Genomic DNA, 56290 nt, shown 5'->3' with positions numbered 1-56290 from the left:
CACGAAGGTGATGTCGGTGTCCCGGGAGACCGGCATCGGCTCCCCGTGGGGGCCGAGGAAGTAGAGCAGCATCCGGCTCTCGGGGACCGGCTGGACGACGACGGTCGGCGCGCCGCCCGCCTCCACGACGTCGCTGCCCTGGATGCCGCAGCCGGCGGCGAGCGGCAGGGCGGCGAGCAGCGCCGCGAAGAGCGCCGTCCGGCGCCTCACAGCGGGATCCTCACCGTGAACACCGCGCCGCCCGCCGGGTCGTTGGCGGCCCCGACGGTGCCGCCGTGCAGCCGGACGTTCTCCTGGGTGATCGCCAGGCCGAGGCCGCTGCCGGCCGAGCGGGTGCGGGCCGGGTCGGCCTTGAAGAAGCGCTCGAAGACGTGCGGCAGGACGTCCGGGTGGATGCCGGGGCCCCGGTCGGAGACCTCGACGACGAGTGTGGACCCGCCGTCGGCGGACACCCGGACGGTGACGGGCGCGCGGCCGTGCCGCAGCGCGTTCCCGACCAGGTTGGCGACGACGACGTCGAAGCGGCGGGGGTCGAGCCGGGCCCTGATGCCCTCGCCGAGGACCGCGCGGACCTGCTCGGGGTCCGTCCAGTGCCGGCTGCTCAGGGTCTCGCGGACGCAGTCGGCGACGTCGACCTCGTCGGTGTGGAGTTCGGCGGCGCGGGCGTCGAAGCGGGAGATCTCCATCAGGTCCTCGACGAGCACGGCGAGCTTGACGGTCTCGGCGCTGATCAGCCGGACCGCGCGGGCCGTGTCGCTGTCGAGGGTGCCGGCGTCCTCGTCGAGGACCTCGGTGACGGCGAGCATCCCGGCGAGCGGGGTGCGCAGTTCGTGCGAGACGTCGGAGGCGAAGCGGCGGGCGCGGGCCTCGGCACGGCGCAGTTCGGTGACGGAGCGCTCCAGTTCGGCGGCGGACTCGTTGAAGGTGCGCGCCAGGTCGGCGAGTTCGTCGCTGCCCTTGGCGTGGATGCGGGTGTCGAGCCGGCCGCGGCCCATGCTGGCGGCGGCGTGGCGGAGTTCGCGGACCGGGCGCAGGACGCCGCGGGCGGCGATCAGGGCCGGGATCAGGGCGATGGCGAGGGCGGGCAGGGCGCCGTCGCGGGCGGCGGTGACGAGCGCCTCGATGTTGGCCTCGTCCTCGCGCAGTTCCATCACGGCGTACAGGACGAGGCCGGTGGGCCGCGGGTCGCCGCCGACCTGGGTGAGGAAGACGGCGGGGACGGCGATCGTCAGATACGGGGTGCCGTTCGTGACCACGCGCTGGAAGCCGGTGTGCGGGGTCCCCTCGCGCGCGTGGGCGCGGGCCCGCAGCTCCGGGGTGAGGACGGAGGAGGTGGGGCGGTCGGTGGAGGAGACGCGGAGGGTGCCGTACTCGGCGTAGACCCGCCAGGGGCGCGGCTTGCCCTGCCGGGCGATGTGGAGGAGCCGGTCGCGGAGCGAGCCCTCGTCGAGGGGGAGGGTGATGTTGAGGTCCTCGACCTGCTGGCGGAAGGCGGAGACGGCGGTGTTCTGCGTCTGCTCCAGGATGGCGCTGCGGGCGGCCCGGTAGGTGAGCGCGGCGGTGGTGCCGCAGCCGACGGCCGCGACGAGCAGGAACGCGAAGACGAGCCGCGTCCGCAGCCCGAACGGCCGGGGCCGGCGCCCCCGCGCCCTGACCCGCCGCCGGGCTTGCCCGGGCGCCTCCTCCCGGCGGGCCTCGGTCTCGCGGACGGAGGTCTCACGGACGGAGCTCTCGCGGACGGAGCTCTCGCGGACAGCGGTCTCCCGGGCGGTGCCGTACGCGGGCCCGGCGGCGGGTTCGTACGCCATCGGCCCGGCGGCGGGTGCGTACGCCGTCGGTCCGTGTTCGTGCCCCGTGCCCGGCTCCTCGCCGGGTATGCAGGTCTTCACAGGGGTCCGAAGCGGTAGCCGAAGCCACGCAGGGTCTGGATGTAGCGGGGCTCGCCGGGGGTGTCCTCGATCTTGGCGCGGAGGCGGCGCACGCAGGCGTCCACCAGGCGGGCGTCGCCGTGGTAGTTGTGCTCCCAGACGTGCTCCAGGAGCTGCTGGCGGCTGAAGACCTGCTCGGGAGCGGCCGTCAGGTGGAGCAGGAGCTTCAGCTCGGAGGGGGCGAGGGCGAGGCGCTCGCCGTTCTTGGCGACGGTGAGACCGGCCCGGTCGACGGCGAGGGCGCCGTGGTGCTCGACGGCGGGGCGGCCGCCGCCGACGTCCTCGATGCGGCGCAGCACGGCCCGGATGCGGGCCTCGATGACCTCGGTGCGGGCCGGCTTGACGATGTAGTCGTCGGCGCCCGCCTCCAGGCCGATGACGACGTCGAAGTCGTCGCCGCGGGCGGTCAGCATGATGATCGGGAGCTGGCTGTCCTCGCGGACCCGGCGGCAGACCTGGACGCCGTTCATGCCGGGCAGCATCAGGTCGAGCAGCAGCAGGTCGGGGCGGAACTCGCCGAGGGCGGCGAGCCCGGCCTCCCCGGTGGCGGCGGTGCGCACCTCGTGCCCGCGGCGCCGGAGCCCGAGCTCGACGCCTTCGCGGACCGAGGGGTCGTCTTCGATGAGGAGCACGCGAGGCATTCGTGGAGTATCCCAGGGTCGTGGAGGCCCCCCGCGGGAGGGGAGCCCCGGTGGTCAGGACCGGCGGGTGAGCCGGCCGGCGGCGGTCTTGAGCAGGGCGGAGACCTCGGTGAGGCGCAGCGGCCCGGCGAGCAGGACGAAGGAGCCGAGGACGGCGGCCGCGCCCGCGAGACCGGAGACGACGGCGCCGGCGAAGGCGGTTCCGTCGGCGGCGAAGAGGCCGTAGCCGGTGGCGGGGACGGCGGCGAGCAGCAGCCGGCCGAGGCCGGTGCCGCCGTCGTCGGCCGCGGGCAGGCGGCGCCGGAGGACGTACGCGGTGAGGCCCCAGCCCGCCCAGAGGGCGAGCGAGTAGCCGGCGGCCATGCCGGTGACCATCCAGCGGGAGGGCAGCCAGTGGTACGCGGCGAGGGAGAGCAGCGCGTTGAGTCCGGCGATCACCAGGTTGAGCAGGAAGGGGGTGCGGGTGTCGCGGAGGGCGTAGAAGGCGCGGGTGCACACGTACTGCCCGGAGAGGGCGATGAGGCCGGGGGCGAGGGCGGTGAGCGTCCAGGCCATGGCGCGGACGTCGGCGGCGTCGGTCGCCCCGTACCCGAAGACGACCGACATCAGCGGGCCCGCGAGGGCGAAGAGGGCGCAGGCGGCGGGGACGACGGCGGCGGCCGTGGTGCGCTGCGCGTAGCCGACGTCGCGGCGGACGGCGGCGAGGTCGCCGTCGGCGGCGGCGCCGCTCATCCGGGGCATGAGGGCGGTGACGAGGGAGACGGTGACGATGCCGTGCGGGACGGCCCACAGCAGATAGGCGTTGTTGTACGCGGCGAGGCCGGAGCCTCCGGTGGCCATGTCCGTGCCCGCGGAGGTGGCGACCCAGGTGGTGACCCAGTACGCGGCCTGGTTGGTGAGGACGAGGAGGACGAGCCAGCCGGCGGCGCGCAGCGGGGCGGTGAGGCCGCTGCCGCGCCAGTCGAAGCGGGGCCGGAACCGGAAGCGGGCGGCGCGCAGCGAGGGCAGCAGGGCGAGGGCCTGGACGGCGATGCCGGCGGTGGTGCCCCAGCCGAGGAGCGCGGTCTCCCCGGCGGTCAGTTCGCCGCCGTCGCTGACCGCGAGGAAGAGGCCGAAGACGGCGACGACCACGACGTTGTTGAGGACCGGGGTCCACATCATGGCGCCGAAGCGGCCGCGGGCGTTGAGGACCTGGCCGAGGAGGGTGAAGAGGCCGAGGAAGAGGATCTGCGGGAGGCACGCGCGCATGAAGGCGATCGTCAGGTCCCGCTGGCCGCCGTCGTAGTCGGTGTAGCCGTCGACGAGCGCGGGCGCGGCGAGGACGGCGCCGGCGGTGAGGACGGCGAGGGCGAGGCCGCAGAGGGTGAGGAGCCGGTCGGTGTAGGCGGCGCCGCCGTCCTCGTGCTCCTTGGCGGCCTTGACCAGCTCGGGCACGAAGACGGCGTTGAGGGCGCCGCCGAGGAGCAGCGTGTAGACGATGGTGGGGACGGAGTTGCCCACCGCGTAGCCGTCGGCGACCGCGCCCGCGCCGAGCGCGGCGGCGACGGCGGCGGCGCGGACGAAGCCGGTGGCGCGGGAGACGAGCGAGCCGGCCGCCATGAGGGCGCCGCTGCGCAGCGCGGACGCGGGCTTGCGCCGGGACGGCGCGGGCGGGGCGAGGGTGGTGCCGGCGCTCATCGGCGGTTCAGATAGGCCTGGAAGGCGCGGTACAGCGCCTGGTTGGTCGTGCCGTGCATCGGTGTCTCCCACTCCCCCAGCGTCTCGACGACCTGTCCGCCCGTGCCGAGCTTCCAGCGGAGCAGCCCGTGTGCGCGGTCGTCCGGATCGAGGGTGGAGGGTACCCCGCGGAGGTCGTAGACGTCGGCTCCGAGGGCGTGGGCGTCGAGCAGCATCCGCCACTGGAGGGCGTTGGAGGGGCGGACTTCGCGGCGGTGGTCGGCGGAGGCGCCGGTCTGGTACCAGACCCGCTTCCCGACGGTGACCATGGTGTGGGCGGCGAGGATCTCGCCCTCGTGGCGGGCGAGGTAGAGCTTCATCCGGCCGGCGTGCTCGGCGTTGAGGACGGCGTACTGGCGCTCGTAGTAGGCGAGGGAGCGGCCGAGGCGGAAGCCGTCGCGCTCCTCCGTGATGCGCAGCAGCCGGTGGAACTCCGGCAGGTCGGCGGCGGAGCCGACGGTGATCTCGACGCCGGACTTGCGGGCCTTGCGGACGTTGCGCCGCCACTCCTGGTTGAGGCCGGACCACAGGTCGTCGGGGGTGCGGCCGGTGAGCGGGACCTGGAAGACGTGGCGGGGCTGGGCGTCCGCGCCGTCCTCGGAGTCGCCGCCGCAGCGCTTCCAGCCGCGGGCGCGGAGCCGTTCGGCGACGGCGGTGCCGAGCGGGTCGACCTCGTCGGCGAGGACGTCGCCGAGGCGGCGGCCGGGACCGGTGGCGGCCTTGACGGTGGCGGCGGTCCAGCGGCGGTGGGCGGGGCCGGGCCCGATGCGCACGGCGAAGGCGCCGGAGGCCTTCAGATGGGCGAGGAGCGGGTCGAGCCAGCGGTCGAGGTCCGGGTCGGCCCAGTCGGCGACCGGCCCCTCGGGAAGGTAGGCGAAGTGCTTGCGGGTGCCGGGGAAGGTCCGGAGCAGGACGAGGGCGACACCGGTGAGCTCACCCGACTCAGGTCCCCAGCCTATGAGTTGGTGACTCCAGCCCTCCTTGACCTCGGCCCAGGCGGGGAGTTGGAGGAAACTGGGGCCGTCCGCGCCGGTGGAGCGGGCCGCGAGGAAGGCGCGGTACGCCTCCGGGGAGACGGGGCCGAGCCGGAGCGGTCCGGCGGGCGACGGCGCGGCGGCGGGGCGGCGCTTCACGGGTGCGGGCGTCACGAGCAGCGCTGACACAACGGGAGCCTCCTTGGTTCGGCCGCCCCTCGGTGGCGCGGCGCACAGCAGGCTCACAGCCGGATGAGACGGGTCCGCGCGGCGTGTGTGACGGGACGATGACCGTTTCCCATCAGCGCCCGTCACATGGGCCTCCGGCGGGGCGGAGGGGCTCCCGGGCGGCCTAGAGTCCGGGCATCCCACTCTTTTCTCTCCTCTTCCGGAGGTGCTCCGTGCCGCCGATACGCACGTCCCGGCCCGCCCTGGCCGCCGTCGCCCTCGCCGTCTCCCTCACCGCCTGTACGGCCCAGGCGGCGAGCGGCCCCGGCCCCTCCGCCGCCCCGCCGGACGGCGCCGCGCGGGACGGGGCGCCCGCGAAGGTGACCGTGGCCAAGCCGGAGGCCGGGAAGCAGGTGACCGTGACGGCGGCCGGCGGGACGATCGCGTCGGTGACGGTCACGGACGCGGACGGCGGGCGGCTCGCCGGGAAGTCCGCGGCGGGCGGGGCCCGCTGGACCTCGGACCGCAAGGCGGCGCCGGGGGCCTCGTACACCGTCGAGGTCGTCTCGCGGGGCGCCGGCGGGAAGGAGACGACGACGAAGTCCACCTTCGCCACGGAGAAGGCCGATCGGGTCAACAAGCTGACGCTGGCGCCCGGGAAGAACACGACCGTCGGCATCGGGCAGCCGCTGTCGATCGTCTTCGACCGGCCCGTGCAGCGGAAGGCGGACGTGGAACGGCAGTTGAAGGTGACGACGTCCAACGGCACCGAGGGGTCGTGGGGCTGGGTCACCGACTACTCCGGGCGCGACCGGGTCGACTGGCGGCCCCGGGAGTACTGGAAGCCCGGCACGAAGGTCACGCTGGAGGCGGACCTGAACGGCACGGACTCCGGCGACGGCTGGTTCGTCCGCGACTACCGGACCGGCTTCACCGTCGGCGCGGCGCAGGTCGTGAAGGTGGACCTGGACACCAAGCGGCTCTCCCTGGTCAAGGACGGGCGGACGGTGCGGACCATCCCCGTCTCGGGCGGGACGCCGGGCGGCGACAAGCGGTCCTGGCGGGGGACGGCCGTGCTCATGGCCAAGGAGGGGACGATCCGGATGAACTCCGAGACGGTCGGCCTCGGCGACGCGTACGACAAGATGGTCGACTACTCGATGCGGCTGACGTGGTCGGGGATGTACGCGCACGCGGCGCCGTGGAACGCGGGGAACTTCGGGGTCGCGAACAAGAGCTCCGGGTGCATCGGGATGAGCACCGCCGACGCGAAGTCCTTCTACGCGAGCGTGAACGTCGGGGACCCGTTCGAGATCAAGGGCGCGGACACGAAGGGCGTCGTCGCCGAGGGCAACGGGTACGGGGCATGGAACCTGTCCTGGGCCGACTGGAAGGCGAAGAGCGCGCTGCGCTGAAGGGCCTCAGACGTCCGACGCCCAGACCAGTGCCTCCGCCTCGGAGGCCGCCCGGAGCGTCAGCCCCGCCGCCTCCGTGACGCGTGCCGCGTCGCCGGGCGCCAGGTGCTCGCCCGCCAGGGCGACCGCGCCCCGGAGCACGTGGACGTAGAGGGTCCCGGCCGCCGGGAGGCCGGTCTCCTCGCCCGCCGCGAGCCGGTGGACGTGGAGCGTCGCCCCCGCCGCCGGGACGGGGTACGGGCCCTCCAGGCCGCGGATCAGGTCGTACGAGGGTGAGCCGCCCGGCTCCCGGGGGGCCAGCCACATCTGGACGAAGGTCAGGGGGGTGGCGGCCGCGTTGCGCTCGACGTGGCGGACGCCGGCCGCCGCCGAGAGGTGCTGGAGGTCGCCGGGGCGGACGACGGTCTCGTGGCCGGTGGTGTCGCGGTGGGTGAGCTCGCCCTCGACCACCCAGGTCACGATCTCCGTGTGGGAGTGGGGGTGCTCGTCGAAGCCCGCGCCGGGGGCGAGGCGCTCCTCGTTGACGGCGAGGAGGGGGCCGAAGCGGAGGTTGTCGGGGTCGTAGTGCGCCCCGAAGGAGAAGGCGTGCCGGGTCTCGATGCCGGCCCCGGGGTCGCCGCCCGGGTAGCGGTCGGCCGCGCGCTGGATGCGGATCATCCCACGTACGGTAGCGGGGCCCGTCGTGGCGAAACCGCCCCGACCCCGCACGTCCGCGCCCGGATGAGGCAGTCTTGTCCCGTGTCTGAACCCACGAACGCCGCTCATCCGCACCCCGCGACCCTGAAGCGCCTCGAACAGTCCGCCGGGCGGCTCGCCGCGAACGCCATCGCCCGCATGGACGAGACGCTGCCGTGGTACCGGGCGATGCCGCCCGAGAACCGCTCGTGGATCGGACTGGTCGCGCAGGCCGGTATCGCCGCGTTCACCGAGTGGTTCCGGCACCCGGAGACCCCGCAGGCGATCTCCACCGACGTCTTCGGGACGGCGCCGCGCGAGCTGACCAGGGCGATCACGCTGCGGCAGACCGTGGAGATGGTCCGGACGACCATCGAGGTCATGGAGGTGGCGATCGAGGACGTCGCCGCGCCCGGCGACGAGTCGGTGCTGCGCGAGGCGCTGCTCGTGTACGCGCGGGAGATCGCCTTCGCGACCGCCCAGGTGTACGCGCAGGCGGCGGAGGCGCGGGGCGCCTGGGACGCGCGCCTGGAGTCGCTGGTGGTGAACGCGGTGCTGTCCGGCGAGGCCGACGAGGGCGCCGTGTCCCGGGCCGCCGCGCTCGGCTGGAACTCGCCGGAGCACGTGTGCGTGGTGCTCGGCACCGCCCCGGACGGCGACAGCGAGCTGACCGTGGAGGCGATCCGGCGGGCCGCCCGGCACGCCAAGCTGCAGGTCCTCACGGGGGTGCTCGGCAACCGGCTCGTGGTGATCGCGGGCGGCTCCGACAATCCGCTCGGCGTGGCGAAGGCGCTGCTCGGGCCGTACGCGCCGGGCCCCGTGGTGGCCGGGCCCGTGGTGCCCGACCTGCTGGCGGCGACCCGGTCCGCGCAGGCCGCCGCGGCCGGGCTCAAGGCGTGCACGGCGTGGCAGGACGCGCCGCGGCCGGTGCTCGCGGACGATCTCCTGCCGGAGCGCGCGATCGCCTCCGACCCTTCGGCGCGTGAACAGCTGGTGGAGGAGATCTACAGACCGCTGGAGGAAGCGGGCTCGGCGCTCCTCGAAACTCTGAGTGTCTACCTGGAGCAGGCCAGCAGTCTCGAAGGCGCGGCGAGGATGCTGTTCGTCCACCCGAACACCGTGCGCTACCGGCTCCGACGTGTGACCGACGTCACCGGCTGGTCACCCTCCGATGTCCGTTCCGCCTTCACCCTGCGGATCGCACTGATCCTCGGACGCTTGGCCGAGGCGGAGGGCCAGTCCTAGACTTTTGTCGAACACCGACAATTACCCCGACGGTTCTTCGTCCTAGTCCCCACGGGCGCCGGACACCGTCCGCAAGAGAGAGTGTGAGGGTGCTCGTACTCGTCGCTCCCGGCCAAGGCGCTCAGACGCCCGGCTTCCTGACTCCCTGGCTCGAACTCCCCGGTGCCGCCGACCGCCTCGCGGCCTGGTCGGACGCCATCGGGCTCGACCTCGTCCACTACGGCACGAAGGCGGACGCGGACGACATCCGTGACACCGCCGTGGCCCAGCCGCTGCTCGTCGCGGCCGGCCTGCTCTCCGCCGCCGCCCTCGGCGACGACCTGCGTCCCGGCGTGGTCGCCGGCCACAGCGTCGGCGAGTTCACGGCCGCCGCGCTCGCGGGCGTCCTCGACGACACCGCCGCGCTCCGTCTCGTACGCACCCGCGGTCTGGCGATGGCCGACGCGGCCGCGATCGCCCCGACCGGCATGTCGGCGCTGCTCGGCGGCGACCCCGAGGTGACCGTCCCGCACCTGGAGAAGCTGGGCCTGACCCCGGCCAACGTGAACGGCGCGGGCCAGATCGTGGCCGCCGGCACGCTGGAGCAGCTGGCCGCCCTGGCCGAGGACAAGCCCGAGGGCGTCCGCCGGGTCGTCCCGCTCAAGGTCGCCGGCGCGTTCCACACGCACCACATGGCCCCCGCGGTCGCCACCCTGGAGCAGGCCGCGAAGGAGCTGACCCCGGCCGACCCGAAGGTGACATACGTCTCCAACAAGGACGGTCAGGCCGTCGCCACCGGCACCGAGGTCCTCGCCCGGCTGGTCGGCCAGGTCGCCAACCCGGTCCGCTGGGACCTGTGCATGGAGACCTTCCAGGCCCTCGGTGCCACCGCGCTGATCGAGGCCTGCCCGGGCGGCACGCTCACCGGCATCGCCAAGCGCGCGCTGCCGGGGGTGGCCACCGTGGCCCTCAAGACGCCCGACGACCTGGACGCGGCCCGTACGCTCGTCGCCGAGCACACGGCCGTCTGACGAGGAGTGTCGAGAAGCATGTCGAAGATCAAGCCCAGCAAGGGCGCCCCGTACGCGCGGATCATGGGCGTCGGCGGCTTCCGCCCGGCCCGGGTCGTGCCCAACGAGGTGATCCTCGAGAAGATCGACTCGTCCGACGAGTGGATCCGCTCGCGCTCGGGCATCGCCACCCGCCACTGGGCCTCCCCCGAGGAGACCGTCACCGCGATGTCCGTGGAGGCGTCCGGCAAGGCGATCGCCGCGGCCGGGATCACCCCGGAGCAGATCGGTGCCGTCGTCGTCTCGACGGTCTCGCACTTCAAGCAGACCCCGGCCGTCGCCACCGAGATCGCCGACAAGATCGGTGCCGGGAAGCCGGCGGCGTTCGACATCTCCGCAGGCTGCGCGGGCTTCGGCTACGGCCTGACGCTCGCCAAGGGCATGATCGTCGAGGGCTCGGCAGAGCACGTACTTGTGATCGGCGTGGAGCGGCTGAGCGACCTGACGGACCTGGAGGACCGCGCGACGGCCTTCCTGTTCGGCGACGGCGCCGGCGCGGTCGTGGTCGGCCCCTCCGACGTGCCGCACATCGGCCCCACGGTCTGGGGTTCCGAGGGCGACAAGTCCGAGACGATCAAGCAGACGGTCCCGTGGAACGAGTTCCACATCGGCGACGTCACCAAGCTGCCGCTCAACGAGGCCGGCGAGATCAAGTTCCCCGCCATCACGCAGGAGGGCCAGGCGGTCTTCCGCTGGGCCGTCTTCGAGATGGCGAAGGTCGCCCAGCAGGCCCTGGACGCCGCCGGCATCACGGCTGACGACCTGGACGTCTTCATCCCGCACCAGGCCAACATGCGGATCATCGACTCGATGGTGAAGACCCTCAAGCTGCCGGAGCACGTCACGGTCGCCCGTGACATCGAGACCACCGGCAACACCTCCGCCGCCTCGATCCCGCTCGCGATGGAGCGGCTCCTGGCGACCGGACAGGCCAAGAGTGGCGACACCGCGCTCATCATCGGCTTCGGGGCGGGTCTCGTGTTCGCCGCGACGGTCGTTACTCTCCCCTAGGCGACCGGGACCTCCCGGAAGCCCCTCTCTTACCAAGTAATCGCAAGAAGGAGCGCCACTATGGCTCACACCCAGGAGCAGCTCGTCGAGGGCCTCGCCGAGATCGTGAACGAGATCGCCGGCATCCCGGTCGAGGACGTCCAGCTGGACAAGTCCTTCACCGACGACCTGGACGTCGACTCGCTGTCCATGGTCGAGGTCGTCGTCGCCGCCGAGGAGCGCTTCGACGTCAAGATCCCCGACGAGGACGTCAAGAACCTCAAGACCGTGGGCGACGCCGTCTCCTACATCCTCAAGCACCAGGCCTGATTCGGCCTTGGTGGACCAGGCCCCACGGGGCCCGGTCCCCGCTGACTCGGTCCGCCACCCGGCGGTGGCGCCGTCTTTCGACCATCACACACATGGAGAACGAATTCCTGTGAGCTCGACCAATCACACCGTGGTCGTCACCGGTATCGGCGCAACCACACCGCTGGGTGGCGACTCCGCGACGACCTGGGAAGGTCTCCTCGCCGGACGCTCCGGCGTCAGGCCCCTGGAGGGCGAGCGCTTCGCCGAACTTCCCGTCCAGATCGCCGCGTTCGCCGCGGTCGACCCGGGTGAGGTACTGCCCCGCCCGCTCGCCCGCAAGCTGGACCGCTCGGCGCAGTTCGCGCTGATCGCGGCGCGTGAGGCGTGGGCCGACGCGGGCTTCACCGCCCCCGCCGGCGAGGACGCCGCCATCGCCCCCGAGCGGCTCGGTTCCGTGATCGCCTCCGGCATCGGCGGTGTCACGACCCTGCTCGACCAGTACGACGTGCTCAAGGAGAAGGGCGTCCGCCGCGTCTCCCCGCACACCGTGCCCATGCTGATGCCGAACGGCCCCTCCGCGAACGTGGGCCTGGAGGTGAACGCCCGCGCCGGCGTCCACACCCCCGTCTCCGCCTGCGCGTCGGGCGCCGAGGCGATCGGCTACGCCATCGAGATGATCCGCAGCGGCCGTGCCGACGTGGTCGTCGCCGGTGGCACCGAGGCCGCGATCCACCCGCTGCCCATCGCCGCCTTCGCCAACATGATGGCGATGTCGAAGAACAACGACGAGCCGACGAAGGCCTCGCGTCCCTACGACACCGGCCGCGACGGCTTCGTGCTCGGCGAGGGCGCCGGCGTCGTGATCCTGGAGTCCGAGGCGCACGCCAAGGCCCGCGGCGCGAAGATCTACTGCGAGGCGATCGGCCAGGGCCTGTCGGCCGACAGCCACCACATCGCGCAGCCCGAGCCGACCGGCCGGGGCATCGCCTCCGCGCTCCAGCACCTCCTGGACACCACCGACCTGAAGCCGGCCGAGGTCGTGCACCTCAACGCGCACGCCACGTCGACGCCGCAGGGCGACGTCGCCGAGATCAAGGCGCTGCGGAAGGTCCTGGGCGACGACCTCGACCACGTGGCGGTCTCCGCCACCAAGTCGATGACCGGTCACCTCCTCGGCGGCGCCGGCGGCATCGAGACCGTCGCGACGGTCCTGGCGCTCCACCACCGCGTGGCCCCGCCGACCATCAACGTCGACGACCTGGACCCGGAGGTCGACGCCGACATCGTCCGCGACGAACCCCGCCCCCTCCCCCAGGGCTCGATCGCCGCGGTCAACAACTCCTTCGGCTTCGGCGGCCACAACGTGGTCCTGGCGTTCCGCACGGTCTGACCCGAGCCCCCGCGTGAGGCCCGCTCCCTGCTCGGGGGGCGGGCCTTCGCCTCCTCCCGCCGGACGGAGTCCGGCACAGCGCCCCGAAGCCCGCGAAGCGGTGCGAGGGGCGCACGGGGAAGGGGCCAACTCCTTCGGCTTCGGCGGCCACAACGTGGTCCTGGCGTTCCGCACGGTCTGACCTTCTGACACTTGTGAGGCCCGCCCCGTACTTCGGGGCGGGCCTCACGTGTGTCAGCGGGGTTCGGCGGGTGCGGGCGCGGGGGCGGTCGTGGTGGTTTCGGGGCGTAGGGCTTCGTAGCCGGCGATGCCGAAGGGGGCGCCGGCTATGAGGCCGAGCAGGACGAAGCAGAAGGTGAGGACGTCGAACCAGCCCTCGGACGGTGTCGTCCGCGGCTCGTCCGGGAGGACGGCTCCGAAGACGCCGAAGAGGACCACCGTCAGGACCAGCAGGCCCGCCGCCCACGCGGCCATGGTGCCCGCCGCGCCGCCGGCCGCCAGCTGGTAGACGAAGCCCGCGAGGAGCACCAGGGTGGCGCCCAGCGCGGTCGCCGCCAGCAGGACGGCGGCCGCGCCGGCCGTCCTCCGCAGATTGGTCACTGCCCGTCCCCCGCCCGCGCGCCGCCCGGCGCGCCTCGGTGCGGGAAGCTAGCCGAGCCGGGTGAACGGGCTCAGACGACCTGGTGAAGCCAGCGGACCGGGGCGCCCTCGCCGGCGTAGCGGAAGGGCTCCAGTTCGTCGTCCCAGGGCTTGCCGAGGAGCCGGGCGACCTCGGCCTCCAGGACCGTCTCGCCCTGCGCCGCACGGGCCAGGGCGGCACGCAGACGGTCCTCGGGGACGAGGATGTCGCCGTGCATGCCGGTGACGGCGTGGAAGATGCCGAGCTCGGGGGTGGCGCTGTAGCGCTCGCCCTCGGCGGTGGGACAGGGCTCGGCGGTCACCTCGAAGCGGAGCATCTGCCAGCCGCGCAGCGCGGAGGCGAGTTTCGAGGCGGTGCCGGTCTCGCCCTGCCAGGAGAACTCCGCTCTCCAGGTGCCGGGCGCCGCGGGCTGCCGGATCCAGTCGAGCTGGACCCTCGCGCCGAGGACACCCCCCACCGCCCATTCGACGTGCGGGCAGAGCGCGCGCGGTGCGGAGTGTACGTACAGGACTCCACGTGTCGTCACCGGGACCTCCAGTGTGGGACGAGGTTCGCCTTCCCAGCGGCCTCGGTAAACAGCATCAGGCGGAAAACTCCGCAAACCTTCTAAAAAGGGACAGCATGTGACGTGATGTAATTTACCGGAGCCGGTCGGCGCGGGCGCGCCGCAGGTTCGACGGGGGAAAAGCTACCGTGCCGCACCGTCATCAGGGTGACGTACGGTCGGTCCGGGGGCGGGTGGACACGAAGCTTTCACTCGCGAGGACGTCTGTGTGAAGGAGGGGGCCGGTGCCGTACGGCCGACACCGCATCCGTACCGCCGTCGTGGGAGCGCTCCTCTCGGTCGTCGCGCTCGCGGGGTGCACGAGCGCGTCGCCGCAGGACCCCGGCGACCGGGCGACACCGCGGCCCACGCCCACGCCCACCCCGACCCCGACCCCGACCTCGCGGTGGGACGTCTCCCCCGCGTCCGTCGCCGCCGTCGGCGACTCCGTGACCCGCGCCTTCGACGCCTGTTCGCTGCTCGCCGACTGCCCGGAGGCGTCCTGGGCCACGGGTACGGACCCGGCGGTGAACAGCCTGGCGCTGCGGCTGCTGGGCGCCGACCGGGTGGCCGGGAACAGCTGGAACCTGGCCCGGAGCGGGGCGCGGGTGGCGGCGCTGCCGGAGCAGATGGCGCGGGCGGCGGCCGAGCGGCCCGGCCTCGTCACGGTGATGATCGGCGCCAACGACGCCTGCCGGCCGACCCCGGCGGGGATGACGCCGGTGGCGGATTTCCGCCGCTCGTTCGAGGCGTCGCTCGCCCGGCTGCGGAAGGACGCCCCGGAGGCGCAGGTGTACGTGGCGAGCGTGCCGGACCTGCGCCGGCTGTGGGACACCGGCCGGACGAACCCGCTGGTCCGGCGGGTGTGGGAGCTGGGCGTCTGCGGCTCGATGCTGGCGGACCCGGAGGACCTGGGCGCGGCGGCCGAGAAGCGGCGCGCCTCCGTGAGCGAGCGGGTCGCGGCGTACAACGGGGTGCTCGCGGAGGTCTGCGCGGCGGACGAGCTGTGCCGGTACGACGGCGGCGCCGTCCACCGCTTCCGCTTCGACGCCTCGCTGCTGAGCACCTGGGACTGGTTCCATCCGAGCCGTGACGGGCAGGCTCGGCTGGCGGAGCTGGCGTACCGGCGGGTCACGGAGAAGTAGCCGGGGAGGAGCCCCGGGGCGGCGGGCGTCAGGTCCACCGTCCCGGGGCCGATCGGGGGCGCCTACACCTCCACGGTGGCGGTCAGGCGCGGCTCTGCCAGGGAGTGGGCGGCGTGGACCTCGTAGCGGCCGGGGACGAGGGTCCAGGCGTGCTTCTCCTCGTCCCAGATCTCGAAGGCGCGGCGCGGGAGTCCGATCACCGTCTCGACGGTCTCGCCGGGCGCGGCCTCGACGCCGGCGAAGGCGGCGAGCCGGCGGGCGGGGCGCTCCACGGTGTCCGCGACGGGTGCGAGGTAGAGCTGGACGGTCTCGCGGCCGGGGCGGTCGCCGGTGTTGGTGAGGCGGACGGTGACGCTCTCCGGGGTCGCGGTGACGGAGTCGTACGACCAGGTGGTGTAGCCGAGGCCGTGGCCGAAGGGGTACGCGGGGACGGCGCCGGTCCGGTCCCAGGCGCGGTAGCCGATGAACAGGCCCTCGGTGTAGTCGAGGGCGCCGCCGGTGGGGGTGACCTCGGTGACGGGGGCGTCGGCGAGGGCGGCGGGCCAGGTGGTGGGGAGGCGGCCGCCGGGCTCCTCCGCGCCGGTGAGGACGTCGGCGAGGGCGTCGCCGCCCTCCTGGCCGGGGAACCAGCTGAGGAGGATCGCGGCGACGTCGTCGCGCCACGGGAGTTCGACCGGGGAGCCGGCGTTGACGACGACGACCGTGTTCGGGTTGGCGGCGGCGACGGCGCGGACGAGGTCGTCCTGGCGGCCGGGGAGGGCGAGGTCCTTGCGGTCGAAGCCCTCGGACTCGACGCGTTCGGTGGTGGCGACGACCACGACGGCGGCGTCGGCGGCGCGGGCGGCCTCGACGGCTTCGGCGATCAGTTCGTCGGGGTCCCGGCGGGGACCGAGGTGGACGAAGGAGAACATGACGGCCGGGAGCGGGGCGGCGAACTCCTTGGCGAGGGTGTGCCGGAGGGAGACCCGGACGGTCCGGCCGGCGGTGAGTTCGACGGTGCCGCGCTCGACCGGGGAGCCGAAGAAGGCCTCGAAGGGATCGGTCTCGGGACCCATCTCCTGGACGCCGTCGAAGAGTTCGCGTCCGTCGACGGTGAGGGTGAAGGCGCCGAGGCCGCGGGTGCCGAAGGCGTGGGCGCCGGTCTCGCGCGGGGTGAAGGCGCCGGTGACCTCGATGGAGGCGAGGGTCTCGTGGGTGACGCCGGCCGGGAGGTCGTCGCCGATCCACTGGACCTGGCCGTTGGGGAGGGTGCCCTCGCCGAGGACGGTGCCGTCGGCGTCGCGGCAGACCGCGCGGAGGGTGAAGCCCTGGTCGGCGGGGGCGAGTTCGTCGCTGGGGTCGGCGCCGACGCTGAAGGTGAGCGCGCCGTCGGGGAGGGCGGCGGTGAGGCCGTCGAGCGGGGAGACGACGTGCTCGGGGAAGACCTGGGCGGAGCCGCCGCCGAGGACGCGGGCGTCGCGGGCGGCGACGCCGGAGAGGGCGACGGTGCCGGGCTTCAACGGGAGCGCGCCGTTCTCGTTGCGGACGAGGACGAAGCCGCGGCGGGCGATCTCGCGGGCGAGGGCGTCGCCGTCGACCGGGGCGGGGGGCTCGGCGACGGCGGCGGGGGCGCCGTCGAGGGCGCCGACGCGGGCGGCGAGCCGCAGCACGTTGCGTACGGCGGTGTCGACGGCGGACTCGTCGACCTCGCCGGCCCGGACGGCGGCGGCGAGGTGCTCGCCGTAGACGGTGGCGGGGCCGGGCATGGCCACGTCGAGGCCGCCGGTGATGTCGCCGGTGGTGGAGCGGGCGGCCATCCAGTCGGAGACGTTGAAGCCGTCGAAGCCCCACTCGCCGCGCAGGACCTCGTTGACGAGGTGGCGGTGTTCGGTCATGGTCACGCCGTTGACCTGGTTGTAGGCGGTCATGACGCCCCAGGGGCGGGCGTGGGCGACGATCGCCTCGAAGGGGGCGAGGTAGAGCTCGCGGAGCGGGCGCGGGGCGATCCGGTTGTCGACGGTGAAGCGGTCGGTCTCGGCGTCGTTGGCGACGAAGTGCTTGACGGTGGTGCCGACGCCGCCGTCCTGGACGCCCTGGACGTAGCCGGTGCCGATGGCGCCGGTGAGGTACGGATCCTCGCTGTACGCCTCGAAGTGGCGGCCGCCGAGCGGGGTGCGGTGCAGGTTGACGGTGGGGGCGAGCAGCACGTGGACGCCCTTGCGGCGGGCCTCCTGGGCGAGGAGCCGGCCGGCCCGGCGGGCGAGGGCGGGGTCCCAGGCGGCGGCGAGGGCGGTCGGGGACGGCAGGGCGACGGACGGGTCGTCGGCGGTCCAGCGGACGCCGCGGACGCCGACGGGGCCGTCGGACATGACGAGCGAGGCCAGTCCGATCTCCGGGACCGCGGGCAGCGACCACATGTCCTGGCCGCCGAGGAGCCGGGTCTTGGTGTCCAGGTCGAGCCGGGCGAGCGCGGCCTCGACGGCCGCCTCGCGCACGGCGTCCTCGTTCACGTCCGTCTCGTCCGTCTCGTCCGTCACGTCGTACCTCCGCGTCGAAGTGGTGATGCGGACATCATGGACCCACCTACCTGTAGATCGGTAGGTGATGTGATCTCTTCGTTACATGTCCGCCCGGCGGATGGCGTACGGTCCTGGGGACAGGACCTGCGGAGAGGGAGCCGGCGATGGCACGGACCAGGAGCGAGGAGCGCCGCGCGGAGATCCTGCGCGCCGCCCTGGAGGTGATCGCCGAGCGCGGCTACCGGGGCGCCACCCTGGGCTCGGTCGCCGAGCGCGTCGGCCTCACCCAGCAGGGGCTGCTGCACTACTTCCCCACCAAGGAGGCGCTGCTCGTCGCCGTCCTGCAGGAGCGCGACCGCTGGGACACCACCGGCGGCCGGGACCGCGAGGGCTGGCGGCTCGACCTGCTCGACTCGCTGGTGGAGTACAACGCGATGCGGCCGGGGATCGTGCAGACCTTCTCCGCGCTGCTCGGCGAGAGCGTCACCGACGGGCATCCGGCGCGGGAGTTCTTCACCGAGCGGTACGCGCAGGTCCGCGCGAGCATGGCGGACGTGCTGCGCCTGGAGTTCGGCGAGCGGCTGCCGGGCGGGCTCACGCCGGAGCGGGCGGCGCCGCTGCTGACCGCCATGATGGACGGCCTCCAGTACCAGTGGCTCCTGGACCCGGCCGCGGTCGACATGCCGGGCGCCTTCCGGGACTTCCTCCGGCTGCTGCGCGGGGACGCGGAGGAGTAGCGGGGACGGGTGCGGGGCCGACGGGATTCGAACCCGCGCGAGCCCACCGCCAGGTCCGGCGGCGACTCCCTCTCCCCGGGCCTCGGGGACCTCCTCGGCCCGGCTCCGCAATCGCCCGCTCTGCCACGGCCCGCACCCTGCGACACCGCGCGCGGCACCGCTCCGGCGAGCCTAGGACACGGCGCCCGCACGGGTCCCGGGATTTTCCTGAGGCCGGGAGCCGGGGGCCGGGGCTGAGGACTGTGGGCCGGGGGCCGGGAGCTGGGGGCCGGGGCTGAGGGCTGTGGGCCGGGAGCTGGGGCCGAGGCTGTGGGCCGAGGGGCCGAGGGGCCGAGGGGCCGGGAGCTGGGGGCCGGGGCTGAGGGCCGGGGGCCGGGAGCTGGGGCCGGGGCTGTGGGCCGAGGGCCGGGGCCGAGGGCCGGGGCTGAGGGCTGTGGGCCGGGAGCTGGGGCCGGGGGTCGGGGGCTGCGAGCTGCGGGCTGCGGGCTGCGGGCTGCGGGCTGCGGGCTGCGGGCTGCGAGCATGGGCGGTATGAAGATCGCCGCCGCGCAGTTCGCCCCGGTCGCCGGGGACATCGAGGCCAACGTCCGCACGATCGCCGGTCTCGTCCGGGAGGCCGGGGCCGCCGGGGCCCGGCTCGTCGTCTTCGCGGAGCTGTCGCTCACCGGATACGAGCCGGCCCTGATCCGGAAGGACCCGGCCCTGGTCCTGACCGAGGACGACCCGCGCCTCGGGCCCGTCCGGGACGCCTGCCGGGCCGCCGGGACGGCCGCGGTCGTCAACGGGCCGGTGCGCGGCGGGGGTTCGCGCCCCGGCCTGACGACGCTGGTGATCGGGCCGGACGGCACGACGCTCGCCCGCTACGACAAGCGGAACCTCTTCCCCGGGCCGGAGACGGACACCTTCGCGGCGGGCGCCGCCGACGGGCGGTTCGCCCTCGACGGGCTCCGGTTCGCGCTCGCCACCTGCTACGACAACCGGTTCCCCGAACTCGCCGAGCGGGCCGCGGCGGACACCTGCTCGGTGTACCTGGCCAGTTCGATGCTGGAGGGCGGGAACGACTCCTTCGAGACCGTCTACCCGGCGCGGGCCCGGGACTTCGGGCTCTTCGTGGCGCTCGGCAACGCGCTCGGGCCGAGCGAGGCCGGCGAGGGCGGCGGCCGGGCCGGGATCTGGGGCCCGGACGGCGGGCGGCTCGCGGACGCGGGCCCGGAGAGGCCGGGGTTCGTGCTCGCTGGGGTGGGCTGACCCGCCGGCGTGCCGGCGTGCCGGTGTACGGGCGTACGGGGAAGGGCCGGGCCGCCGTGGGACTCCGGCGGCCCGGCCCGGGAGGCCGTACGACGGAACCCCCGGTCCGTCGCGCGGTCTCCCACCCGGGGGCGGGGGTCGGTCACCCCGCCCCGGGCGCTCATGCCCCCCTTGCGGGGCGCTCGTCTGCCCTTACGGGGCGCTCAGGCCCAGCGTGTAGGCGCCGGAGCCGCTGTAGGCGTGCACGACGTAGCGGTAGTAGCCCGCGGTGCCGTAGTACCTGGTGTCCTCGTCGGCGCTCGCGGTGCCGCCGACGGCGACGTCGGCCCAGCCCGCGCCGTTCCACTTCTGGAGGTAGAGGTCGAAGTCGGTGCCGGCCGGGCCGCGCAGGCAGCCGACGTGGGTGCCGGCGCTCGCCGAGTAGTAGTACGAGCCGTCCGGCTGGGCGGCGGCCTGACCGGAGGCCAGCGTGCCCCGGTACGTGTACTCGGTGTTGTCGCAGCCGGTCGGCGGGGTCGTGGTGCCGACCGTCAGCTGGTAGGTGACGGTGTGGGTGGCGGAGCCCGTACCGGTGACGGTGATCGGGTAGGTGCCGTTCGGGGTGCCGGCGGCGACCTTGACCGTCATCGTCGAGGAGTTCCCCGAGGTCACCGAGGCCGGGTCGAAGGAGACGCTGACGCCGCTCGGGGCGCCGCTCGCGGAGAGCTGGACGGTCTGCGCGGAGCCGCCGGTGGTGCTGGTGTCGACGGTCGCGGTGACCTGGGTGTCCGGCTGGGCCGAGCCCGAGGACGGGTTCAGGGAGAGCGAGAAGTCCGGGGTGGTGGTGCCGCCGCAGTCGGTCTCGCCGGACTGGGCGGGGACGCCGATCGCGTTCCAGGCCGCCTTCACCGCGTTGCACTCGGTGGCGCCGTAGGTGTTCTTGGCGGTGGTGAGAGTGGCGCGGCGGGCCGCGAGGTGGTTCCAGGAGGAGGTCTTCAGGAGCAGGGCGCCCATGAAGATCTTGCCGGCCTTCTGGATGCCGATGCCGGTGACGGAGGACGGGCCGCCGGAGCATATCGGGCTGTTGGGCTTGCCGCCGCCCGGGTTGGAGCCCTCGGCGAGCAGGTAGAACCAGTGGTTCTGCGGGCCGGCCGCCGCGTGCACCTCGGTGCCGGAGGACAGCTGCGGGTAGCAGTTGGGGTCGTTGTTGATGAGCGAGGGGTTGTACATGTTGCGGATCGGCTGGTTGTTGCCGGTGAAGTTGAGCTCCTCGCCGACCGTGTAGTCGGGGGTGTCGTTCGGGTTGTCGGCGTAGTGCTCGGTGAGCGCGCCGAAGATGTCGCCGGTGGACTCGTTCAGGCCGCCGTTCTCGTTGGACGAGCCGGCCGAGCCCGGGGTCCGGTCGAAGATCTCGTGGCCGTACTCGTGGGCCACGACGTCGATGCCGGTGAGCTGGTTGGTGCCGTTCTGGTTGCGCCCGTAGGTGGTCTTCGTACCGTCGTAGTACGCGTTGACCTGGGAGAGTCCGGCGCGGGCCGGGACCATGCCGCCCTGGCCGTTGATGCCGTTGTAGCCGAACCACTCCTTGAGCATGTCCGACTCGCGCTGGGCCGCGTACATGATGTCGACGCAGGCGGTGACGAGGTCGTTGGCGCCGCCGTTGCCCCACGGGGAGGAGCCGGTGTACGCACTGCCGTTCTGGCCGCCGCACTTGAAGGCGCCGCGGCTGGTGTCGGTCATGGAGCCGGCGGCGGTGTCGATGGTGACGTTGCCGTTGTGGTAGCCGCGGCCCTCGGCGTGCCGGACCTTGTCGGTGGCCTGGGCGACCTTGCCGGTGCGGGCGTCGACGTAGGTGTCGAGCGAGCTCGGGAGGCTCTTGGCGGTGGTGCCGACGACCAGGGTGTGCCAGGCGAGGACGGGCTTGCCGCCCTTGAGGAGGACGGTCAGCTCGGGGGCGCTCGCGCTCTCCACGGCGGCGAGCTGGCCGCGCGCGGTGGCGAGGGCCTTCTCGGCGGTCACCTTGGCGCTCGTGGAGACCTTGATGGCCGGGGCGGCGCTGCCGCTCACGTCGCGGACCTTGCCGGAGGAGTCGGAGAGGACGACGGCGTCGCCGCCGCCGTGGACCGGGAGGCCCTTGTACGTCCGCTGGTAGGCGGCGTAGTAGAGGCCGTTCGCCCACGGGGTGACGGACGTCCGGACGAGGTCCTCGTCGGCGCCGTGCCGCAGCTCGTCGAGGCCGCTGGCGGCGGCGGAGTCCGCGGCGGCCAGGGCCAGGGACCTGCCGTGGCCCGGCGGGACCGGCTGCGCCTGGGGAGCGGCGGAGGCGGGTCCGGCGAGGGCGGTCGCGAGGCTCGCGGAGAGGGCCAGGGCGGCCACGGCCGCCGTGAGTCTGGTGGGGTGCAACGTCGTGCTCCGTTCAGGGTGGGGGAGGTCGGATCGTCGCGCCGAGTATGGGCGTGGACATGGCGGGTTCGGGACATCTCATCGGGCATAAGACGGGGGTTATGGTGCGGCCGTGCGGGGCTGCGTACGCTGCTGAAATGCAGCTGGAGTTGAGGCATCTGGAAGCCGTCTGCCGGATTGCGGAGGCGGGAAGCCTGGGCCGCGCGGCGCAGCGGCTCGGCATCTCGCAGCCGGCGCTCTCGGCGCAGCTGCGGCGGATCGAGCGGGTCGCGGGCGGGGAGCTGTTCCTGCGCGGGCGGCGGGGTGTGGAGCCCACGCCGCTGGGCGAGTTCGTCCTCTCGAAGGCACGCCTCGTGCTGGGCGAGATGGACGCGCTGGCGGCCGGGGCGCGGGCCGCCGACCCGTCCACGCCGCTGCGGCTCGGCTGCATCCTGCTGGTCCTGGTGGACCGGCTGCTCGTCGGGCTCGAACAGGTCGTGGCGGGGCGGGAGATCGCGGTGACGGTCGAGCAGTCGGCGACGACGCTCACCCGGCAGCTGGGCGCGGGCCGCTACGACGCGGTGCTGTACGGCGAGGTCAACGACCACGAGGTGCCGCTGCCGCAGGGCACGACGGCCCGGACGCTGATCGCGAAGGAACCCTTCTGCGTCCGCCTCTCGGCGCGGCATCCGCTGGCGGCGAAGGAACGGATCGCCCTGGCCGAGCTGGCGGACGAGTCCTGGATGACGCTGGTCGAGGACGACGACGGCGGCCCCGAGGCGCTGGTCGCCGCCTGCGAGCGGGCCGGCTTCACCCCGTCCCTGCGGCACCGGGTCGCCGACCGGAAGATCCACTACGACCTGATCGCCTCGGGCCGCGCGATCTCCCTCAGCCAGCCCACCGCCCCGCCCACCGAGGGCACGGTCCTCCGCCCCCTGGAGGGCGACCCCGTCACCGGCCGCATCCGCCTCGCCTGGAACCGCGCGGCCGTCTCCGCCCGCCACGCGGAGCTGCTGTACCAGGCGGCGGCGGGGGCGTATCTGGCGAACGTCGCCAACAACGCCTTCCATCAGGAGTGGTGGGCCGCCAGGCCGGAACTGCATCCGGTCCTGACGGCGGAGTGACCGGGCGGTCCGGCCCCTGCTAGTCGTAGGTGACGTCGGAGGCCGTGTAGCGGCAGGTGGTGCCGTCGGGGCCGGAGCCGGTCTCCTTGGGCTCCTTGCCGGTGTTGTTGCCGGTGAAGCGGGTGCAGGGCTTGATCTTCTTCTTGGCGTCGCCGTGGATGCGGATGTTCCGCAGGGAGGCGGTGTCGCCGTAGTTGGCGTTGACGCCCACCAGCGACTTGCCGGGGACGGTGACGTCGACGTCGTTGACGATGATCGTGCGCCGGTACTGCTTCTTGCAGTTGCCGCAGGAGCGGACGAGCTTGCCGAAGTCGGAGACCTGGAACTTGGTCACGACGAGCTTGCCGGCGCCGTTGAACTGGAAGACCTTGTCGGAGGCGCCCTTGGCGCCGCCGCCGTACACCGAGTAGACGGCGCCGGCCGAGGTCCCCTTGAAGGTGGCGGCGTCCTCGCCGACGTTCTCCCACCAGACGTTCTGGAGGGTGCAGCTGCCGAGGCAGTGCACGCCGTCGGCGGCGGGGGTGCCGAGCACGACGTTCTTGAGGACGGCGCCGTCCTTCAGGACGAAGAGCGGCCGCTGGCTCTCGTCCTGGCTGTCGGAGCCGAGCTCGCCGGTGCCGGAGAAGCGCTTCAGCTTGCCGTCGTAGGTGCCGGAGACCTCGATCGTCGCGGCGACCGGCTTCTCGCCCCTGGCCGTCGGCCAGGCGGGGACGGCGGCCGGGGCCGCGCCCGCGGGAGCGAGCAGGCCGGTCGTGACGACGGCCGCGCCGGTGACTCCGAACGCGGCCAGACCGCCGACGAGCACCCTGCGGCGTCCCGTCCTGCGCTTGTGTGACGTCATGGCTCTCTTCCTCAGTGGGGGATGTGGTGCACCCCCTGGTCGCCGCCCGCGGAGGAAAGGTTGCCGTCTTCTTGATCGTTTTCTGCGGGGTCCTCGCCGCGCAGGTCGCGGACCATGAGGGTGGCGCCGGCGACGGCACCGGGCATCAGGAAGACGGCCACGAACGGGACGACGAAGGCGACGGCGAGCGGGACGCCGAAGCCGAGGGTCGCCCGGCGCCGGCCGCGCAGCAGCGCGAGGCGCTCCTTGAGCTCGACGCCCCGGCGCTGGAGGGCGACGGCGGTCAGCTCCTCGGCGAGGAAGAAGCCGGAGACGCAGAAGGCGAGGGCGGGGACGACGGTCTGGCCCACGACGGGGATGAAGCCGCAGCCGAAGAGGAGCACGGAGTAGAAGGCGACCCGGAGCACCACCCGCAGGCTGTCGCGGGCCGAGATCAGCAGATCGTGCCAGAGCGGAAGCCCGGACTCGGGCACGTCGCCGCCCATGCTGCGGTCGACGTCCTCGGAGAGGACCTCGTAGAAGGGCTGGCCGATGAGGAGGGTGACGGCGGTGAAGGTGACGACGGCGAGGAAGACGCTGAAGCCGACGAGGAGGGCCGTCATGGCGTTGCGGAAGATCTCGCGCCACAGGGTGGACCAGTCGTCGGCGAAGGGGGTCGCCCAGGCCGTGAGCTCGGTCGCGTTGAAGGCCAGGGCTCCCAGCGCGACCAGATAGAGGGCCAGCGTCACCAGACCGGGCAGCAGTCCGAACCCGAACCGGCGCCCGTGCCGCGCCACCCACTTCTGGCCCTGGACCAGATGACCGAAACCCACCCCGAACTCGCGCATGCGCGCAGCCTATCGGGGCGGATCACCGGCTCCGAACGCACGTGTGGGCCGCACCCCGGTCGGTCGGGGTGCGGCCCGCACGGCCGTGCGTCCGGCCCGGGTCAGACCGCGAGCTCGACCGTGATGTTGCCGCGGGTCGCCTTGGAGTACGGGCAGACCTGGTGGGCCTTCTCGATCAGGCTCTTGGCGGTCTCGGCGTCCACGTTCGGGATGGCGGCCGAGATCTTGACGATGATGCCGAAGCCGTCGTCGTTCTTGCCGATGCCGACCTCGGCGGTGACCGTCGAGCCGGAGATGTCCGCGTTCTCGTTCCGCGCGACGACGCCGAGGGCGCCCTGGAAGCAGGCGCTGTAGCCGGCCGCGAAGAGCTGCTCGGGGTTGGTGCCCTCGCCGGAGCCGCCCATGGCCTTGGGCGGGTTGACGACGACGTCGAGCCGGCCGTCGTCGGTGGCGACACGGCCGTCGCGGCCGTTCTCCGCGGTGGCGACGGCGGTGTAGAGAACGTCGGTGTGCTGGATGGACATGCTGGTCTCTGCCTTCTTCTCCCCGCCTCGACTCGCGCCCACGATCGCGACGGCTGAGGGCAGACTACCGGTCCAGCGAGACGATCATCTTTCCGGTGTTGTCGCCGCGGAGCAGACCGAGGAAGGCGTCCACGCCGTTCTCGATGCCCTCGACGGAGGTCTCGCGGTACTTCAGCTCACCGGAGCGCAGCCGGGCGCCGACCTCCTCGACGAACTTCTGCTGCAGGCCGTAGTGGTCGCCGACCAGGACGCCCTGGAGGCGGAGCCGCTTGCCGATGATCATCGCCATGTTCCGCGGGCCGGGCACCGGCTCCGTGTCGTTGTACTGCGCGATCATGCCGCAGATGGCGGCGCGGCCGTGCACGTTGAGCGAGGAGATGGCGGCCTCCAGGTGGTCGCCGCCCACGTTGTCGAAGTAGACGTCGATGCCGTCGGGGGCGGCCTCGCGGAGCTGGTCCTTGACCGGGCCGTTGCGGTAGTTGAAGGCGGCGTCGAAGCCGAGCTCCTCGACCAGCCACTTCACCTTCTCGTCGGAGCCGGCCGAGCCGATGACCCGGGACGCGCCGTTCAGCTTCGCGAGCTGGCCGACCTGGCTGCCGACCGCGCCGGCCGCGCCGGAGACGAAGACGGCGTCGCCCTCCTTGAAGGACGCGGTCTCGAAGAGGCCGGCATAGGCGGTGAGGCCGGTCATGCCGAGGACGCCGAGGTAGGCGGAGAGGGGGGCGAGCTCCGGGTCCACCTTGGTGGCGTGCTGCGCGGGCACGTCGGCGTACTCACGCCAACCCAGGCCGTGCAGGACGTGGTCGCCCTCGGCGAACCCCTCCGCGCCCGACGCCACGACGACGCCGACCGCGCCGCCGTCCATCGGCCGGTCCAGCTCGAACGGCGGGATGTAGGACTTCACGTCGTTCATCCGGCCGCGCATGTACGGGTCGACCGAGAAGTGGAGGTTCCGGACCAGGATCCGGCCCTCGGCGGGCGCCTCGACCGGGGTCTCGCGCAGGGCGAAGTCGGCGGGGGCGGGCCAGCCGTGGGGGCGGGCGACGAGGTGCCAGGCGCGGCTGGTGGCGGGCAGTGCGGTCATGGGGGGACCTCCGGGGCGAACAGGAAAGCTTCACTTACTGAAACAACCATGCTCCTGAATATTTCATGTTGTCAAGCATCGGAGTACGATAGTGCCCATGCCCACCTCACACACCGACCCCGTGACCCTCGAAGTCGTCGAGCTGATCGGCACGGTCGTGGCGCGCTACCACCAGGAGTACGAGGAAGCCGCCGCGGCCCACTCCCTGACCGGCGCGCAGGCCCGCGTCCTCGGGCTGCTCACCCTGGAGCCCACCCCGATGCGGAAGATCGCCGAGAAGCTCAAGTGCGAGCCCTCCAACGTCACCGGGATCATCGACCGCCTGGAGTCCCGGGGCCTGGTCGAGCGGCGCCCCGACCCGGCCGACCGCCGGGTGAAGCTGGCCGCGCCCACCGACGAGGGCCGGGACACCGCCCGCCGGCTGCGCGACTCGCTCCACTTCGCCCGCGAACCGCTCGGCGAGCTCACCGCCGTCGAGCGCACCCTCCTGCGCGACCTCCTGCGCCGCATGATCGGCGGGGAGCCCCTCTAGAGGCACCACCACAGGAAGGGGGTGCAGGTCTCCGAGGGTTCCGGGGTCGGCTCCGCCGTGGTCGGCCGGGGGCTCGACGGGGCGGAGGGGCTCGCGCCGCCCGAGGCGGAGGCGGTGGGCGAGCCCGAGGCGCTCGGCGTGCCGCCGGGGCTCGCGTCCTGCGGTCCCGGGGTGACCTCCGGCACGGACGGCGCCGGGGAGGAGGGCGCGGCGGAGGAGGGCCGGACGGTGGGCGCGGCGCCCGTACCCGTACCCGTACCGGAGCCCGATCCCGTACCCGTACCGGATCCGCCGCCCGAGCCTCCGCTCCGTCCGGGACCGGCCGGGGCGCCCGTGCCGGAGCCGCCGCCCGTCCCCGTGCCGATCTGCCGCGGGCGGCCCGTCGGGGAGGCGGGAGCCGTCGAGGCCCCGCCCGCCCGGTCGCCGTCCTCCGCGTCCTCGCCGCCCGGGCTCCGGGTCGGCAGTGCGGGCGGCAGCGGGGTCTCGGTGACCTCCAGCTCCTCCACCGCCGTCGCGGCGCCGCCCTTCTCCTCCGACTCCCCGAAGACCGACTTCGCCAGGCCCAGCGACCCGGCCGCCAGGACCAGACCCAGCGCGCTCACCGCCACCGTCCGGCCCCGCCCCGAACGCCCGGAGCGCCCCCGCTTGCGCCGCGTCGCGGCCCGGCCCGCCGCCCGCCGTCCGGCCGGCCTCGGCGGCACCACCAGGTCCAGCTCGTAGACGTGCTCGGGGGCCAGGGGCTCGGCGGGGGCCGGGACCTCCGCCTCGGGAGCGGGCGCGTGCGGATCCGGAGCGGGTGCGTACGGCTCGGGAGCGGGCGCGTACGCCTCCGGAGCGGGCGCGTGCGGAACCGGGGCTGGTGCGTACGGCTCGGGAGCGGGTGGCTCCGGCGCGTACGACTGCCCCGCGTACGGCCAGCCGGACGCGTACGGGTCGGGTGCCTCGGCGCCCTCGTGAGGCGCGGGGTGAGGCGGGGCGTGGGGGGTGTCGTACCGCAGCCGCTCGACGGGAGTCCCGCACCCGGCACAGGCGAGGGCCCCATTGAGATGCCGCCGGCACGCGTGGCAGTAATCCATGGGGCTCGCACGCTAGGACGAGTGCCGCGACTCCGGGTAGCCGAGGACGTGAGGATCTTGTGAGGAAACCGCAGGTGGACGCCGTGGCGTCGTGAATCTCCCGGTTCGCCTGATCCCGCCCCGCCGGCGCCGTACGAGGCCCACCCCGCCCCCGTACCGGCCCCGGGCGGCGCAGCCCAGCGCGCGCGGCGGGCCCGGCGGTCGCACGATGCCAACAGGAAACCCGAACCGCGACACCTCGCCCGTGTCAGCACCGCACCCCGGAGGATCCGCCGTGACCGTCAGCCTCGATCAGCTGCGCCGTTGCCATGTCGCCGTCGACCTGGGTGCCGCCCGCACCCGGGTCTTCGTCAAGGGGGCCGGACTCGTCGTCGACGAGCCGAGCGTCGCCGCCGTCAACACCCGCACCGGAGCGCTGATCGCGGTCGGCGCGCTCGCCGAGAAGATGACCGGCCGCACCCCCGACTACATCCGGGTCGTACGCCCGGTCTCCGGCGGCACGGTCGTCGACATCGAGATGGCCCAGCGGATGCTCCGTCACCTCCTCGGCGAGAAGCTGCGCCGCCAGCTCCGCCGCAAGCCCCGGCTCCGGGCCGCCGCCTGCACCCCGCACGACAGCGATCCGCTCGCCCAGCGGGCCGCCGTCGAGACGCTGGTGGGGCTCGGGGCGCGCCGGGTCGAGCTGGTGGACACGCTGATCGCGGCGGCCGTGGGCTGCGGCCTGCCGGTCGAGCAGCCGACCGCGACCATGATCATGGTGTGCGGGGCGGCGACGACCCAGGTCGCGGTGCTCTCGCTCGGCGCGATCGTGACCGCCGAGCGGATCCCGGTCGGCGGCGACGCCATCGACCACGCGATCATCCAGCACCTGCGCCACCACCACGAGCTGATGCTGCCCAGCCAGTCGGTGCGCCCGCTCCAGCTCGCGCTGAGCGGCAACGGCCTGACCCCGCACGGCCCGGCGTCCACCGAGATCCACGGCCGGGACGTGGCCACCGGCCTGGCCCGCTCGGTCACCGTCGACACGGCCGCCGTGCGCGAGGCCATCCACACCCCGCTGACGGCGGTGCTCGACGGCATCGGGAAGGTGCTGCGGGACTGCCCGCCGGACCTGGTGGCCGACCTCGCCGACCGCGGCATCATGATGGTCGGCGGCAGCGCGCTCCTCCCGGGCCTGGACCAGATGCTGCGGGACGCCACCGGGATGCCGGTGCACATCGCCGAACGCCCCGACGTCTGCGCCGTGCTGGGCCTCGGCGCGATGCTGGAGGGCAAGGTCCAGCCGATGGTCCTCGACCCACTGGGCGACCACCGCGGCCTGGCGGACGACCGCGAGGAGAACAAGGACCGGACCGGGGACCGGGGCCGGGACCGGGGCCGGGGCCGGGGCCGCGATCAGGCGTACGCCGACGATCTGACGGAGTGACCAATCCCGACATCATCCGATTCATGCCTGGATGAGACCATGGTGATCATGGACGAGGACGTGACCGGGGACGCGGTCGGCGGCGGGGAGCGGGAGCAGGCGCGCCTGCCCCTGCTGCTCGAAGCCGTCCTCGGCGTCGGCACGGACCTCGAACTCCGCGCCACCCTCCAGCACATCGTGGACTCCGCCGCCGAACTGGTCGGCGCCCGCCACGGCGTGCTCCGGGTCGTCGACCCCGAGCGCCCCCGGCTCACCGGGCTCTTCACGACCGGGATGACCGAGGAGGAGCGGGCCCGCGTCGGCCCGCTCCCCGACGGCGCCCCTGACGGTGCCGCCGAGGGTCTCGCCGTCCCGATCCGGGTGCACACCCAGGTCTTCGGCACCCTCCACCTCACCGGGAAGGAGGGCGGCTTCACCGAGGAGGACCTGGCCCTGCTGCGGGTCCTCGCCGCCCAGGCCGGCATCGCCATCGGCAACGCCCGGCTCTACGAGACCGCCCGGCAGCGCGAGCGGTGGATCGAGGGCGCGGCGGCCGTCACCACGGCGCTGCTCACCGGCGAGTCCGCCGAGGACGCCCTGATGACCGTCGCCGAGCAGGCGAGGATCCTCGCCGACGCGGCCGCCGGCGTGATCCTCCAGCCCACCCCCGAGGGCGGCATGGAGATCGTCACGGCCTCCACGGCCGGCGACCCCGGCGAGCTGGTCGGCACCACCATCCGGCCCGGTTCCGCCGTCCTCGTCCAGCTGCTCGGCGGGGAGCCGGTCTTCGTCGAGGACTCCGCCACCGACCCCCGGATGACCACCCCGGTCCGCTCCCGCTTCGGCCCCTCGATGATGCTGCCGCTGCGCAGCGGCGGGCGGCTGATCGGCACCCTGGCGCTCCCCCGCCACCGGGACGCGGAGCCGTACTCGGCGGTGGACCGGCTGCTGGCCTCGCAGTTCGCCTCGCAGGCGGCGCTCGCGCTCGTCCTGGCGGACGCCCGGCACGACCGGGAGCGGCTCGCCGTCTTCGAGGACCGCGACCGGATCGCCCGGGACCTCCACGACCTCGTCGTCCAGCGGCTGTTCGCCACGGAGATGATGCTGGAGTCGACCCGTCGCCGGGCCGGCGGCTCCTCCGAGGAGGACGAGCTCCTGGGCAGGGCGGTGGACGAGCTGGACTCCACGATCCAGGAGGTACGGACGACGATCTTCGCCCTCCAGCAGCCGCCGGCCGAGGCGCCGACGACGTTCCGGGGGCGGGTGCTGCGCGAGACCGGCGGGGCGGGGGTGCTGCTCGGCTTCCAGCCGTCGGTGCGGTTCACCGGCGCGGTGGACGCGCTGGTGGCGGAGCCGGAGGCGCGGAAGCTCCTCGCCGCGCTGCGCGGGGCGCTGGCGGCGGCCCACCGCCGGTCCGGGATCGGGCGGATCACGGTGGACGTCGGCGTCGGCGACGCGGGCGCCTGGCTGCGCGTCGAGGACGACGGCACCCCTCCGACGACGGTGACCTGGCCTTAGGCCGCGTCTGCCGGAGTCTTCCGGTGGCTCCGGTACCTCCGGTACGTCCGGTGCCACCGGCGCCTCCAGTGCCTCCAGTGCCTCCAGTGCCACCGGTGCCTCCGGTGCTCCGGTGCCTCCGGTGCCTCCGGTGCCTCCGGTGCCTCCAGTGCCTCCAGTGCCTCCAGTGCCTCCAGTGCCTCCGGTGCCTCCGGTGCCTCCGGTGCCTCCGGTGCCTCCGGTGCCTCCGGTGCCTCCGGGATCATCCGGGCCCGCGACGCCTCGCTCGCGACGCCCGGCGCGCGCTCGCGGATGTCCTACCCTCGGGACCCCGGACGGAGCAGTTCCGCGCGCCGGGCCTGGGGGGCGGATCTTGACTGGAGGCGTGAACTCCGACGTCAAGCCCCCGACCGCCGCGGCCTACCGCAACCTGGTGATGGCCACCATCGGCTTCACGCTCACCTTCTGGGCCTGGGACCTGATCGCACCGCTCGGCAGCTGGTACGGCGACCGGCTGGGGCTCAGTTCGTTCCAGCAGTCGTTCCTCGTCGCGGTGCCGGTGCTCGTCGGCTCGGTGGGCCGGATCCCGGCCGGCGCGCTGACCGACAGGTACGGCGCGAAGCTGATGTTCCCGCTGGTCTCCGCGCTGACGATCATCCCGGTGCTGCTGCTGATCGTGGTGAAGGACTCCTACGGCCTGATGATCGTGGTCGCCTTCCTCCTCGGCCTCGGCGGCACGACCTTCGCGATCGGCATCCCGCTGGTCAACTCGTGGTTCCCGCCGGAGAAGCGGGGCCTGGCGCTCGGCGTGTTCGGCATGGGCATGGGCGGTGTGGCGCTCTCCGGCTACTTCACGCCCCGGATCGCGAAGCACGGCGAGAACCTGCCGTTCGTCGTGGTGGCGGTCGCGCTCGCCGTGTACGCGATGCTCGCCGCCGTCCTCATCACCGACCGCCCCGACCGCCCGGTGCCGACCGCCTCGCTGGCGACCCGGCTGGGCTCGGCGGGCCGGCTGCGGGTGACCTGGGAGCTGTCGGCGCTGTACGCGATCGGCTTCGGCGGCATCGTGGCCTTCGGCGTCTACCTGCCGACGTACCTGAAGACCTGGTACGACCTCGACCCGACCGACGCGGGCACCAAGGCGGCCGGATTCGCCCTGGTCACCGTCGTGTTCCGGCCGATCGGCGGCTGGCTCTCGGACCGGGCCCACCCGGCGGTCGTGACCTCCTGGGCGCTCGGCACCGTCGCCCTCCTCGCGATCGTCCAGGCCTTCGACCCGAAGCTGGCCCCGGGCGGCACGATCGCCCTGCTGATCATGGCGGCCGGTCTCGGCACCGCCAGCGGTTCGGTCTTCGCCCTCGTCTCGCAGGTGACCCCGCAGGCCCAGGTGGGCTCCGTGACCGGCATCGTCGGCGCGATGGGCGGTCTCGGCGGCTTCGTCCCGCCGCTGGTCATGGGCGCGATCTACAGCGCCAAGGACTCGTACTCGATCGGCTTCATGCTCCTCTCCGACCTGGCGCTCGCGGGCTGCGTGTACGCGTACGGGCGGATGCGCGGGATCCGGCCGGGCGGCGGCGAGCCGGCGCCCGGGGCGACGAAGGTCACGGCCGCGAAGCCCTGACGGAGCGGCAGAATGCCCCTCGGCAGCCGCGTTTTTCCGTTGCGACCCGAGGAGTACGACCGGTGAGTGCCCTCTTCCCGGCCCTGGAGGCCCCGACCGACCGCCCCGCCCTGCGCCACGGCCCGGTCTCGCTCTCGTACGAGGAGCTGGCCCGGGCGGCGGGCACGCTCGCGGCCCGGCTCGGATCCGTCCGGCGGGTCGCCGTCTGGGCCGTGCCGACCGCCCGGACGGCGGTGGCCACCGTGGCGGCGCTGCTCGCCGGCGTCCCCGCCGTGCCGCTCAACCCGCGCTCCGGCGAGCGGGAGCTGGCGCACATCCTCGGGGACAGCGCGCCGGACGCGGTGCTCGCGGGCCCGGAGGACGAGCTTCCGGCCGCGCTCGACGGCCTCCCCCGGATCTCCGTGGAGCTCGTGGAGCTCGTGGAGCTCGTGGAACTCGACGGGACCTCCCCCGCCCCGGCGCCGAGGGACGTGGACCCCGAGGCGACCGCGCTGATCGTCTACACCTCCGGCACCACCGGCCCGCCGAAGGGCGTGCTGCTCTCCCGCCGGGCGGTCGCCGCCTCCCTCGACGCGCTCGCCGAGGTCTGGTCCTGGACGGCGGACGACGTCCTGGTGCACGCGCTGCCGCTCTTCCACGTGCACGGGCTGGTCCTCGGGATCCTGGGCCCGCTGCGGCGCGGCGGCGAGGTCCGGTACCTGGGCTCCTTCTCCGCCGAGGGCGTCGCGCGGGAGCTGGCGGACGGCGGCACGATGCTCTTCGGCGTCCCCACCATGTACCACCGGCTCGCCGACGCCCTCCCCGGCGACCCGGCGCTGGTGAAGGCGCTGTCGGGGGCCCGGCTCCTGGTGTCGGGGTCCGCGGCGCTGCCGGTGCACGACCACGAGCGGATCGCGGCGGCGACGGGCCGGACGGTGGTGGAGCGGTACGGGATGAGCGAGACGCTGATGAACACCAGCGTCCGGCCCGGCGGCCCGCCGCGCCCCGGCACGGTGGGGACGCCGCTGCCGGGCGTGGAGGTGCGCCTGGTGGAGGAGGACGGTTCGGTGCTCGCCGGGTCCGACGGGGAGGCGGTCGGCGAGGTGCAGGTGCGCGGCCCGAACCTCTTCTCCGGCTATCTCAACCGTCCGGAGGCGACGGCGGAGGCCTTCCAGGAGGGGTGGTTCCGTACCGGCGACATGGCGGTCCGGGAAGGCGACGGGACGATCCGGCTGGTGGGGCGGAAGGCCACCGACCTGATCAAGAGCGGCGGTTACAAGATCGGGGCGGGCGAGATCGAGAACGCCCTGCTCGACCACCCGGGGGTCCGGGAGGCGGCCGTCACCGGGGAGCCCGACCCGGACCTGGGCGAGCGGATCGTGGCCTGGATCGTCCCGGCGGATCCGGCGCGCCCGCCGGGCGCGGAGGAGCTCGCGGACCATGTGGCCCGGCTGCTCGCCCCGCACAAGCGGCCCCGTGCGGTCCGGCTGCTCGACGCGCTGCCCCGCAACGACCTGGGGAAGATCCTGAAGAAGCAGCTGCCCCGGGGGTGACGGAGAGGGCCTACCCGGGCCTGATCCGCCGGGCGGGCCCTGAGGGCCGGACCCCCGCGGGTCCGGCCCTCCCCCGCCGTGCGGATCACTTCGTCACGCCCACCGCGTGGATCAGCTCCTGGGTGACGGAGCCGCCCCGGTCGTCGGTGGCGCCGGCCCGCAGGGAGACGGCCGCCGCGCCGGCCGGGACGCGGAGCTCGCCGGTCCAGGAGGCGCCGTGGCGCTCGCGGAGGGACACCGTGCTCCAGGTAGCACCGTCGTCGTACGAGACCTCCAGCGTGCCGCCGGTGATCGTGCCGGTGCCGGCGGCGCCCTCCACGTACTCGGCGGAGACGCCGACGGGGATCCGGGAGCCGGCCCGGACGTCGCCGTACAGGTCGGTGTCGAGGTCGAGGCCGAGGTTGAAGGCGGCCGGGTCGGTGGCGGTGACGGCGGCGCCGCCGACGCTGGGCAGCGCGCGGACGGTCTCGGTGCCGCGCGGGGCGCCGACGGCGGCGCGGGCGCCCTTCCCGTACGTGACGATCAGCGGGAGTTCGTTGGTGACGCCCTGCTCGGCGAGGCCGGTGACGTCGAAGAGGCGCGGGTCGAGGACGCCGGAGGCGAGGAGGGCGCGGGCCTCGTCGGGGACGACGGTGACCCGGCCGTCGGTGACCTGGGTGCGGACGGCCCCGGTGGCGCCCTTCGCCCGGTCGACGGTGACGGTCTGCCGTCCGCCGTCGAGCGTGGTGAGGGTGACCCGGTCGCCGGTGACGAGGGTGACGGTGGGGGCGGTGGTGGCGGTGGTGGCGGTGGCCGGGCCCTTGAAGGTGTCGGGCACGGCGGCGGCCGCGGCGCCCGGCGCGGCGGCGGTCTGCCCGGCCGAGAGCAGCACGAGGGAGACGCCCGCGGCGATCAGCCCGGCCCTTCCTCTGGTCAGGGGTGCGGTCATCGAACGGCTCCTCGCGGACCCGGGGTTCGGGTGTGGAGGTTCCGGATCCGCGAGGAGTCTGGCCGCTGGGCACGGGAGTTGACCCCCGTCCCACCTGGCGGCTATGTGCCGTGGTGGCCAACCGCCAGGAGGGACGGGTCGGTTCAGGGCTTCGGGTCGAGCGCGTCGTACCGGCGGAATCCGCGTGCGTACAGGGCGAACACGCCGATGCCGAGGACGCAGGCGAGGCCGCCGCCGGTGACGGCGACGGTGGGCGAGGCGAGGTCGGCGACGGAGCCGGCCACGAAGTCGCCGAGCCGGGGCCCGCCGGCGACGACCACAATGAAGACGCCCTGGAGCCGGCCGCGCATCTCGTCGGGGGCGGCGACCTGCATCATCGTGTTGCGGAAGATCATCGACGCGGTGTCGGCGTACCCGGCGACGGCGAGGCAGAGCAGCCCGACCCAGAGGTTCCGGCTGAGGCCGAAGGCGGCGATCGCGAGGCCCCAGGCGGCGACGGCGATGAGGATGGCCTGCCCGTGGTGGCGGATCCGGCTCTGCCAGCCGGATATCACCCCGCCGAGGAGCGCGCCGAACGCGGGCGCGGCGACGAGGAGTCCGGTGGTCTTCGCGTCGCCGCCGAACCAGAGGGCGGCGACGGCCGGGAAGAGCGCCTTCGGCTGGGCGAGGATCATCGCGAAGAGGTCGGAGACGAAGGTCGCCCGCAGGTTGGGCCGGGTGCCGAGGAACCGCAGCCCGTCGAGGACGGAGGCCCTCTTGGCCCCGGTGTGCTCGGGCGGCATGGAGGGCAGCCGCCACATCGCGTACAGGCTCGCGAAGAAGGCGAGGGCGTCGATCGTGTAGGCGGTCTGGTAGCCGGCGAAGCCGACGACGACCCCGCCGAGGCTGGGCCCGACGAGGGTGCCGAAGGTCATGACCATGGAGTTGAGCGCGTTGGCGGCGCGCAGCTGCTCGGGCGGGAGCAGGCGGGGGATCATGGCGCTGCGGGCGGGCGCGTTGAGGGCGCCGCAGACGGCCTGGAGGGCGACGATCGCGTAGAGGAACCAGACGCGGTGGAAGCCGGCGAAGGCGGAGACGGCGAGCGCGGCGGAGAGGGCGGCGGCGCCGACGGCGCCGACGAGTCCGAGGGTGCGCCGGTCGACGGTGTCGGCGATCGCCCCGCCGTAGAGGCCGAAGACGACGAGCGGGACGAGGGAGCAGAGGCCGACGAGGCCGACGGAGAAGGCCGAGCCGGTGATGTCGTACACCTGGAGGGAGATCGCCAGGGCGGTCATGCCCTGGCCGACCCAGGAGACGGTGTTCCCGAACCAGAGGCGGCGGTAGTCGGCGGAGGTGCGCAGCGGGGTGAGGTCGGCGAAGATCCGCCGCTTCTCCTCCTGCGGCGCCTCGACGCCGGTCACGAGGCGTCGCCGGAGGTACCGGAGAGGTCGGCGGGGTCCGCGGGGCCGGTGAGGTCGTAGGTGAGCTCGGGGCGGTCCCAGTGGATGCGTCCGGAGGCGGCGACGGTGCCGGTGCGGCGGGCGCCGGTGCGCAGGTAGAACTCCTCGGCGGGCGGGTGGGCGACGACCCGGACGGAGGTGAGGCCGGCGACACGGGCCGCACAGTTCATGTGGGCCATCAGCAGGCGGCCGATGCCGAGGCCCTGGGCGGAGTCGGCGACGAAGGCGAGGTCGAGCTCGGCCTCGTCGAGCAGGAGCGCGTAGAAGCCGAGGACGCGGCCGTCCGCGTCGACGGCGACGTGGACCGGATGGTGCTCGATGTAGGCCCCGCCGACCTGGTAGCCGTCGACCATGACGGCGTACGGCCCCCGGTAGGCGGCGGAGCCCCGGACGAGCCGGGTCAGCCGCTTGGAGTCGGCCGCGGTGGCGCGGCGGATGGTGATCTCGAACATGGGGTGAGTATAGGAACGCTCTCGGGATCCGGCCCTTACATTTTCCGGGGCCCGACCGGAGCCCGGCCGGAGCCCGGCCGGAGCCGCGGCCGTCAGCCGCAGGAGGGGCGCAACGCGTCGGGGTCGATGCCGTCGAGGCGGGCGGCGAGGGCGCCGAGCCGGTCGCGCAGCTCGGCGATCTCCGCGAGGTCGAGGCCGGTGGCGGCGGCGATCCGGCGGGGCACGCCGAGGGCCCGCCCGCGGAGCTCGGCGCCGGCCTCCGTGGCGCGGACGGTGACGGAGCGCTCGTCCTCGGGGCTGCGCCGGCGCTCGACGTATCCGGCCGCCTCCAGGCGCTTGAGCAGCGGCGACAGGGTGCCGGAGTCGAGCCGCAGCCGCTCGCCGATGCCCTTCACGGGCAGCTCGCCGTGCTCCCAGAGGACGAGCATCACGAGGTACTGGGGGTAGGTGAGCCCGAGCTCCTTGAGCGCCTCGCGGTAGACGCCGTTGAAGGCGCGGGTCGCCGCGTGCAGCGAGAAGCAGATCTGGTGGTCGAGCCGGAGGAAGTCCTCGTCCGGGACCGTGTCGAGCGTCTCCATGCGTCCAGGGTACGCGAGACCCCCCTCACACGCGATTCAGTTGTGCACAACTGAATCGTGCGCTACAAATGAGAGGCCACCCCTTACCGAGGAACAGGAACGGAAGACCTCATGGACGCCATCTACACCGCCGCCGCCACCGCCAACGGCCGCGAGGGCCGCGCCGTCAGCTCCGACGGCCGCATCGACCTCCCCCTCGCCCACCCGCAGGCCCTCGGGGGCAACGGCCAGGGCACCAACCCCGAGCAGCTCTTCGCCGCCGGCTACGCCGCCTGCTTCGCCAGCGCCATGGGCGTCGTCGCCCGCCAGGAGAAGATCGACATCTCCGAGGCCTCCGTCACCGCCGAGGTCTCCATCGGCAAGGACCCCGCCGACGGCGGCTTCGGCCTCGCCGTCGTCATGCGCGCCGAGTTCCCCGACCACCTCCAGGGCGAGGCCGGCCGCACCCTCCTGGAGAAGACCCACGCCTTCTGCCCCTACTCCAAGGCCACCCGCGGCAACATCGCCGTGGAGCTCGTCGTCGAGTAGTCCGCCCGGACGTCCGCCGACCACTCCGGACGATTCCGGAGGAGGAACCCGTCGAACAGGGTGGCGACGTCTCCGGACCTCGCCACACCCCGGACGACGGGGCGACGGCGCCCGAACCGCCCCTGCACGACGGCGAGTCGGGCGCACCACCGGAGCCGCGAGGAGCCGTGGGGAGCCGTGAGGAGCCGTGACGGGGGCTTTCGTACGACGAGGGCCACGGCGCCCACGCGTCGGATCTCACGCGTGGGCTCGTCGATCAGCCGAGCGCGGTACCGGCTCATCAGGCGGGCCTCGGCCCGCACGCGGTGGCCGCCGCCACGCTCGCGCCCGACCCGGACACGCTCTGGTCGCACCCCCGCACCCGCCTGATCCGCCGGCTCCTCGCTCCGCCACCGGCCCCCGAACCACCGCCCTCGGCCGGACCGCGGGCTCACGGGCGCGGCGCGGTGAGCCAGTCGGCGATGCGGCGCATCAGGGCGGTGGACGTGCCCGCCTCCGCGTGGGTCATGGACGGCTCCGCCCAGAGGTGGGCGGCAGCGCCCGCCGCCTCCTCGAGGGCGTGGGCCGTGGCGAGCGGGTAATAGGGGTCCCGGGCGCCGTGGACCAGGAGGAGCGGGGTGGCGGCGGCCTTCGGGACGGCGTCCAGGGGGGATTCCGTCGCGGGGTTCCACGGCCGGGGGGACAGGCGGGTTCCGGTCGTCAGGCGCAGGACTGCGCGGCCCGGGGGCGTCGAGGTCAGCCCCTGGACCAGGCGCATCCGCGTCGTTCCCCGGTACTGCCAGCGGGCCGGCGCGCTGACGGCCACCGCGGCGTCGAGGAGGCCCGGTCCGGCCGCGGCCAGGCGGATGACACAGGCCGCGCCCATCGAGAAGCCGACCGCGGCCACCTCTGCGTACCCCTGCGCGCGGGCGAACTCCACCGCGGCCGCGAGGTCGTGGACCTCCGCCTCGCCGCCCGTGGAGAGGCCCGAGGAGCGGCCGTGGCCCCGGAAGTCGAACGTCACCACCGACGCGGTGCGGCGGAGCTCCGCCGCCAGCCGGCGGTAGGCCCGCGTGCGGCGGCTTCCCGCGAAGCTGTGCGCCAGGACGACGCAGAGGTCCGAACCGGCCGGGCCGCGCAGGTGGGCGGCGTCGAGGCGTTCTCCGTCGCGGGTCGGCAGGGTGACGTCCATGCGGTCCTCCGGTCGGTCGTGCGGGGGGGGCACGGGGCCGTCCTCGGTGAGCGATCACCGAGGACGGCCCCGTGCGTTCCGCCGGTCAGGTCCAGTTGCCCAGACCGATGGCCGACGAGCCCTCGAAGAGCCGCTCCCGGAGCATCACCCGGCGCACCTTCCAGGTCGCCGTGCGCGGGAACTCGTCCCAGCGGATGTGGATCGGCTCCGCCATCACCGGCAGGTCCGCCGTGACCCGGGCCCACGCCCCGGCGGAGACCGGCTTGTCGCCCTGCGTGCTGTACACGGGCTGCGGCTTCGAGCCGGCCACGGCGAGCACGATCACCTCGGTCGTCTCCGGCAGCCGGTCGAGGAGGACGTCCTCGATCTCCAGGGCGCTGCCGCCGGGGATCCGGTCGATCTCGCGGTCGATCAGCCGCACCGCGCCCCAGCGGTTGATCAGCGCCAGGTCGCCGAGGTTCCACCACCGGCCGTCCCGCTTGTTGTCGTGGCGCTCCTGCTCGCCGACGTACGCGAGACAGCGGCCCGGCGCGGAGAACTGGATCAGGCCGACCTCGCCGCGGCGCAGCGGCCGTCCGGTGGCCGGGTCGAGGGCCCGGATCTTCCCGAAGCCGGGGACCGGCCAGCCGAGGACCTGGGTGGGCGGCGGCCGGTGGCCCCGCCGCTTCACCGAGCCGCGCACGTACGGGCGGATCGCCACCGCGCCGGCCTCGGTCTGGCTCCACGACTGCACCCAGACGGGCAGCTTGCGGTCGGTGGCCGCGAGGAAGGTCCGCACGGTGCGGGTGTGGATGGCGTCGAAGGAGTTCACGTAGACGCGGACGTTCCGGAAGGGCCGTTCGGGGTCGCGGGCCAGCTCCTCCCAGGCGAGGAAGGCGTTGGGCAGCGTCTCGACCAGCGTCGGCCGGTGCTCGACCAGCAGCTCGCGCACCCGCGGCGAGAGCGGGTCGGACATCATGACCAGCTTGGGCGCGACCGTCGCCAGGGGCAGCAGTCCGGTGATGACCCGCTGGTGGGAGTACGGCTCGCAGAACGCGACCGTGTCGTCCTCCCGCAGCCGGAAGAACGGCCAGCGCTCGGCCTCCACCAGGCCGAGCGAGTACAGCGACTCGGCCGAGTGCAGCACCAGCTTGGGGATGCCGGTGGTGCCGGAGGTGTGGGTGATGACCATGGGCTCGTGGTACGCGCGCAGCGCCGGCGCGGGCACCGGGCCGCCGCCGAGCTCCGCGAACACCCGGAGGTCCGGCCGGTCCTGGGGCACCTCGCCCAGGCAGGCCGTGGCCTCGGTCAGCTCGGCGAGGGTGTCCTTGTCGAGCCGCATGCGCTCGACGGTCACCGCGTCGGTGATCAGGTACGGCCGCTCCAGGCGGCCCAGCATCACGGTGATCGTCTCGTGCGGGTGGTTGTTGGTGATCAGCGCGGGCACGGCGCCGATCCGGGCGGCGGCGGAGGCGAGCAGCGCCACGTCCAGGTGGTTCTCCTTGACGACGGCCACCCGGTCCCAGGGCCGGACGCCGAGCGCCACCAGCTTCACGGCGAGCTCGTCGACGAGGGCCGCCCACTGGCGGTAGCTGCGCTCGCGCGGGCCGTCCGGGTCCACGTCGGGGGCGCGGTCGACGATCACCGGGTTGCGCGGGTTGCGCTGGGCGGCGAGGTGCCACACCTCGCCGATCCGCCCGGTGATGGGCACCCGGGAGAAGGGCGTGAGGCGGCGGCGGTAGCGGGTCGGGGCGTAGTCGGTGAGGAATTTCGGGAGCGTGCGCGCGGAGGAGGTCGAGGACGTCGAGGAGGGCGAGGTCATGTCAGTCTCGATTCGTGGTGGCCGGGGTGGCACCGGCGGCGCTGATGTGGGCGGCCATCGCGTCGAGGGAGCCGATGACCGACTCCTCCACGTCGTCGTCCCAGACATGGCCGAGCTCGTCCTCGATCGCGACGAGGAATTCGAGCAGCTTGACGGAGGTCAGACCGAGCCGGCGCAGCGAGCCCGGCCCGGTGTCGGTGACGGGCCCCTCCAGCACATCGGCGGCGATGTGCTCCAGGAGGGCCACGAGACGTTCGAGGACGATCTCCTCGTCCGTCAGGCGGGTGCTCATCGGTCCTTCCCTTCGGTCGTGGCGGTGGTCGCGGGCGTGGTCCACGGCGTGGGGAACGTCCCCTCCTCCACCGAGGCGACGAAGCGCGCGACGGCGTCCTGGAACGCCTCGGGCCGCTCGAAGTACGGCAGGTGGCCGCACTCCCGGATGATCTCCACCGCCGCGTTCCGCATGAGCTCCGCGGTGGCGTCGAGCGTCGACTCGGTCGTGGAGAAGTCGTCGTCGCCGGAGAGCAGCAGCGTGGGCGCCTCGATGGAGGTGAGCCGCTCCACCTGGTCGCCGGCGCCGAGCGCCTCGCGCAGGTTGGCGCGCAGCTGGGCCGCCGAGTTGATGGCGAGGAATCGTTCCCTCAGTGCGAGGTACGCGCCCGAGCCGCCCTCCGCGATCGCCTTGTCGCCGAAGACCAGGGGATAGATCAGGTCGAACAGGGCGCGCGGGCCGCCCGCGTCCAGCGCCGCCAGCCAGGACTTGGCGACGCGCCGGCGGCGCGAGGAGCCGCGCGGGCTGAACGGCGGCCCGACCAGGACCAGGCCCGCCACCCGCTCGGGGTAGGCGTTGGCGAAGTCCCGGCAGATCAGCGTGGAGATGGAGGTGCCCACGAGGTGGGTGCGCTCGATGCCGAGGTCGTCGAGGAGCGACTTCAGGTCCTCGGTGTGCTGCGCGAACTCCGCGGGCTTCCCGTCGGACGCGCCCTGGTTGCGCAGGTCGTAGGAGAGCAGCCGGTGGTCGCCGACGAGGTTCCCGGTGAAGTTCCGCCAGGCGGTGCTCACCACGTAGATCGTCGACACCAGCGTGACGACCGGTCCTCCGGTGCCGCGCAGCTCGTAGTAGAGCTCGCTGCCGTCCTCGGTGCGGTGCAGTGCCTGGCGGCCGTCGTAGGCGAGGTCCCACGACTCGATGCCCTTGACGTGCATGGTCAGTCTCCCCTCAGCCCGCGGCGGTCCAGGTACCAGCCCATGAAGTCCGCGAGTCGCTCCGGGGGCAGGGGGTGGTCGAGGACGTCCTCGCCGACGAGCTTGTGCACGTTGGCCAGGTCGAAGTCCTTCGAGCCGTGGATGTACGAGCGGTAGAACTCCAGTCGCTCGTCGACGCGTTCGTCGATGAGCGTGAACTCCTCCGCGTCCGTCACGTACACGGGCTTGCGGATGGCGAGGAGCTCGCACAGCACGGAGAGCGACTCGCCGACCGTGGGCTGGCGGGAGTTGGCCAGGTGGTAGACGTCCGAGTCGCCGTCGGCGAGGCTCACGCCGACCGCCGCCGCCACCGCCCGGTCCACGGGGACGAAGTTGATGCGCGCGTCGGCGGCGGCGCGGATCCGCAGCGACCGGAAGACGAGCATGTCGCCGAGGTGGCGGCGCACTTCGGCGCGCGCGGCGGACAGCCCGTTCACGAAGCCGTACATGCCGGTGAAGCTGGTCGCGGCCAGGGTGCGGCTGTGGCCGATGACGATGCTGGGCCGGAAGACGCGGGTGCGCTCGAAGCCGGCGGCGAGCACCACCGCCTCCGCCTGGATCTTGCTGTGCTCGTACGCGTTGTTGCTGGTCGTGCCGGCCGGTACGGGCAGGGCCGGGATCCAGCCGGTCCGCTCGCCCGCGACGTACGCGGTGCTCACGTAGTTGAAGCGGGGGGCCCGCAGCGCCTCGGCGAGGGCCACGACGTGCCGGGTGCCGTGGAGGTTGTCGCGCAGGATCTCGTCCTTGCGGCGCTCCTCGAAGTCCAGGGAGGCCGCGGCGTGCCAGACCTCGTCGACGTCCGGCAGCCCCGCGGTGTCCACACCGCAGCGGTCCTCCGTCACGTCGCCCGCCACCGCCCGGCAGCGCGTGGCGAGGAGCGGGATCAGGTCCTGCTCGCCGTACGCCTCCGCGGCGGCGGTGAGCGCGGCGTCGAGGCGCTGCCGCGCGGGGCGGCCCGGCCGTTCCCGGACGACGCACGTGATGTCGGCGTCGGTACGGCGTAACAGCTCCAGGACCAGGGCGCCGCCGACGAAGCCGGTCGCACCGGTCACGAGGTGGTGGGCGGTCATATCGCTTCCTCCGTGAGGGACGGCCAGTCGGCCCGGTCGTCTCCGTGGGCGTGGACGAGGGCGAGGACGACGCGCTCCAGACCGAAGGCGGTGCACGCGCTGTGCGCGGTGCCCCGGCCCGCGTAGCCGATGCCGAACCGGGCGCCCAGGTGGTCCTTGTGGTAGTTGGCCGAGGCGATGGCCGTCCCCTCGTCGTCGGCGGTCACCTTGGCGACGAACTCGTACTTCAGGGACTGCTCCAGCTGGCTGGCGCGCATGAACCGCCCGCCGGGGCCGAAGAACGGGTCGGTCGCCGCCTGCACGGAGACCTTCACGCCGAGCCGCGAGAAGAGCGCCTCGCCACGGGCGATCCACTCGTCCCGCCAGTCGACGGCGGTCCCGGCGTCGCCGACCATGACGAACTCGCGCATCCGGAAGGAGCGGAAGCGCCCGGGTTCGGTCGTCGCCTCGTGCCGGTAGCAGTAGCCGGCCACGTCGGCGTACGCCGCCTCGGTCAGCTCCCGGTCGGCGAAGGACGGGTAGACGCTGTAGCAGGCGGCGGGCGCGAGGACCACGCCCGACGAGGAGGGGCCCGCCTCCGGGGCGGATCCCTCGGCGAGGGCGTGCACGGTGCCGAGGAGGTGCGGGAAGGACTCGGCGTACTCCGCCCGTTCGAGGAGGTCCTGGGGGACGACCGGCGGGTACCAGACGGGGCCGGGCGAGGGCACCGCGCCCGCGGTGTTCAGGGCCCGCTGCAATCCGGCGATCACCGCCTCGAAGCGCGGGGAGAGGCCGAGGGCGCCGGGCAGCCCGGTGGGGGCGGTCCAGCCTTGTCGCGTCCGTTCGTACGCGGTCATGCGTCGATCACGCTCCCTCCGAGGAGCAGGAGTTGGGAATTGGACTGGTCCAGACGGGAGTTGGCGATCATCAGTCGGGCCGAGTGGAGGTCCCGCAGATGGCGGGCGACCGAGTAGGGGCCGGACTCGCTGTAGCCGGCCATGCCGCAGATCTCCAGGGTCTGTTCGACCACCCGGAGGCAGCCGGTGGACACGGAGGTCTTCAGGGCGTTGGCCCGTACCGTGATCGCGGTGGTGTCGGCGTCCGGCTCGGCGGTGAACCGGGTGTAGTCCGCGCCGAACTGCCGTACGGAGTCCTGCAGGACCCGCAGCGAGGCGTACGCCTGCCCGAGGCGCGGGTCGTCCACGACGGCGCCGGACCGCAGCTGGGCCCGGGCCCGGGCGCGGGCGAACGACGCGGCGCGGCGCACCCCGTCGGCGGCGATGCCGGTCCACACGCCGGCCCACAGCAGGTGCGACAGCGGCACCATGCAGCGGGTCGCGATCTCTCCGAACGGGACGGGCAGCACCTGGGCGGCGGGGACGCGGGCCTTGAGGGAGTGCGCGGGGCTGCAGGTGCCGCGCATGCCCATGGTGTCCCACTCGCCGGTCCGGGTGAGCCGGGCCTGCCCCGCCCTGACCAGGACGAGGACCTGGTCGGTGGGCGCGGCGTCCGGCCGTGGGCGGGCCGTGACGAGGAAGGCGTCGGCGTACGCGCCGTAGGAGACGGTGGTGGCCTCCTTCTCCAGGAGCAGCTCCTCGCCGTCCGGCACCAGCGCGCAGCGGCTTTCGCGCAGGCTGCCGCCGACCCCGGCCTCGGAGGTGACGGAGGCGACGAGCAGCTGTCCGTCGCAGGCCTCCTGGAGGTAGGCGGCGAGCTCCGGCGAGGTGGCGGCGGCGCCCGCGAGGCAGGCGAGCTGCAGCTGGTGCATGGCCCAGACCATGGCGGTGGAGCCGCAGCCGCCGCCCAGGACGGCGGCGAGCGCGGCGAGTTCGTCCGGGGCGAGGCCATGGCCGCCGTACTCCTTCGGCACGGCGGCGGACAGCAGCCGCTCCGCGCGGAGGGCGGCGACCGGCCCGGCGGGGAACGCGGCGTCGCGGTCGGTGGCGGGCGCGTGCTCGACGAGGACGTCGCGGGCGCGCAGCGCGGCCTCGCGTGCCCCGGCGAACGACAGCACCCGTTCGGGGGCCGTCACCGGGCGGCTCCCGACGTGCTGCCGGTGATGTCCAGGAGGACGTCGTTGAAGTGGCCGATCGAGCTGAACAGGGCCCGGCCCACGTGCTGTTCCGGGATCTCCACGCCGAGCGCGTCCTCCACGGAGAGCAGCACGCGGACGGAGTGGAGCGAGGTCAGGCCGATCGCGTACAGGTCGGCGTCGCGGTCCACCTCCCGGGCGGTGTCGCCCAGGTCGGAATGGGTGACGAGCGCCTCGCGGATGACGGCGTCGTACTGCCGTGCGGTGTCGTTCATCAGTTCCTCTTCACCGGGCCCGCACGGTGAGGGCGGACACGAGCGCGTCCACCGCCGCCGTCAGGCGTGTCTCTCTGTCGCCGAGGTCGGCCAGCATGCGCAGGAGCCGGGCACGGCCGGTGGCGCTGCCGCCGCTCTCGCGGGACAGGGTGTGCAGCAGGTACCAGCGGCGGGAGAGCGAGGTGAAGCCCTCCGCCACGGCGGCCGCCTCCTCGCCGGCCCCCGGGTGGCCCGCCAGCCGCTTGAACAGTCCGCCGAGGTAGAGCCGTTCGGCCGCCACCCCGCCGACGTCGAGGGCCTCCGCCCCCTCGGCCGCCTCCGCCTCGCGGGCGGCGAGGTAGCCCTCGAAGGCCGCGCGGTCGGCGCTCCGGTGGGCGCGGGCGTCCTCGCGTACCGCCGTGGCCAGCTCCAGGGCCGTGGCCCGGTGCCGGGGACCCGAGGTGAGCAGCAGGGTGCGGTAGGAGCCGGCCGCCTCTGCGGAGCGCATGCGCCGCCACGCCCCGGCGGGGTACGCGGTGGGCTCGGGCCGGTTCATGGGGTCGCTGATCCACACCCGGTCCCCGTCGTGGGCGAGGAGCAGCACGCAGTGCGCGAGGTGCTCCCGGCCCTCGTACGGGGACGGCAGGTGGAAGGCGTCCACGGCGGCCGCGACGGGGTGGCCGCCGGCCAGGGAGGCGCGCTCGGCGTCCTCGGCCGCGGCCCAGGAGTCGTAGGTGCGGTCGGCGAGGTCCATGCGGTGGACGGCGGCGGCGGCCGCGCTCCAGCGTCCGCTGCCGTCCAGGACGGGGCCGCCGTCCCAGGAGAACCCCCAGGTGGTGCAGAGGGTCTCCGCCGCGTCCCCGAGCCCCTTCCAGGCGGCGAGGTTCGCGGCGGCCTGCTGGTAGCAGCTGCCGAAGGGCGCGGTGCCGGTGATGGCGGGCGTCAGGCCGAGCAGGCTCACGCCCTCAGCTCCCAGAGCTGGTAATGCGGGTAGTAGCCGACGCGGTCGGCGTCCTGGGCGGCGGCCTCGGCCTCGGCGTCGCGGACCCAGCCGAGCTTCGCGGCGTGGGCGGTGAACGGGCGCTCCTTGAGGAAGGAGCGGACGAAGACGCGGGCGCCGGGGGCGGCGGCGCGGGTGAGCTGGTCGAAGGTCTGCTCGACGTAGTCGTTCTCGCACCAGTCGAGGACGTTGCTCAGGTTGAAGCCGGCGACCTCGCCGTCGGCGAGGCCGCCGAGGAACTCCAGGAGGTGGCCGGTCGCCCACTCGACGCGCGGGAGGGCCTCCTTCAGCCGGTCGTTCTCCTCGGCCCGGAGGTACGGCGGCAGGGCGCCGTCCGGGAGATAGCCGCCGAAGCACCAGCGGTGCATGTAGTAGTTGCCGGTCGGGTCGTCCTCGACGAGGCGACGCTCGATGACGGAGAGCAGGAACTCGGGGAAGGGCGAGCAGTCGAAGATGGAGTGGAAGCTCGCCGGGGTGAAGACGTCCTTCAGGGAGTCCTCGGCGAAGAAGAGCCGGAAGACCGGCAGCAGCTTGGCCGCGATGTCCTCGCCCTTCCATATCCGGAGCCGCTCGGCGTGGTCGGGCTCGGTCATCAGGGCGCGCAGCACCCGGTCGGGGACCGCCTGGTGGATCTCGGCCCGGACCACGCCCACCAGCTGCTCGAAGGCGCCGATCTGCAGCAGGCCCTGCCGCAGGGCGAGTTCGCGCGCGGCGGGGTCCTCGACGGTGGTCCCGGCGGCGGTGAGCACCTCGTCGAGCAGCGCCGAGCGCTCCTGGGCGGGGGCGTCGTGGACGCCGAGGAGTCTCACGGCGGCGTCGTACGGAAGTCCGCCGAGCGCGGCCGACTTGGCGCGGCAGTAGGCGGTCTGGGCGGGGCTGATGTCGAGGCCGTAGACCTTGGCCGGTCCGTCGAGGGCGAGGTTGAGGACGTTGTCGCCGCCGGAGGCGATGCTGAGGACGGTGTCGCCTGGGCCGGCCCTCAGCCAGGAGCGTACGGGCCGTTCGTCCTCCAGGACCTCGCTGTAGACGGGGGGAAGCGCCGTGATGCTGGCGAAGGTTCCGTGCAACGCTGAACTCTCCTTCTGTTCCAGGGGGTTGGAGCTGTCGAGTGCCACTTCAATCGGCTGGTGGCCGGAATTCAACAGCTTGTTGATCAAGAGGCGTATGGACAATCTCACAGCACCGCCGTCCCACATGATGGACGCGGTGTTTCAACGGTCGGATGCCTCCGGGGCCGTTCCGCCCGGCGTCAGTCGTTCTCGCCCGGCGTCAGCGGCAGCCCCAGCAGACGCTCGAAGCGCCCGGTGATCTCCCCGACCATGGCCGATACCTCGGCGTGGTCGCGGCCGAGCAGCATCACCCGGCCGAGCGCGGCACCCGCCGCGACCTCGCTGCCGGGGCCCACGCCGAACTGCGCGAAGTCGTCGTACCGGACGAGCGCGTCCCCGTACTCCCCCAGCCACGCCACGTCGAGCCGGTCGGGCAGCACGCCCGCGCGGCGGGCGAGCAGCCGCCGGCTCATCGCCACCCCCGTCGCCTCCGGGACCGTGACCGGCGCGCCGCTCAGCAGCTCCAGATAGGCCGTGTAGATGCTCCGGCCCGTGGCGTGCCGGTACAGCGAGGGCATCACGCCGCCCATGATCCGGGCGTTGGCCTCCACCAGCACCGGTCCGCGCTCCGTACGGATCATCTCCAGATGGAAGATCCCCCGGTCCAGGCCGACCGCGCGGCACACCTCCCGCGCGTAGCCGACGCACTCGTCCCGCTCCCGCGCGGCCAGCGACTCCGGGATGTGCGCGCCGAGCTCGATGACCTGGTCGTCGGCCGAGCGGGTGCGCCCGCTGACGGAGAACGGGAAGAACTCCTCCCCGCGCACCCCGATCTCCACCGAGACCAGCGGACCGACCAGCAGCTCCTCGACGAGGACGCCGCGCGAGTACTGCTCGCGCCACAGCTCCGGTACGGAGTCCAGCCGGTGCAGCACCTGCCCGGCGGCGGCCCGCGCCTCCTTCTCGGTGTGCGCGACGAACGACAGGGCGCTGTCGGCGCCGGACGGCGGCTTGATCACGACCGGGTAGCCGATCTCCCCCGCGGCGGCCAGGACCCCGTCGACGGTCTCCGCCGTGGCGAAGCGGGCCGAGGGCAGCCCGGCGGCGGCCAGCGCCCGCCGGCACAGGTCCTTGCGGCGCGCGGTGAGCGCCGGACCGGAAGCGGGCCCCGGCACCCCGACCTTCTCGCAGGCCAGGGCCACCGCCTCGACCGTCAGGTCGAAGTGGGTGGAGACGAAGTCGACCGGGTGCTCCGCGTGGGCCTCGGCGATGACCTCCGCGACCGCCGAGGCGTCGGTGGTGACCACGCCGTCCCTGAACCAGTCGGCCAGGCCGATCAGTTCGCGCTCGCGCTCGCCGAGCCGGTAGTACGGGGTGTGCGACTGCACGTAGCCGACCCGGTGGCCGGCCTCCTTGGCGCAGCGTAACGCCTCCAGGGAGGCCGCGTTCGAGTCCACGAAGAGGATGTGCATGGCGTTCGTCCTTACGATCCTGAGGGAGCCTTGGGCGTGGCCGCCGGCGTCTCGGCGGCCGTGTCCGCGGCGAGCCGCGGGGCCCGCAACAGCCCGGTGGCCAGGGCGAGTCCGCCCGTGCACAGGAACACCCAGGCCACGCCGAAGGCGTCGGCCAGCAGGCCCGCGACCAGCGAGCCGAGGGGCAGCACGCCCCAGATGATCCACCGGTAGGCGGCGTTGACCCGCCCGAACAGCTGGGGAGGGATGGAGGTCTGACGGTAGGTCACGCTCATGACGTTGATCGCCATCAGCAGGGCCCCGGAGACGGTGAGCGCCACCGCGGCGGCGGCGACGTGCGGAATCGCGAGCGCCATGTAGCAGGCGCCGACCAACGGCGCGCAGACGCGCAGGACGCTCCCGCCGCCGAACCGCGTCAGGGCCTTCGCCGCGAACCGCCCGGCGGCCACGCCGCCCACCGCGGGAGCGGCGAGCAGCACACCGTACGCCCAGGAGGGCAGCCCGAGGCGGCCCGGGGCGATGGCCCACAGCGGCAGGATGGTGATCGCGGCCGCGTAGGCGAGGTTCACGCAGGCCGTGACCCCGGCCAGGTGCAGCAGGTCGCGGCGGCCCCGGAAGTGGCCGAGGCCCTCCCGCAGGTCGGCGAGCACGGACTTCGGCGAGCCGCCGCGAGGCTCGGCCGCCGGCCCGTCGCCGGGCGTCCGCAGACCGCCGAGAACCAGCAGGGTCACCACGTACAGCACCGTCGCGGAGCCGATGCCGCCGCCCGCGCCGAGCGCGGCGACGACACCGCCGAGGGCGGGCCCGAGGAACTGCGCCATCACCGTCTGCACGGACTGCAGGCTCGCGTTGGCGCGCGGCAGCGCGGCGCCGTCCACCAGGCGCGGCACCAGCGACTGCGCGGCGATGTCCACGACGGTGCCCGCGGCCCCGACCGCGAACGCGCCGAGCGCCAGCGCCCACACCGAGAGGTGACCGGTGAACGCCGCCGCGGCCAGCAGCAGCACCAGCGGCATCCGCAGCCAGGAGGCGGCGCGCAGCACCCGGTGCGGGTGGTAGCGGTCGACCACCACGCCGGCCGGCAGGGTGACGAGCAGCCACGGCATGCGCATCGCCACGCCGACCGCGCTGATCGCGAGGGCCGAGTGGGTCAGCTGGAGGGCGAGGAGCGGGACGGCGACGCGGTAGACGCCGTCGGCGAGGTCGGAGGAGAGCACCGCCGCCTGGAAGATCCGGAACCGTCGCCCGAGCCCTGGGCCCCCGGACGCGGCGGCGCCGCTCCGGCCGCCGTCAGAGGTCGCGGAGGTCGTCATGCGTCTCCGTCAGCAGTGCGGTGTTGAGAAAGGCGCCGTGCCGGGCGTTCAGCACGGCGCCGCCGCCCGGCGTGCCGTGCCGGACGAGCACGGAGGACGGCCGCCCCCCGAAGACGTACGGGCCGATGACGTACGGGACCTCCACCGTGCGGATCTCGCCGGAGGTCGCGTGGCGGAAGCCGACCGGCACCCGGTCCCCGGCGACGTACTCCTGGAGGATGTGCCCGCCGTCCCGCGCGGCGCGGTCGAGCGCCGCCCGCCACTCCGCGTCGTCCACGGCGGCGCCGAGGACGACCCCGCTGCCGCCGTAGCCGTCGGCCGGCTTGAGCACGAGCTCCGCGCGGCGCTCCGGCGCCCGGGCGGCCGGGTCGCCCGCGTCACCGGTCCAGGGGATGTGCCGGTGGACGAACTCCCGGTCCGGGGCGGGGAGTCCGTCGGCGTCCTGCCAGAGCCAGGCCAGCGTCAGCTTGTGCGCGAGCAGCATGGCCGCCTCGGAGGTGAACATGCGGACGGTGCCCGCGCGCAGCGCCCGGACCAGGGCGTCCATCCCCGGACTCGGCGGCTGGCTGTGGCTGACGAACATCCGGAGCACGGCGTCCACGGGGCGCCCGTCCACGAGCAGCCGCCCGCGCTCGTCGGCGGTGAGCCGGTCCAGCGGATGCGTCACCGCGTCCAGGCCCTGCCGTCCGGCGCTCTCGCACACCGGCCGCATCCACGCCGTGAACGCGGCGAGATCCTCCAGGCCGGGCGTGGCCCCCGCGGAGAAGGCGGGCACGACCAGGCGGTCGCCCTCGGCGAGCCCGAGGGTGGTGCGTATCGCCTCGGACCGGGTGTCCACGGCCGAGGGCGGCACCCGGAGGCCGGGCCTGTCGCCGTACAGCGTGAGGAAGCGCTCGCCGAGGAGCGCGGCGTGGGACGCGCCGCCCAGGGCGCTGTCGATGTTCAGCTCGACGAACCGGGGGACGCCGTCCCGCACGAGGATGTCGGGGCGCACGGCGGCCAGGAGGTGATCGTCCAGGGGCTCGTCGTCACCGAGCAGAGGCCATCGGTCCGCCGGTACGCCGAGGGCGCGGCGCAGCTCGCCGGCGGTGGCGGCGCGGCGGCGGCAGGCGTCGAGGACGAGGCGGCTCGCGCGGAGCGTGAGCTCGCCCAGCTCGCGGAACCGGTCCGCGGAGAGGAATAAGGGGCGTACGGGGCGCCAGGTGTCGTCGGCGCCGGCGATGCCGTCGAAGAAGTCGTCGGGAGCGGGGGCGAGCGTACGTAAGGTCATGCGGCGGCCCGCACGGAGAGGTGCGCCCACGTCTGGGTGAACCACAGCGCGCCGTCCCTGCGCAGCGGGCGCAGACCGGTCGCGGGCCCGCCGTCGAGCTCCTCGGCCAGCTCCCGCTCGATGGCGCGCGCGGTGTCCTCGGGGGTCAGGGACTGCTCCAGCCACGGCGCGAGGGGCCGCTCCACGTCGAAGACGTCGGAGGGCCCGGCGGTGGCGCCGGCCGAGGTCAGCAGTCCGGTGATGTGCTCGACGGTGAGGAGCGTGCCGTGCGAGGGGTCGCGCAGCCGCTCCAGGCGGTCGGCGTCACCGGGCAGCTCGGGGCGCGCCACCATGTCGGCGACCACGACCCGCCCGCCGGGCCGGCAGACCCGCACCAGTTCGGCGGCGACCCGCTCGGGAGAGGCGACGTGGTGCAGCGAGAACCGCGTCACGACCAGGGAGAAGGAGTCGTCGGGGAAGGGCAGCCGGGCCGCGTCGCCCTCCTGGAACACGACGTTGGCGACGCCTTCCGCGTCCGCCTGCGCCTTGCCCTGCGCGAGCATCTCCGGCGTGGTGTCCAGGGCGGTGACGTGGCGCACCCGGGGGGCCAGGGCGCGGGCCACGATCCCGGTGCCGCAGGCGGAGTCCAGACAGACCGCGTCCGCGTCGGGCGCGATGAAGTCGACGAGCCCCCGCAGGTGCATCGTGAAGGCACCGTTGAGCCGCGAGTCCTCGAACGTGCTCGCTTGACGGGCGAACTCCCTGTGCACCAACTCGGTCTGCCCGGGGGCGCTTTCCACTGGCGGCTTCACGATCCTCTTCCTCAACGGTCCAGGTCCGGCAGGTTATTGAGATCTATTCGAAACAAGGGTCCGAAAAAAGCCCTCACCGCTCATCCAAGCGCGGCGGGGCGACATGATCAAGGAAGTTAGGCCCGGGCCGGGCCGACGCGCGTCAACCGGCCGGCGACGGATCCGGGCCCGGACCAGGGGCGGCGGACGCGGCCGGCGACGAGCCGCGGCGCGCGTGTGTGACGGAGGTCATGGACGCGCGGGCGCCCGGCGGGCCGAGGACGTCGTGCGTCCCCCGGGGCCCGCGGCTCAGCGGTTCCCGCAGCAGGACGTCGCGCCGACCGGGTCGAGGCGCGGCGAGCGGAAGGCGACGACAGGCACACGGGAGCGCTCCCACCATAGGCCCTCCACCGACCCGCCCAAGCACCCTGAGAGGTTTGCAAGCGCTCTCTGACGCCCCTTAGTCTCCCCATCGTCGGCCAGCGGGAGACACACACCGCACCCGGGGAGGAACGCGTCCATGCACAGCGTCATCGTCGTGCCACCGTCCTACGGAGATCAGCGGAGCCGGACCGACGACCAGATCAGGATCGCCAGCGGCGAACGGCTCGCCTTCGGACGCGCGGCCGACGACGGCGGCGGTCTCATCATCGCGCACGAGGGAGTGCCCAGGATCGCCGGCGAGATCACGGCGCACCGGAGCTTCTGGCTGCTGAGCAACCTCAGCGAGAACCAGACCTACGTGGTGGAGAACCCGGAGGGCGCCGGCGAACACATCAAGGTCACGCCGGGCAGGCTGGAGGCGCCGGTGCCGTTCGAGTTCTCGCGCGTGGTGCTTCCCGCCGCGGGCAACCTGCTCACCTTCGACGTCTGGGCGCCCTGCCACACCTTCGGCAGTGTCGCCCGCCACGAACTGACCGGAACGTCGACCACACCGGCCTTCGCCCTGGACCGCACGAAACGCTACTTCGCGGTACTCGCCGCGTTGTGCGAGCCCCGTCTGCGCGGCGAACCGCACGCCCCGCTGCCCGCCGTGGACGATCTGGTGGCCCGCCTGCGGCCGGTCTGGCCCGCGGTCAGCCGTTCCGCGGTCTACTGGAACATCGACTACCTGGCCACGAAACTGCGCCTGCGTCCGGGCCCGGACACGGCGGAACCGGGCAGGCGCACCAACGGCAAGAAGGAGTCACTGGTCTCCCTCGCCCTCCGCTTCGACCTCGTACGCGAAGACGACCTCGCGGTGCTCGCCCCGACCGTGAGCAAGGTGGCACGGTGACCGAGCGGTCGTACGCGGTTCCCGTACCGAAGGGCTACACGGTCGGGCCCTGGGAGGTCCGTGAGCCTCTGGCATCCGGCGCGTTCTCCACCGTCTACGCGGCCCGGCACACCGGAACCCCGGCTCCGGGGCTGCCCGACCGGGCGGCGCTGAAGTTCCTGCCGACCGGCACCCGCACCCCGCGCCAACTGGGCCACCTGCGGGAACTGGCCGAGCGGGAGGTGGAGTTACTGGGAAGGCTGCGCGCACCGCGCCTGATCCGGATGTACGACACCCTGACCGTCGACGACCCCGGCCACCCGGAGCTCGACGGCGCCACCGTCCTGGTGCTGGAAGAGGCCGAGGGATCCCTGGACTCCCTGCTCGACCACACGCCCACGCCCGACGCCGGCCCGGCACTGCTCACGCAGATCTGCGAGGGCCTGCACCAGTTGCACCACGCGGGCTGGGTGCACGGCGACCTGAAGCCGGCCAACGTCCTGCTGATGAAGGACTCCTCGGCGAGACTGGCCGACTTCAACATGGCCGCCGAGCTCAAGGGCACGCACGCGTACGCGCCTCCGTTCGCGACCCCCGACTACACCCCGCCCGAACTCCTCCGGCCGGAGATCGACGAGCGAGGTGCCCGGACCCGGCCGTCGGCCGACGTATGGGCCTTCGGCGTCCTGGCGCATGTCGTGCTGACCGGCGCCTTCCCGCTCCCGGGCGGCACCACGGAAGCCCGGTGCGACGCGGCGGCACGCTACGCGCGCGGCGCCGAGGAACTCCGCCTGTCCCACCGACTCCCGGACCGCTGGCGGCAGATCGTGGCGGACTGCCTGGCCTCCTCCCCCGCCGAGCGCCCGACCGCGCAGCACCTTCTGCGCCGCGTGGAGGACGCCGCGGGCGTCGGCCGGTCGCCCCGACTGCCACGCCTCCGCCCTCGACGCCGGCGGCTCCCCGCACTGGTCGGCGTGCTCGCCGCGTCGGCACTCCTGAGCGCCGTGACCGCGGCCTACGCCCTCCGGGACGAGGCCCCGGCCGCCGCGTCGGCACCACCCACCTGCGAGAAGCCCAAGGTGTACGAGGACGAGGAGCACGGCCGGGGCTACACGGCGGGCGAGAACGGGACCTGGGAGTTCGCCATCAAACGCGGCGACGGCGGCAGCCAGGTCCGTGAACTCCAGTGCCTGTTGCGATACCTGCACGGCATCACCGAAGTCGGCGAAGTGGACGGCGACTTCGGCCCCATGACGCACGGAGCCGTCCTCACCTTCCAGAAGCGGGCGGGCCTGGACGCGGACGGACTCGTCGACCCGCGGACATGGCGCGCGCTGCGCAAGGCGGAGGACCCGGGACCGGGCACCGGCCGCTGACTGCAGGTGCGGTAGTCGTACCCCGCCCGCCTCCAGGTGCCGTCGGCGTCCTTGAAGAGGTACTTGCCCTCGGTGTCGCGGCGCAGGGGGAAGGAGTGGCTCCGGCCTCGGTACTCCAGGTACAGAGTCTTACCCCGGTCGGTACTGCCGCCCGTGAACCCATCCCGCGCATGCTCATGCGATCCCCTCCCGTTGCGCTTCGCACCCAGAGGATTCCAGGAAGCGGCACCGGAGGGACCCTGCATCTTTCCAGGTTCCCCGTGCTCCTGTCATGGGTGACGGTCTGGCGGCGGGGTGTCGTGGCGCCCCCTGGTCTCGAAACGAACCCGACGGGGGGGCCAGGGCGCGCCGCGTGGCCAGGGCTCAGAGCAGGAACCGACGACTGCGCTCTCCAGGCGGCGACATGCACCTGACGACGAGCGCGTCAGCACAGCGGCAAGTCAACGACTCATCGACCGAGGGAGTGACGTGTTCAGAACAGAACCAAGGCCCCAGGCGGAATCCGTACCATCCGCCGGTCCGCACCCGCGGAGCCGGTGGCGGCCGGCCACCGCGCTGACGGCCTGGATGGTCGGGCTCGTCGTCGCCGCGACGACGTTCCTCGTGGCGACGCCCGCATCGGCCGCGCCGTCCACCCCGGACTTCGGGTCGGCCATCGACGCGTACGCCGCCTACGACCCCCAGGACACCTGCGATCCGGCCGTCAAGCCGGGCACCGCGGGTCTCCGGGACCTGCTCAACAAGGCGTACGGCTCGCACACTTCCTACGTCACCCGCGCCTGTGACAGCGGTGGCACGAGCGAGCACAAGGAAGGCCGTGCGCTGGACTACATGCTCGACTACTACGACTCCGGTGAGCGCGCCGTCGCCGAGGACATCCTCACGTGGCTGCTGAAGACGGACAAGTACGGCAACAAGCATGCCAACGCCCGGCGGCTCGGCGTCATGTACCTGATCTGGAACGACCGGATCTGGTCGTCGAGCCGGGCCACGGAAGGGTGGCGGGAGTACGGCGGCAGCAATCCGCACAGGGACCACATCCACGTCAGTCTCAGCTGGGCCGGTGCCCGCAAGCAGACGAGCTGGTGGACGTGGGAGGAGCCCGGGAGGACCACCCACAGCGTGACGGGTGACTCGTTCACCGACCTGGTGGCGACGAAGTCCGACGGCACCATGTGGCTGTACTCCAACAACTACCTGCGCGACGACGGCGTGCCGTACGGCAGCAACCGCCAGATCGGGCACGGCTGGAACACCTTCGACCGCGTCCTCCAGGCGGATGCGACCGGCGACGGATTCACCGACCTGGTGGCGCTGAAGCCGGACGGCACGATGTGGCTGTACGCCAACAACTACCTGCGCGACAACGGCGTACCGTACGGCAGCGGCCGTCAGATCGGACACGGCTGGAACAACTTCGACCGCATCATCGCCGCCGACGCGACCGGCGACGGATTCACCGACCTGGTGGCGCTGAAGCCGGACGGCACGATGTGGCTGTACGCCAACAACTACCTGCGCGACAACGGCGTACCGTACGGCAGCGGCCGTCAGATCGGACACGGCTGG

50 protein-coding genes and 2 pseudogenes (1 of these 52 only partly in view) are annotated in these 56290 nt (G+C 73.7%); 19 read left to right on the top strand and 33 right to left on the bottom strand.

Features of this window, described 5'->3' with window-relative positions:
- The 5 genes in view from HHL19_RS02890 to HHL19_RS02870 are tightly spaced (at most 54 nt apart) and all read right to left on the bottom strand, a layout consistent with a single transcriptional unit that may run on beyond the window.
- Positions 1 to 210 carry the 5' portion of a hypothetical protein gene (locus HHL19_RS02890; RefSeq protein WP_169085168.1) on the bottom strand. The gene continues 414 nt to the left of window position 1, outside the view, so the window shows 210 of its 624 coding nt (coding positions 1–210); the start codon lies at positions 208 to 210; its stop codon lies off the left edge, out of view.
- Complete coding sequence (locus HHL19_RS02885; protein ID WP_346768240.1) at positions 207 to 1889, bottom strand: HAMP domain-containing sensor histidine kinase; 1683 nt, start codon at positions 1887 to 1889, stop codon at positions 207 to 209. The genes HHL19_RS02890 and HHL19_RS02885 overlap by 4 nt, the downstream gene beginning before the upstream one ends.
- Complete coding sequence (locus tag HHL19_RS02880) at positions 1886 to 2569, bottom strand: response regulator transcription factor (protein ID WP_169085166.1); 684 nt, start codon at positions 2567 to 2569, stop codon at positions 1886 to 1888. The genes HHL19_RS02885 and HHL19_RS02880 overlap by 4 nt, the downstream gene beginning before the upstream one ends.
- A 54-nt stretch (positions 2570 to 2623) precedes the next feature.
- Positions 2624 to 4246, bottom strand: coding sequence for a murein biosynthesis integral membrane protein MurJ (gene murJ / locus HHL19_RS02875; protein WP_169085164.1), 1623 nt, complete (start codon positions 4244 to 4246; stop codon positions 2624 to 2626).
- On the bottom strand, positions 4243 to 5418 hold the full coding sequence (locus tag HHL19_RS02870; protein WP_169086245.1) for a peptidoglycan bridge formation glycyltransferase FemA/FemB family protein: 1176 nt from the start codon (positions 5416 to 5418) through the stop codon (positions 4243 to 4245). The genes murJ and HHL19_RS02870 overlap by 4 nt, the downstream gene beginning before the upstream one ends.
- A 242-nt stretch (positions 5419 to 5660) precedes the next feature.
- Between HHL19_RS02870 and HHL19_RS02865 the strand changes: the two genes are divergently transcribed.
- Positions 5661 to 6842 (top strand): Ig-like domain-containing protein, encoded by a 1182-nt coding sequence (locus HHL19_RS02865; protein WP_169085162.1) that lies wholly within the window; start codon positions 5661 to 5663, stop codon positions 6840 to 6842.
- 6 nt (positions 6843 to 6848) lie between these two features.
- On the opposite strand, the gene HHL19_RS02860 is transcribed toward HHL19_RS02865, so the two are convergent.
- On the bottom strand, positions 6849 to 7499 hold the full coding sequence (locus tag HHL19_RS02860) for a pirin family protein (protein WP_169085160.1): 651 nt from the start codon (positions 7497 to 7499) through the stop codon (positions 6849 to 6851).
- Between the two features lie 81 nt (positions 7500 to 7580).
- On the opposite strand from HHL19_RS02860, the gene HHL19_RS02855 reads away from it, so the two are divergent.
- The 5 genes from HHL19_RS02855 (at position 7581) to HHL19_RS02835 (ending at position 12503) form a co-directional block, all read left to right on the top strand.
- Entirely contained in the window at positions 7581 to 8762 is a 1182-nt protein-coding gene (locus HHL19_RS02855; RefSeq protein ID WP_346768239.1) for a helix-turn-helix domain-containing protein, read from the top strand.
- Positions 8763 to 8851: 89 nt separating this feature from the next.
- Positions 8852 to 9772, top strand: coding sequence for an ACP S-malonyltransferase (locus HHL19_RS02850; protein ID WP_169085156.1), 921 nt, complete (start codon positions 8852 to 8854; stop codon positions 9770 to 9772).
- An 18-nt stretch (positions 9773 to 9790) separates the two neighbouring features.
- Positions 9791 to 10822 carry a ketoacyl-ACP synthase III gene (locus tag HHL19_RS02845; RefSeq protein WP_169085154.1) on the top strand — a complete coding sequence of 344 codons (1032 nt, stop codon included), beginning with the start codon at positions 9791 to 9793 and terminating at the stop codon, positions 10820 to 10822.
- A gap of 60 nt (positions 10823 to 10882) precedes the next feature.
- Entirely contained in the window at positions 10883 to 11131 is a 249-nt protein-coding gene (locus HHL19_RS02840) for an acyl carrier protein (protein WP_169085151.1), read from the top strand.
- A 109-nt stretch (positions 11132 to 11240) separates the two neighbouring features.
- Positions 11241 to 12503 (top strand): beta-ketoacyl-[acyl-carrier-protein] synthase family protein, encoded by a 1263-nt coding sequence (locus HHL19_RS02835; protein WP_169085149.1) that lies wholly within the window; start codon positions 11241 to 11243, stop codon positions 12501 to 12503.
- Positions 12504 to 12737: 234 nt separating this feature from the next.
- Here HHL19_RS02835 and HHL19_RS02830 read toward each other — a convergent pair whose 3' ends face one another.
- Positions 12738 to 13103, bottom strand: a complete 366-nt coding sequence (locus tag HHL19_RS02830) for a hypothetical protein (RefSeq protein WP_169085147.1) — start codon at positions 13101 to 13103, stop codon at positions 12738 to 12740.
- Between the two features lie 71 nt (positions 13104 to 13174).
- Complete coding sequence (locus HHL19_RS02825) at positions 13175 to 13669, bottom strand: DUF3145 domain-containing protein (RefSeq protein WP_169085145.1); 495 nt, start codon at positions 13667 to 13669, stop codon at positions 13175 to 13177.
- 263 nt (positions 13670 to 13932) lie between these two features.
- Between HHL19_RS02825 and HHL19_RS02820 the strand changes: the two genes are divergently transcribed.
- Positions 13933 to 14832, top strand: a complete 900-nt coding sequence (locus HHL19_RS02820) for an SGNH/GDSL hydrolase family protein (RefSeq protein ID WP_346768238.1) — start codon at positions 13933 to 13935, stop codon at positions 14830 to 14832.
- Between the two features lie 62 nt (positions 14833 to 14894).
- Here HHL19_RS02820 and HHL19_RS02815 read toward each other — a convergent pair whose 3' ends face one another.
- Entirely contained in the window at positions 14895 to 17348 is a 2454-nt protein-coding gene (locus HHL19_RS02815; RefSeq protein WP_346768237.1) for a glycoside hydrolase family 3 C-terminal domain-containing protein, read from the bottom strand.
- 146 nt (positions 17349 to 17494) lie between these two features.
- On the opposite strand from HHL19_RS02815, the gene HHL19_RS02810 reads away from it, so the two are divergent.
- Positions 17495 to 18067 (top strand): TetR/AcrR family transcriptional regulator, encoded by a 573-nt coding sequence (locus tag HHL19_RS02810; protein ID WP_169085143.1) that lies wholly within the window; start codon positions 17495 to 17497, stop codon positions 18065 to 18067.
- Between the two features lie 531 nt (positions 18068 to 18598).
- Complete coding sequence (locus HHL19_RS02800) at positions 18599 to 19315, top strand: carbon-nitrogen hydrolase family protein (protein ID WP_169085141.1); 717 nt, start codon at positions 18599 to 18601, stop codon at positions 19313 to 19315.
- Between the two features lie 192 nt (positions 19316 to 19507).
- On the opposite strand, the gene HHL19_RS02795 is transcribed toward HHL19_RS02800, so the two are convergent.
- The gene (locus tag HHL19_RS02795) at positions 19508 to 21697 is read right to left on the bottom strand and encodes a M4 family metallopeptidase (RefSeq protein WP_206324486.1); all 2190 of its coding nucleotides are present in this window, start codon (positions 21695 to 21697) and stop codon (positions 19508 to 19510) included.
- A 137-nt stretch (positions 21698 to 21834) separates the two neighbouring features.
- Between HHL19_RS02795 and HHL19_RS02790 the strand changes: the two genes are divergently transcribed.
- The gene (locus tag HHL19_RS02790) at positions 21835 to 22800 is read left to right on the top strand and encodes a LysR family transcriptional regulator (RefSeq protein ID WP_169085139.1); all 966 of its coding nucleotides are present in this window, start codon (positions 21835 to 21837) and stop codon (positions 22798 to 22800) included.
- Positions 22801 to 22819: 19 nt separating this feature from the next.
- Here HHL19_RS02790 and HHL19_RS02785 read toward each other — a convergent pair whose 3' ends face one another.
- From HHL19_RS02785 to HHL19_RS02770, 4 genes are all read right to left on the bottom strand, one after another.
- Positions 22820 to 23641, bottom strand: coding sequence for a pectate lyase (locus HHL19_RS02785; RefSeq protein WP_206324485.1), 822 nt, complete (start codon positions 23639 to 23641; stop codon positions 22820 to 22822).
- 11 nt (positions 23642 to 23652) lie between these two features.
- Positions 23653 to 24468 carry an EI24 domain-containing protein gene (locus HHL19_RS02780; RefSeq protein WP_169085137.1) on the bottom strand — a complete coding sequence of 272 codons (816 nt, stop codon included), beginning with the start codon at positions 24466 to 24468 and terminating at the stop codon, positions 23653 to 23655.
- Between the two features lie 101 nt (positions 24469 to 24569).
- Entirely contained in the window at positions 24570 to 24992 is a 423-nt protein-coding gene (locus HHL19_RS02775) for an organic hydroperoxide resistance protein (protein WP_169085135.1), read from the bottom strand.
- A gap of 64 nt (positions 24993 to 25056) precedes the next feature.
- A complete protein-coding gene (locus tag HHL19_RS02770; RefSeq protein WP_169085133.1) occupies positions 25057 to 26076 on the bottom strand; it encodes an NADP-dependent oxidoreductase in 1020 nt (339 codons plus the stop codon).
- Between the two features lie 97 nt (positions 26077 to 26173).
- On the opposite strand from HHL19_RS02770, the gene HHL19_RS02765 reads away from it, so the two are divergent.
- On the top strand, positions 26174 to 26608 hold the full coding sequence (locus HHL19_RS02765; protein ID WP_169085131.1) for a MarR family transcriptional regulator: 435 nt from the start codon (positions 26174 to 26176) through the stop codon (positions 26606 to 26608).
- On the opposite strand, the gene HHL19_RS02760 is transcribed toward HHL19_RS02765, so the two are convergent.
- Positions 26605 to 27684: a hypothetical protein gene (locus tag HHL19_RS02760; protein WP_169084237.1), complete on the bottom strand. Its 1080-nt coding sequence runs from the start codon at positions 27682 to 27684 to the stop codon at positions 26605 to 26607. The genes HHL19_RS02765 and HHL19_RS02760 overlap by 4 nt on opposite strands.
- A gap of 274 nt (positions 27685 to 27958) precedes the next feature.
- On the opposite strand from HHL19_RS02760, the pseudogene HHL19_RS02755 reads away from it, so the two are divergent.
- From HHL19_RS02755 to HHL19_RS02740, 4 genes and pseudogenes are all read left to right on the top strand, one after another.
- Positions 27959 to 28987, top strand: a pseudogene (locus tag HHL19_RS02755) (rod shape-determining protein); the annotation flags it as partial.
- Between the two features lie 171 nt (positions 28988 to 29158).
- Positions 29159 to 30607, top strand: a complete 1449-nt coding sequence (locus tag HHL19_RS02750; protein WP_169085129.1) for a GAF domain-containing protein — start codon at positions 29159 to 29161, stop codon at positions 30605 to 30607.
- 415 nt (positions 30608 to 31022) lie between these two features.
- The gene (locus tag HHL19_RS02745; RefSeq protein WP_240981426.1) at positions 31023 to 32207 is read left to right on the top strand and encodes an MFS transporter; all 1185 of its coding nucleotides are present in this window, start codon (positions 31023 to 31025) and stop codon (positions 32205 to 32207) included.
- 62 nt (positions 32208 to 32269) lie between these two features.
- Complete coding sequence (locus HHL19_RS02740; RefSeq protein WP_169085125.1) at positions 32270 to 33739, top strand: acyl-CoA synthetase; 1470 nt, start codon at positions 32270 to 32272, stop codon at positions 33737 to 33739.
- A gap of 421 nt (positions 33740 to 34160) precedes the next feature.
- Here the strand turns inward: HHL19_RS02740 and HHL19_RS02735 are convergent.
- From HHL19_RS02735 to HHL19_RS02720, 4 genes and pseudogenes are all read right to left on the bottom strand, one after another.
- Positions 34161 to 34667: pseudogene (locus tag HHL19_RS02735) on the bottom strand (peptidase S8); the annotation flags it as partial.
- A gap of 143 nt (positions 34668 to 34810) precedes the next feature.
- Positions 34811 to 36067: an MFS transporter gene (locus HHL19_RS02730; protein WP_169085123.1), complete on the bottom strand. Its 1257-nt coding sequence runs from the start codon at positions 36065 to 36067 to the stop codon at positions 34811 to 34813.
- Entirely contained in the window at positions 36064 to 36558 is a 495-nt protein-coding gene (locus HHL19_RS02725; RefSeq protein WP_169085121.1) for a GNAT family N-acetyltransferase, read from the bottom strand. Before HHL19_RS02725 ends, HHL19_RS02730 begins: the two co-directional genes overlap by 4 nt.
- A 92-nt stretch (positions 36559 to 36650) precedes the next feature.
- Positions 36651 to 37136: a MarR family transcriptional regulator gene (locus tag HHL19_RS02720; protein WP_169085119.1), complete on the bottom strand. Its 486-nt coding sequence runs from the start codon at positions 37134 to 37136 to the stop codon at positions 36651 to 36653.
- Positions 37137 to 37247: 111 nt separating this feature from the next.
- On the opposite strand from HHL19_RS02720, the gene HHL19_RS02715 reads away from it, so the two are divergent.
- Complete coding sequence (locus HHL19_RS02715; RefSeq protein ID WP_169085117.1) at positions 37248 to 37664, top strand: organic hydroperoxide resistance protein; 417 nt, start codon at positions 37248 to 37250, stop codon at positions 37662 to 37664.
- Positions 37665 to 38094: 430 nt separating this feature from the next.
- On the opposite strand, the gene HHL19_RS02710 is transcribed toward HHL19_RS02715, so the two are convergent.
- The 14 genes from HHL19_RS02710 to HHL19_RS02645 form a co-directional block, all read right to left on the bottom strand.
- Positions 38095 to 38868 (bottom strand): alpha/beta fold hydrolase, encoded by a 774-nt coding sequence (locus HHL19_RS02710; RefSeq protein WP_346768236.1) that lies wholly within the window; start codon positions 38866 to 38868, stop codon positions 38095 to 38097.
- A gap of 52 nt (positions 38869 to 38920) precedes the next feature.
- The gene (locus HHL19_RS02705; protein ID WP_169085115.1) at positions 38921 to 40636 is read right to left on the bottom strand and encodes a class I adenylate-forming enzyme family protein; all 1716 of its coding nucleotides are present in this window, start codon (positions 40634 to 40636) and stop codon (positions 38921 to 38923) included.
- Between the two features lies 1 nt (position 40637).
- A complete protein-coding gene (locus HHL19_RS02700) occupies positions 40638 to 40928 on the bottom strand; it encodes a phosphopantetheine-binding protein (RefSeq protein WP_169085113.1) in 291 nt (96 codons plus the stop codon).
- Positions 40925 to 41842, bottom strand: coding sequence for an alpha/beta hydrolase (locus tag HHL19_RS02695; RefSeq protein ID WP_169085111.1), 918 nt, complete (start codon positions 41840 to 41842; stop codon positions 40925 to 40927). Before HHL19_RS02695 ends, HHL19_RS02700 begins: the two co-directional genes overlap by 4 nt.
- Positions 41843 to 41844: 2 nt before the next feature.
- On the bottom strand, positions 41845 to 42951 hold the full coding sequence (locus HHL19_RS02690; protein WP_169085110.1) for an SDR family oxidoreductase: 1107 nt from the start codon (positions 42949 to 42951) through the stop codon (positions 41845 to 41847).
- Entirely contained in the window at positions 42948 to 43787 is an 840-nt protein-coding gene (locus HHL19_RS02685) for an aminoacyl--tRNA ligase-related protein (protein ID WP_169085108.1), read from the bottom strand. The genes HHL19_RS02690 and HHL19_RS02685 overlap by 4 nt, the downstream gene beginning before the upstream one ends.
- Positions 43784 to 44962 (bottom strand): acyl-CoA dehydrogenase family protein, encoded by a 1179-nt coding sequence (locus HHL19_RS02680; protein WP_169085107.1) that lies wholly within the window; start codon positions 44960 to 44962, stop codon positions 43784 to 43786. Before HHL19_RS02680 ends, HHL19_RS02685 begins: the two co-directional genes overlap by 4 nt.
- Positions 44959 to 45237, bottom strand: coding sequence for a phosphopantetheine-binding protein (locus HHL19_RS02675; protein WP_169085106.1), 279 nt, complete (start codon positions 45235 to 45237; stop codon positions 44959 to 44961). Before HHL19_RS02675 ends, HHL19_RS02680 begins: the two co-directional genes overlap by 4 nt.
- 10 nt (positions 45238 to 45247) lie before the next feature.
- Positions 45248 to 46177, bottom strand: coding sequence for a BtrH N-terminal domain-containing protein (locus tag HHL19_RS02670; protein WP_169085105.1), 930 nt, complete (start codon positions 46175 to 46177; stop codon positions 45248 to 45250).
- A complete protein-coding gene (locus HHL19_RS02665; RefSeq protein ID WP_169085104.1) occupies positions 46174 to 47283 on the bottom strand; it encodes a DUF3419 family protein in 1110 nt (369 codons plus the stop codon). Before HHL19_RS02665 ends, HHL19_RS02670 begins: the two co-directional genes overlap by 4 nt.
- A 182-nt stretch (positions 47284 to 47465) precedes the next feature.
- A complete protein-coding gene (locus HHL19_RS02660) occupies positions 47466 to 48737 on the bottom strand; it encodes an ATP-grasp domain-containing protein (protein ID WP_169085103.1) in 1272 nt (423 codons plus the stop codon).
- A gap of 11 nt (positions 48738 to 48748) precedes the next feature.
- Positions 48749 to 50050, bottom strand: a complete 1302-nt coding sequence (locus tag HHL19_RS02655) for an MFS transporter (protein WP_169085102.1) — start codon at positions 50048 to 50050, stop codon at positions 48749 to 48751.
- A complete protein-coding gene (locus tag HHL19_RS02650; RefSeq protein WP_169085101.1) occupies positions 50028 to 51320 on the bottom strand; it encodes a hypothetical protein in 1293 nt (430 codons plus the stop codon). Before HHL19_RS02650 ends, HHL19_RS02655 begins: the two co-directional genes overlap by 23 nt.
- Entirely contained in the window at positions 51317 to 52111 is a 795-nt protein-coding gene (locus tag HHL19_RS02645) for a methyltransferase domain-containing protein (protein ID WP_346768235.1), read from the bottom strand. The genes HHL19_RS02650 and HHL19_RS02645 overlap by 4 nt, the downstream gene beginning before the upstream one ends.
- 499 nt (positions 52112 to 52610) lie before the next feature.
- Between HHL19_RS02645 and HHL19_RS36975 the strand changes: the two genes are divergently transcribed.
- The 3 genes from HHL19_RS36975 to HHL19_RS02630 all read left to right on the top strand — a co-directional run.
- Positions 52611 to 53366: an FHA domain-containing protein gene (locus HHL19_RS36975; RefSeq protein WP_169085100.1), complete on the top strand. Its 756-nt coding sequence runs from the start codon at positions 52611 to 52613 to the stop codon at positions 53364 to 53366.
- Positions 53363 to 54721: a serine/threonine-protein kinase gene (locus tag HHL19_RS02635; RefSeq protein ID WP_169085099.1), complete on the top strand. Its 1359-nt coding sequence runs from the start codon at positions 53363 to 53365 to the stop codon at positions 54719 to 54721. The genes HHL19_RS36975 and HHL19_RS02635 overlap by 4 nt, the downstream gene beginning before the upstream one ends.
- Positions 54722 to 55288: 567 nt before the next feature.
- A partial coding sequence (locus tag HHL19_RS02630) for a VCBS repeat-containing protein (RefSeq protein WP_169085098.1) occupies positions 55289 to 56290 on the top strand: 1002 nt, incomplete at its 3' end.

Origin of the sequence: Streptomyces sp. R302, from assembly GCF_012927245.1 — a bacterium.
In the GTDB taxonomy this organism is placed as follows: domain Bacteria; phylum Actinomycetota; class Actinomycetes; order Streptomycetales; family Streptomycetaceae; genus Streptomyces.
Note: the sequence above shows the minus strand (reverse complement) of the source record. Positions and strands in the feature narration are given on the sequence as shown.

Bases quoted from the DNA above. Each gene is read 5' to 3' on its own strand.
- HHL19_RS02785 (WP_206324485.1), bottom strand. From the start codon at position 23,641: ATGACGTCACACAAGCGCAGGACGGGACGCCGCAGGGTGCTCGTCGGC.
- HHL19_RS02700 (WP_169085113.1), bottom strand. From the start codon at position 40,928: ATGAGCACCCGCCTGACGGACGAGGAGATCGTCCTCGAACGTCTCGTG.
- HHL19_RS02655 (WP_169085102.1), bottom strand. From the start codon at position 50,050: ATGACGACCTCCGCGACCTCTGACGGCGGCCGGAGCGGCGCCGCCGCG.
- HHL19_RS02650 (WP_169085101.1), bottom strand. From the start codon at position 51,320: ATGACCTTACGTACGCTCGCCCCCGCTCCCGACGACTTCTTCGACGGC.
- HHL19_RS02750 (WP_169085129.1), top strand. From the start codon at position 29,159: ATGGACGAGGACGTGACCGGGGACGCGGTCGGCGGCGGGGAGCGGGAG.
- HHL19_RS02695 (WP_169085111.1), bottom strand. From the start codon at position 41,842: ATGCACGTCAAGGGCATCGAGTCGTGGGACCTCGCCTACGACGGCCGC.
- HHL19_RS02690 (WP_169085110.1), bottom strand. From the start codon at position 42,951: ATGACCGCCCACCACCTCGTGACCGGTGCGACCGGCTTCGTCGGCGGC.
- HHL19_RS02720 (WP_169085119.1), bottom strand. From the start codon at position 37,136: ATGGAGACGCTCGACACGGTCCCGGACGAGGACTTCCTCCGGCTCGAC.
- HHL19_RS02775 (WP_169085135.1), bottom strand. From the start codon at position 24,992: ATGTCCATCCAGCACACCGACGTTCTCTACACCGCCGTCGCCACCGCG.
- HHL19_RS02760 (WP_169084237.1), bottom strand. From the start codon at position 27,684: ATGGATTACTGCCACGCGTGCCGGCGGCATCTCAATGGGGCCCTCGCC.
- HHL19_RS02765 (WP_169085131.1), top strand. From the start codon at position 26,174: ATGCCCACCTCACACACCGACCCCGTGACCCTCGAAGTCGTCGAGCTG.
- HHL19_RS02705 (WP_169085115.1), bottom strand. From the start codon at position 40,636: ATGACCTCGCCCTCCTCGACGTCCTCGACCTCCTCCGCGCGCACGCTC.
- HHL19_RS02880 (WP_169085166.1), bottom strand. From the start codon at position 2,569: ATGCCTCGCGTGCTCCTCATCGAAGACGACCCCTCGGTCCGCGAAGGC.
- HHL19_RS02780 (WP_169085137.1), bottom strand. From the start codon at position 24,468: ATGCGCGAGTTCGGGGTGGGTTTCGGTCATCTGGTCCAGGGCCAGAAG.
- HHL19_RS02845 (WP_169085154.1), top strand. From the start codon at position 9,791: ATGTCGAAGATCAAGCCCAGCAAGGGCGCCCCGTACGCGCGGATCATG.
- HHL19_RS02725 (WP_169085121.1), bottom strand. From the start codon at position 36,558: ATGTTCGAGATCACCATCCGCCGCGCCACCGCGGCCGACTCCAAGCGG.
- murJ (WP_169085164.1), bottom strand. From the start codon at position 4,246: ATGAGCGCCGGCACCACCCTCGCCCCGCCCGCGCCGTCCCGGCGCAAG.
- HHL19_RS02660 (WP_169085103.1), bottom strand. From the start codon at position 48,737: ATGCACATCCTCTTCGTGGACTCGAACGCGGCCTCCCTGGAGGCGTTA.
- HHL19_RS02675 (WP_169085106.1), bottom strand. From the start codon at position 45,237: ATGAACGACACCGCACGGCAGTACGACGCCGTCATCCGCGAGGCGCTC.
- HHL19_RS36975 (WP_169085100.1), top strand. From the start codon at position 52,611: ATGCACAGCGTCATCGTCGTGCCACCGTCCTACGGAGATCAGCGGAGC.
- HHL19_RS02790 (WP_169085139.1), top strand. From the start codon at position 21,835: ATGCAGCTGGAGTTGAGGCATCTGGAAGCCGTCTGCCGGATTGCGGAG.
- HHL19_RS02685 (WP_169085108.1), bottom strand. From the start codon at position 43,787: ATGACCGCGTACGAACGGACGCGACAAGGCTGGACCGCCCCCACCGGG.
- HHL19_RS02800 (WP_169085141.1), top strand. From the start codon at position 18,599: ATGAAGATCGCCGCCGCGCAGTTCGCCCCGGTCGCCGGGGACATCGAG.
- HHL19_RS02770 (WP_169085133.1), bottom strand. From the start codon at position 26,076: ATGACCGCACTGCCCGCCACCAGCCGCGCCTGGCACCTCGTCGCCCGC.
- HHL19_RS02810 (WP_169085143.1), top strand. From the start codon at position 17,495: ATGGCACGGACCAGGAGCGAGGAGCGCCGCGCGGAGATCCTGCGCGCC.
- HHL19_RS02715 (WP_169085117.1), top strand. From the start codon at position 37,248: ATGGACGCCATCTACACCGCCGCCGCCACCGCCAACGGCCGCGAGGGC.
- HHL19_RS02840 (WP_169085151.1), top strand. From the start codon at position 10,883: ATGGCTCACACCCAGGAGCAGCTCGTCGAGGGCCTCGCCGAGATCGTG.
- HHL19_RS02745 (WP_240981426.1), top strand. From the start codon at position 31,023: ATGGCCACCATCGGCTTCACGCTCACCTTCTGGGCCTGGGACCTGATC.
- HHL19_RS02860 (WP_169085160.1), bottom strand. From the start codon at position 7,499: ATGATCCGCATCCAGCGCGCGGCCGACCGCTACCCGGGCGGCGACCCC.